Here is a 41582-nt window from a genome sequence, read left to right as displayed (position 1 = left end):
CCTTTTAATTGCTGTGCAGTTTCCTTCAACAAATGCTTTAGTGAATCTGTTAATTCCATTGACACCTATGCACATCCAAAATCGAATCATCATTGAATTTACTACAAAAAGGGAAGGGAAAGGTTGCCGTTAGCAACCTTTCCCTTCCCCCCACCGGAATGATTATCATTTTCATAAGTTGTATATTTTATTCTCTGGAAGTCCCTTATAGTTAATTCACTCTCAGGGAAGTGCATTGACGTTGCTGGATCGCCAGGAAGAAGCAACGGAGCAGCTCTACAACTTTGGGATTGTGAGCGTTCTGGACGTAATGCTGATAATGGTTCTACCACAGATCAACGGTGGCAGTTGGATTAAGATTTAGTTTAGTTATTTGTCGGTTAGGTGGAGTAAAACCAAACCCAATATCATATTCTCCAAAAATACGATAATTTGATTGATGCGATCGCTTTCAGATCCCCGACTTCTTTAAGAAGTCGGGGATCTAGTCATCCAGCAGCAGTTTCTTGAAGCTAATACTATTAGGTAAATTACAATCCACCAAAAATTGCTGATAACTTGAATCTCCCTCAATCTGCGTTTTAATATAATCCATCTTGGGTAGCGTTCCTGCTCGTAAACCTGTATACTCCAAATAACTGGAAAACTCCCATTCTTCAGGTTGCTGTACTAGTCCTGCTTTCACTGGATTTAGATGAATGTAACGAGAAAGATTGATTAGATAGTCAGTCTGTGAAATATGGATACTTTGGAACCGTCCTTGAAATAATACTCCAGAACGATTAAAACGTTTATTAATTGCTTTTGTATAGGCTAGTGAGAGTGATTTCATCGCATCAGATAGAGTTTCATCTTTGAGGTAGACTAAAAAATGATAGTGATTTGGCATTAAACAATAAGCGACGATATCTACTGCATTACTGATGAGATGCTCTCTTATTAACTTCAGAAAATAAATATAATTTTCATGCTCAAAGAAAATAATTTGGTGATTATTTCCCCGATTGTAAATATGATAAAAGTTTCCAGTTTGTAGGGGAATGTTTCGTCGCGGCATAGATAAGTTTATAAGATGTCGCTTTTAGTATTCCCGGCGAGAGATCAGATCCCCGACTTCTTAAAGAAGTCGGGGATCTTGTTCTTCACAAATAATTTAGAAGTGTTACAAAACTAAACATTGAACTAGCTTATGGAGACTAGAAGAAAATCAAAAGCACTAATGTAGTTTATGTGACTGATTATGTTTCACACTAGATAAATAACAAACAAAATTTTTGAAACAAGGTGTTTATATTATGAGTTTGATAGATGGGCTATTACTGACACTGGTGAATACCGTTGCTTGTTTGATGTTGCCAAAGCTGCTGTCTGTAATTTTGGCTGACAGAAGCAACGCTGAAGTAGCAACTCAACCTGTATCTAGTTCGGAAATATCCTAAAAAAACGTGAGTTCGACGGATTGGAAAAACCCCTCTCCAAACCTCTCCACTAAAAGGAGAGAGGCTTTGAAAGCCTAGTTTTTTCGTGAACAATGAGTAATATTTCTGCCCCTCTCCGATGCGGAGAGGGGTTGGGGAGAGGTTCATCGAATTCACGTTAAAAAAAGCTGACTAGCTGTCTGAGATAATAACCGTATAGTTTAGGCGATCGCCTCATTGTCAATTAACCCACAAAATTACTTGCGCTTTTCCTTGCGCCACTTTTCTTTAACTAAGCGAATTTCATCAAAGGTGTAGGCTGTACCCAATTGTTCTTTCAGTGGAGTTAGGGGAATATCGCCGAGAACTTCCAGTACTTGCCAAATTTTTTGATGATGTTCTAAAGGTACTAGCAAATTTAAATCTACAGGCTGATTTTTCTCTATTAATCTTGTCAGATGACTAACAACTGTAGATGGACTAAGTTTTCGTTGTTTGGCAATTTCACCAACACTTAAACCTTGTTGATGTAACTGTAATGTTTGTAATTCAGTACCAGACATTAAACTGAGTGAAGGCGTATAGTCAACAGATTGGTTCTCCGAATTTTTGTCTTGACGGTAGCCTCGAATTTCTGCTAAGAACTTTTCACCGTATTGGGCAAGTTTGTGACTTCCAACACCAGACAACTTACCAAACTCAACTAAAGTTTTAGGTTGTACTTGCACCATCAATTTTAACGTCGAGTCATGAAAGATCACGTAAGGTGGTACAGACTGTTCATCAGCCAATTGTTTGCGTAGCGATCGCAATTTATGCAATAATTCTTCTGCTTCTGCGGCTTTGGGATTATCTTCTAGTAAAACAACTTTTTGGTTTGCAGACACAGCAATTTCTACTTTGCGTTGTCGTCGCATCACTTCCCAACTGTGGGCATTTAATTTTAAAACAGAATAACCATCATTAGTTTGTTCTAGCAAACCTTGATGTAAAAGCGATCGCCCCAAAGTTCGCCACTCATCCACACTTCTATCTTTACCAATACCGTAAGTAGAAAGTTTTTCATGTTCGTATTGGGTAATTTTCTGGTTTTTTGCCCCCCGCAACACATCAATAATATGTAACATCCCAAATCTTTCTTTACAACGCGCCACACAAGATAAAAATTTCATGGCTTCAATTGTCCAGTCTTCCACAGGTTTAGGATGACGACAATTATCACAGTTATCGCAATTTCCGAGAAACCTTTCTCCAAAATAACTTAGTTGAATAGTGCGACGGCAATCTGTACCCTCAGCGTAGTCTATCATTTGCCGCAGTTGTTGTTTAGCAATCAATTGTTCGTGAGCATCGGTTTTTTGGTTAATACTCCATTCAATAGTTTTGATATCACCAAAGCTAAAAAAGATAGTACAGCGCGATGGTTCACCATCTCTACCTGCCCTGCCTGATTCTTGATAGTAACTTTCTAAATTTCGGGGAATATCAAAGTGAATTACCAGCCGCACATCTGGTTTATTAATCCCCATACCAAAGGCAATTGTTGCTACCATTACCCGCGCATCATCTCGAATAAATCGGGTTTGATTATTACTACGTTCCTCGTCGGTTAATCCTGCATGATAAGCAAGAACTGAAACCTTATCATTTTGTAATTTAAACGTTAGTTCATCAACTTTTTTGCGAGTCAAACAATAAATAATCGCTGAACCTTCTGTATCTCGAATTAGTTCCAATAATTCAGCATAAGCGTACTTGGTTTTAGGGCGAATTTCATAGTAAAGATTTTGGCGGTTAAAACTAGCAATGTGAATACTAGGTTGCTTTAATCCGATTTGTTGGATGATATCAGAACGGACGCGTACTGTCGCCGTCGCCGTTAGCGCAATAGTTGGGACATTTGGATAACGCGATCGCAGCGATTTCAATTGGCGATATTCTGGACGAAAGTCATGTCCCCATTCAGAAACGCAGTGCGCTTCATCAATGGCAAAAGTAGAAATGCCGACTGTGTGATTTACTAAATCGAGAAATGGTAAAAACCTTTCACTCAAAAGACGTTCTGGAGCAACGTAAAGTAACCTTACCTTACCATTGAGGATAGCTTCTTCCCGCGATCGCACCTGATACGCATTCAAACTACTATTAAGAAACGTCGCACTAATATTATTATTTCGCAGTGCTTCTACTTGGTCTTGCATCAATGCAATTAACGGCGACACCACCACCGTCAGTCCCTTTTTAATCAATGCTGGTAACTGAAAGCACAAAGACTTTCCCCCACCCGTTGGCATTACAACCAGCAAATCTCGATTTTGTAGCGCATCTTCGATAATTTGTCGCTGTCCAGGACGGAACTGATCATAACCGAAGTGATATTTTAGCGCTTGTTCGAGATTAGGATACTGAAGCATAGCGATCGCTTTTTGGCTGCCTTCTGCATGAGTGGTTGATACCAAGATTATAAAAGCACAAAACCTTCTTCGCACCTACATACTGAGCGCGTTTTTGTACTAGTTTAATTAATCAAAAAGAATTGTTAAGAGTTTCTTCTAAAGTAAAAGGGGATTCTTTAGGAAAGAAATTTAATTTAATGCCTGTTTCATCAGATGCTTTGAAACGAGCTTTTTGATAATAATCTTCAAATACTTCTGTAAGTAGAGGTTGCAAACTAGGGCTATCCTCTAATGATACTTCAATAAAGATGCGTTGTTCAGTAATGGTACTGCGCCAACTTTCACTGCGTTTTTCCAGTTGATATTGCCATTTAAATGTTAATTTATGAAGCGATCTCTGATATTATTTACTTTAACAAATATTCAATTTCTTCATCACTAAAACCAAACTGCCGAAAAATCCGCAAAACATAAGCAGGAGACATTTCCCCTGCACCCATATCTATAGGAACAACTCTACGTTGTCCATCAACTTCACGAGTATATAAGCAATGATCGCCTTTTCCTTCTCGATGAAATGTACAACCTCCTTGTTCTAAAAGCTTAATTAACTCTTTTGGTTTTAAGGCAGGTATATTTTTAGGCATAAACCTTCCTTAATTGATATATTTCAGAGTCTTGTCCCTTGTCTTCTAACAGCAAAAACTCATGCAATTCCTCTATAGAAATAGGTGATTTATAAATATTACTTTCAGTGTCATATATAACCTGAAAAGACTCAATTGCTTCTTTGAGTTTGCTAATGGCATCTTCTTGAGTATTGCCCTGCCCTACAATACCATTTTCTAAACACAAAGCCACCCAATAAGCAGTGCTTTGTCTAAGGACGACTGTGTAAAATTCCATTGGCATTCAAAGTATTTGTTTTTATTTACTATTTTAGGCGATCGCCCTAATCTTCAACACAGAAAAAACAGCAAGATTGTCCCCCCTTCCCTACGAGGGAAGGGGGTTAGGGGGTTAGGTCTCTTCAAAACAAGCTTGACAAATCAGCATTAAAACCCAATCAATTTCCTGTGTCACTTCCTCATTTTTAATCCTTAATAAACGCAATCCTCTGGCTAACAAAACTTTGTCACGTTCGGCATCATATTCAGCTTGTTTTTCATGAATTTTTCCATCCACCTCTATCACTAATCTAGCTGCGTGACAGTAAAAATCTGCAATAAAACCATCAATGATTTGCTGACGACGAAAATGTAAACCATTGAGGCGATTACAGCGCAGATGTTGCCAAAGAATTTTTTCTTCTAGTGTCATTTGACAGCTAAGTTCTTTCGCAAGCTGCATTTTATCTGGGTTTATTGTTTGACCGATGATTATGTTATGAGTTCTATCTTCTTGAAGTGGTGATTTGTGTAGCGGGGTTGGATTATTCATGTATGAAATGTAGAGGCTGGTGTTGATTCATACATTATGGCTGACCTCTCCCCCAACCCCTCTCCGACGCGGAGAGGGGAGCATGATTTCTCTCCCTTTTCTACGAGGAAAGGGGCTGGAGGGTTAGGTTTATGTGGAATATGGTAAGGTGCGATCGTAATTTGATCAGATGCTTAATTAAACATTGGTATTCTTTGAATGAAATACTTCCTTTATCTAGGCCAAACTTTAATAGCAATGTCCGCTAAGTGTTCTGCACGTTTTTTGATTGCTTCTTCATCCCAAACATCTATCTTTCTGAAATATTGATTTAAGGACAAGTTACTAGTATGGAAATATTGCAATTTTTCTGCAAAAGGTTTATTACCCATTTCAGAATTATATCCTGTTAAAGTTAGGTTACCCAAAGTGTGCTGCAATTTTTTATGCACAGAATCATGATTAGCCCCTAACATTGTTTTCCATTCTTTATTTAATTTCTGGGGCATGATATGTTCGACAGTTACACTATCCGGAGTAACTTTTTCCTTAGTAAGAAATGACTCTAGACTTTCTAAAAGGAGCTTTGCTCTATCACTCAAACTTGTAGTGTATACATCCTTGGTAATAATACCATCACGTAATGCATCATCATCCGGCCAAACTTTACTCTTATCATAGCCCTTCAAGACTTGTTGTAATCCATCAACCAAATTAGCAGGATTTGCTTTCTGAACTTCACTGTACAAAGCATTGAAAACTGCTCCTAAACTTTTGGTGGAAATTCCAACAAATAAACGACGTACAAAATAAGACTCTAAATAACGTAAAATTTCTTCAAACTGATTAAGCGATAAGCGTTCCTCTTCATACTCATGATAAACATTGAGTAGGAATATATGACAAGTTGTAAAGTCCAGCCTCTTTAATCGCTCAAAGCAAGCTCTTAATTTAGGCTCTGGTTCTTGTTCGCAAAAATTAAGACGTTGATAATACCTTGTAAACTGTATGAGGGTTTTTAGCTCAGATTTTACACCAATCTCTGACTTATCAAAACGTTTTTTGATATTTTTGTAGATTTCTTTCTGGTGAACTGCTTCACCATCTTTACGTAAATAAAACCAAAATGCATTTGTTAATTCATCTGCATACTCTTTTTGGCCAACAGTAGATTTAAAACTTTCTATAAAAGGTAACCATTCATTCTCATATACATCTTCCCTCTCTTCATGCGGTAACCTCATAAATATATAGTTACGCACCAAGTCTACCTGAGTTAGTTCTTCTCCCTTATTATTTAAACTTTCAAAAATAAGATATGGGTTATCGTTTGCATCAGAAGTGATATTTACTATAACTAATTGCTCTAATATAATTTTTTTCAGTTTTGTTAAATCAAGTGGTATATCTTGCTCAGGTACAGATTCTTTCAGCCGTTTATCAAAAAAATTATAAGCTGCATGTATTTGCCCTAACTGTGCTTCTATATTTTTAGTTTTAGCAGTTTTAGCAGTTTTAAATTCAACTATACTTTTATATGCATCACGGTCATTTTGAGTAGGTAATACTTTAAAGTAATCATCATTTTTATGATATTTGTTAATTAAATAAAATTCATATATTTGTTCAGACATCTGTTTATCATATTTTTTGAGATGATTTCGTAATGCTGCTAAGAGAATGCTAAGGGTGGTAAGACGTTGTTGACCATCTATAACAACATATGGAGTGATGCCGTCAGCTGTTCCTAATTCTGCTTGTGTGACTATGGGGCCAAGAAAATACGAACCTTGTACTTCATCGTTGTAAAGGTTCATCAAATCTTCCCAAAGAGTCTTCCAATTTTCTTCTTTCCAAGAGTATGGTCGTTGAAACAGAGGTATTTGGAATTGTTTACCACCTTCTAGTAAGTTACGGAGCGTTGTTTCTGAGGCTTTCATTGTGAATATTGGTATAATTTGATCTAGATTAACAATAATAAACTTAATTTACTTGAAAAAGTAATAACCGTAAATATACAAAAAAAAGCCCACAAAAACGGGCTTTTTTGGGAAAATTCTTAGCTATAGTTTAAAATTGGACAAGCAATTATTACTACCTCGCCGCAGTAGGCATACCCAAAATATCCTCAATCCTAGGCATCTCTTCCAACGGAATCACTCGCCCTTCATCCTCAAAACCAGCAATTTGATCAAAGTTCAAATATCGATACAAATTATCAGCAAAAGGATGAATCTTATTCGCCACAATATCAAGATATTCTTGAACTGTGGGAATACGCCCTAATAACGCGCAAACTGCTGCTAATTCGGCTGAACCTAAATATACTCTTGCATCTTTACCCATGCGGTTATTGAAGTTGCGGGTAGAGGTAGAAAATACAGTTGTGCCATCAGCAACTCGCGCCTGATTTCCCATACACAAACTGCATCCGGGCATTTCTGTTCTTGCGCCAGCCGCACCAAAAATGCCATACACACCTTCTTCTTTTAATTGGTGTTCATCCATGCGGGTTGGTGGTGCTATCCACAGGCGAGTTTTAACTGAACCTGCACCTTCTAAAACTTTCGCAGTTGCCCGATAATGACCAATATTTGTCATACAAGAACCAACAAATACTTCTTGTACTGGATCATTAGCAACTTCCGATAATAACTTAACATTATCGGGGTCGTTGGGAGCAGCAACAATTGGTTCTGTGATTTCGTTCAAATCAATTTCAATTATTTCTGCATACTCTGCATCTGCGTCGGCTTCTAGTAATACGGGGTTGGCTAACCATTCTGACATTTTGGCGACGCGGCGCATGATGGTGCGTTCATCGTGATAGCCTCTGGCTACCATGTTTTTTAACAGCGTAATGTTAGAACGCAGATATTCTGAAACTGTCTCAACACTCAACTTAATTGTGCAACCTGCACAAGAACGTTCGGCGGAAGCATCTGTCAGTTCAAAGGCTTGTTCTACTTTTAAGTCTGGTAAGCCTTCCATTTCTAAAATTTTGCCGGAGAAGACATTCTTTTTATTTTGCTTCTCTACTGTCAGCAAGCCTTTTTGCATGGCGACATAGGGAATGGCGTTGACGATATCTCTTAAGGTGATACCGGGTTGCAATTCACCTTTGAAACGTACCAAAACTGACTCTGGCATATCTAAAGGCATCACACCCAACGCACCCGCAAAGGCAACTAAGCCAGAACCAGCAGGGAAGGAAATACCCAAGGGGAAGCGGGTGTGTGAGTCGCCGCCTGTACCTACGGTGTCGGGTAACAGCATCCGGTTTAGCCAAGAGTGGATGATACCATCACCGGGACGCAAGGCGACACCGCCACGTTGGGCGAAGAAGTCAGGTAAGTCGTGGTGAGTTTTAATATCAACGGGTTTGGGATATGCTGCGGTGTGGCAGAAACTCTGCATTACTAAGTCTGCACTGAAGCCGAGACAAGCAAGTTCTTTTAATTCGTCGCGGGTCATGGGGCCTGTGGTATCTTGAGAACCAACGGTTGTCATGATGGGTTCGCAAGATGTACCAGGACGAACACCGGGTAAACCGCAAGCTTTCCCCACCATTTTTTGGGCGAGGGTGTAACCTTTACCTGTGTCGGCTGGTTGCTGGGGACGGATAAATAAGGTGCTTGGTTCTAACCCTAGTACTTGGCGGGTTTTGTCGGTGAGGGTACGCCCAATTAATAAGGGTATGCGTCCACCGGCGCGAACTTCATCAAAGATGGTGTCGGGTTTGAGGGTGAAGGTGGAAATAACTTCGCCTGCTTCGTTGGTAATTGTACCTTTGTAGGGATAGATGGTGATTACCATGCCAGTTTCAAGCTTGGTAACGTCGCATTGAATTGGCAAAGCACCAGCATCTTCGGCTGTATTAAAAAAGATAGGCGCGATCGCACCACCTAAAATGTATCCTCCAGCACGTTTGTTAGGCACAAAGGGTATATCTTGTCCCATGTGCCACAACACTGAGTTAATCGCAGACTTGCGGGAGGAACCTGTACCTACTACATCCCCGACGTAAGCCACCGGATGTCCTTGCTTTTTCAACTCAGCGATAGTTTCTAAGCTACTCGGTTGGCGCGTTTCTAACATCGCCAAGGCGTGTAAGGGAATATCTGGGCGGGTGGTGGCGTGGGTAGCTGGTGATAAGTCGTCGGTGTTGGTTTCGCCAGGGACTTTAAAAACGGTGACGTTAATGTATTCTGGTAACTTGGGACGCACAGTAAACCATTCAGCTTCTGCCCAGGAGTTGACTACCTGCTTGGCGTAGGGATTGGTTTTAGCTAACTCCAAAACATCATGAAACGCATCATACACCAAAAGAATTTTGCTGAGGGCGGCGGCGGCGTAGGCTGCAATTGGTTCTTTACCTTCCCCTCCCATAACTAGAGGTGTTTCGGAAGAGTCTGATGTGGATGTGGTGGCAAATTGCAACAACTCAATTAATGATTGTACATTGTAGCCGCCGACCATTGTTCCCAGCAATTGCACCGCTTCTATAGGCGAAATGATAGGGCTTTTAACTTCGTTTTTGGCAATGGCTGTGAGGAACCCAGCTTTAACGTAAGCCGCCGCATCAACTCCAGGGGGTACGCGATCGCGCAATAAATGTAATAATGTTTCTTCTTCACCCTTGGGCGGATTCTTCAGTAATTCACATAATTCTGAGGTTTGCTTCGCATCCAACGGTAAGGGGGGAATTCCTAATGCTGCCCTTTCTGCGACGTGTTGACGGTATTGTTCTAGCATTTTTGTATTCTCCGTTGGGATGTTACGCGATGTGCGACTTATTTTTAAAACCCCTCTCCAAACCTCTCCCCGACGCGGGGAAAGGCTTTAATTTTTGCTCCCCTTCCCTGTCTTCGACACGCTGCGCGAACGTAGGGAAGGGGTTGGGGGTTAGGTTTGAGAGAAAGTTGCACACGGCGTGATGTTCTCTCCTTAATTATGAAATATTTTTAGGCAAGACTTGGCTATAAAAATTTACTTGATTTTATAGCTGAAAGTCTTACTGGTAATTGCCGATAAGCAATTGTGTTTTATACTTAAAGTATAGTTTTAAGTACTAATTCAAACTGAAGATATTTTAATTGCTGCGATCGCTTTTATTAATGGGTTTATGCCAGGTTTTATTTAGTGTTTATCTGAACTTGATATTACACATAGATTGTACATTTGTTTATTCAACGCATTGGGGCTGTGGGAGTTTTGATGAGTAAGGCTTCTTGTGCATCCATAACTGCACGGAGGTTATAGTTTTTGACTAATTCACGGTAAACAGTCATTGTTTCTTCATGCACTCGTGCTGCTTTGAATCGTTCTATATTTTGTTTGGCACGATTTTTCCAATAATGAAGTTGTGCGGGATTGCTGAGTAATTGTGCTAAAGCTGCTGCTAAGGTTTGACTATCTTTTGGTGGTACTAAAATACCAGCTTGGCGATTATCTAATGTTTCAGGAATGCCGTCTACATCGCTGGCAATAATAGCGCAGCCAGCTTCTCGCGCTTCTGTTAACACTAAACCGAAGGATTCGCAGTGAGAAGCAAGGACAAAAATATCGCTTGCCAGCATATAACGTTGTGGTTCTGGCTGAAAACCTTCAAAATGAATGCGTTGGCGCAGTTTGTCGCAGGGTGTATTTTGTACTATTGCTTCAAATATAGAACGATCCGGGCCGTTTCCAACTAAATATAAGTGTGCTTTAGGAAAGTCTGGAGCAATTTTTGTAAATGCGGCGATTAACTCTGCAATACCTTTACGAGTATACATCCCGGCAACGGTAGTGATGGACGGGTGATGTAAGGGTAGGGGTTGGTAATCTTGAATGCTGAGATGGCGAGGACTGCCTAATGTGCCGTTGGAAACTACGCGTAACTTGTTTTGAGGTATGCCACGCTGTAACATTGAATGACATACTGCTTGACTGACGGCTATTACCCGATCTGCTAATCCCATCAAGACTGCACTACGCTGAAACTCGTTGTGTACTGTAGACACTAAATTATACTTATGGGCTTTGCGTAAAATTCCTGCCAGCACTACTCCTGTCATCATATGTGCATGGACAATATCAGGTTGAAACTGTTGTACAATCTCTCTAAAACGCCAAACAGCTTTGAGCAAATTGAGTGGTTGTCTGGATTGATCTAATTGGAAGTGTTTGGTGTTATGACGTGCTAGTAATGTCTCAAATTCTCCACCAGCAGAAGCTACTGCAACATCATGACCATCTTGAGATTGTAGACAGGCTAAGTCTACTGCTACATTAACAATTCCATTACCAATTTTTTCTAGATGATTTGTAATATGTAATATTCTCATAGAAATTTTTATCTACAGATTTTATGTATTTTTTGTGGTGGATTTTGCGGCATTCTCTTGAATTTTTAAATCTCATAAAATGCCGCAATTGAGATAATCAGGTACAGTTAATTAATTGTTACATTTTTAACTGATACAACAATTAAGATTCAACTTTAAAAAATATTTCATAAGCACCCAAGAAACGCTTAATAAACCCATTAGGTAAACTGTCAAGTTGAGAAGTATATGAGGCGATCGCTTGATTTTTCTTCTCCTGGACTGAGGCAATAGAAAAACAGTAAGCTGCGGCTATATCTGGCAATTTGAGCATAATAAATAATGGCGCTCTCCAGAATAACCAGATGGGATATTGGATAAGTTCTGCTGCAATTTGTGTTTGATTAATTGCTGCTTTCACCAAATCGTACGCCGCCTCATGATCTCGATGACAGTCTTTTCTATGGGGTACATAAACTTCCTCTGGTTGATAAGAGTTGAGGAGTTCTGCTATTTGTGCGATCGCTTGTTGCTTTTCTTCTGTTTTTAAATCTTGTAAACTCCCGTCTGCTTTATCTAAAAAGTAAATTGCTGATGTCTCTACACCTAATATATTTAAGGCTTTTATTGCTTCTTGTTTGCGAGTTTGAACAATTTTATTTCTAGATTCTACATCTGCATTTCTAGAACCTTGTCCATTGGTAAGAAACACTACTAATACTGGAATTCCTTGCTGGCATTTATGAGCAATCATCCCACCACAACCAAATGTTTCATCATCTTGATGAGGAGAAAATACCATCGCTGATTTTTGGCTAAATTCTAATGGCTGACTTCCTCGAAGCAAAATCCAGCGCACTAGTAAGCTGCAATGTATATACTGCATTCGCTCAAGCCAAGCACTAGGAATCAATTTTTGTATCTTTTGCAAATAATTTTTAATTTTCATATATTTTTAGTCAAAAAATACTAGATTAACTTAATGTTTGAATTTTTGATGATTGATCCTGAGCTATATTATTTTTACTTTATAACTCTAAATTTTCAGCTTGTTTTTTACAAGTTCACATATCTTTTGCGGCAAATTTAAAATAAATTTATAACTTAAATAATTCACTTTTAACATGTATGAAAACTCAATATGTATTCATTTGATGAAAAAATTTTAATTAATATAAAGCAACTACTAAACTAAATCAATATATAGGAATCCGATTTGACTTATGAAAAAATCTAGGTCTTTGTAGGGTGTATTATTGCGTAGCATAACGCACCTTACGTATATTTCAAAAATCAAATATGAGTTCTATAGATTTTATTAGTATCAAATAAAAAAATATTCGTGAATAAATAGATCCCCGACTTCTTCAAGAAGTCGGGGATCTATACTTGATGATTTTTGCAGTCTACATTGATAAGCTAACTTTTGAAGCGATATATAATCACTTTCCCTTTCCAATCTTCTTCCACAAAAACTACATATTCACCATTAGAACGACGAAAAGCACGAATACCTTGGGGTATATCAATCCAGCCACTTTCACCTGCAACTTCTGGGCCTGGTTTTAATGTTTTAACAGTAGCTCCAGTTGTGGCATTATAAACGTAAACTTCTGCCGTTTTGAATGTGACAGCAAACACATAATCTCCGGCTACACTCATAGATGCGGTGGCTATTTCACGCTTACCTGTGGTGTCGTGGGGAACGACGATACGCCAACGAGGTGTGGAATTGCCTTTACTCCAATTATCAAACCGGATTATTTCTGAGCCGACTACTTTTGTGTCGTCACCGATCGCGGGATGATCAACAGTAAAACCTGACAAATACATCGTATCAGTTTCTGGGAAGTATTCGATGCGTCGCAAATCGGTAAACATGCTAGGAGTTTTCTGCTTCTGCATTGAACTATAGCTGTAGATGGGATTTCCATGCTTATCTAGTCCTTGCATTGGATAGCGACGAATACCATCTTGAGTCCGCAAGGTTTTCCAAACATCACCTTTACTATCCACCCACCATCCACCTAAGTAGGGATAGTCTTTGCTTTGATCATATTCACCTTGATCAAATGCACCATTACCATTGCGATCGCGCCAGATCCATTCTCCTTTATTTGGTTGATGGGGCGGCCAATTTCCGCGAATTGATTTCTCACCACCGCCATGTGTACCCACAAACATCCCCGCCGGAATCGCAATCTTACCATCTTTAGCAGGATTAAAACGGTAAATTTGCATAAAGCTGGAGTACATATCTGTGAGAAACAAAAACGGCTTACCTTGAATGCGACGCACAAAGGTAGCATCTGGGGAAGTGTGTAAGCGCGGATCTTGGGGATATTTAAAAGGATTTAAGGTGTAAGCTTTGTAAGTCCATTGCTTACCTGTAGGCTGGTTATAGTCCATCAAAAAGTGTTCTTGCTTGGTGAACACATCTACGCCATCAGTTTTCGGATCAGCATCGGCGTTATCCACAAATAATAATCCGTGTAATTCCCACAGTTGTTTCCCCGATGATGAAAATTTGCGTAAGTTTGTACCTGAGTTATTAAAGCCATTGCTATTGACATAGATATTACCGGCGCTATCAGCACCAACTCCGGTAATACCATATAGTTTCAACGGCTGGATTTCACCAGGAGTACCGGCATAAACACCGCCTTTAATCCCAAAAGTTCCAACCTGCACAGGCTGATTTTTGATGTTGTAAATTAATATTTGCTGACGCTGACTGTTGTCTGCAACTAAAAGTCTACCTTGATGATCGATGGCGATCGCGCTTGGTTTGGCAATACTGGTAATTGGTTGAGATAATTGCTTACCCGTGGGAGAATAGCAGGAAATCTGGTTGCCGTTGTGGATAATCCAAAGATTTGCTTGTTTATCTACTGCGATCGCTCCTGGCTGAACTACGCTAAAGTTACGCAATTCTTCCATTGTTTCGCTATTATAAACGCGAATTTGATTAGTAGGAGAGTCACTCACATATAACTCATTTGCCGCAGTTGCTAATCCAGTAATTTCACTTTTATTACTGATAATTAACATGCTTTTATCCCAACCACGTCCCTTGCTAAAAGGTGCTGGTTTTCCCGATAAGTTATAGCGTCTGACAGTATACCAAGTTGTTCCTTTCGGTGGATAATCTTGGTCTTTTCTGTCAATATGTCCTTGCGTTAAGGCAATATAAATATATTTATTATTGGCTGTTACAGCTTTACCACCACTGCGACTCCAGCCGTGAGTATCATCAGCACTACCAATTACATTACCATCTTTATATATACCTGCTTCTCTACCAGCTTCATCCCAAGGACTATTAGTATAAACTGTGCCATTTGGAGCAACATACATCGCTTTAATATTGTTTTGCACCCACTTATTTCCACCGCCAAAACTATTGCCTAACCATGATGTTTTATAACTAGTTGCAGCAACACCTATGACATTTGACTCGGTAGTTATCTCAGTAGAAATTGCGATCAATATTACAGCTATTCCAAGAAGCATAAAACAAACTGGCTTGAACTGCCGATTATTTCCTGATTTAGATATTTTTTGAATGTATTTATTAAATTGTTTAAATAGCGCATGTGTTTTTTTTCGCATAATATCCCTAATTTTTTAAATCATCATTGTCAATTAAATCTATTTTTCATTTTTGTCTCAATACAAAAACAAAAAATACACCAATCAAATAGTTTTGGCTAATAATTTTCTGTCAAAAAATAGGCTGGATATGGTTTTAAGTGGTCTTATCAACACTTCGGCTTCAATAGATATCCATCAGCAACCCTGGTGTATCGTATGTGAATGATGGACTATTGTCTATGGTGAGATGCTATGTGTATTTGCGCCTGATATCAGCCTGTATGCTTGAAATTTGAAAATTTCAGCTTAGTTACTAACCTTATTTCTTGCAGAATATATTACATAGATAACAAACACTTGATATTTTAAAATTGATATTTACCTAAACTTTATAAAAAACACACGAATTTTTAAAGTATCTGTCATAAATTCCCGGAATTATCTTTATATTAGTATCAATATTGACTGATAAATAACTTAAAAAGTAAAAGTAAATACAAAAAGTTCAAAATTATTTTCATAATTAATAGATTTTATTACTTGAGGAAGATTTAGGTAAAAAAATAAGCATGGCTACTAGAAAAATTTTTGCTATCTAGATAACATAACTATTTCTTGACACAAGCATATAAATAGTTTATAAATTAGTGTTCTCTGCAAAAAAATCTTGTCTCCTATGGTTAGCTTTTTAAATTTTAGTAGTTAGATGTCTAAAATCAAAATCTGCATACAGTAGGACACAAAGAGTGCTGATTTTTGTAAAAATTACAGGATATAAGTATTAGCTGAATTAATTTACTGCAAAATTGAACAAGTATTTGATGTGAGAGTGATAGTAAAAATATACACACTCAATAATTCATAGGAGATAAGTAAGTGGAATGTAAAAAAGAAAATTTTAATCCTAAATCTGCATCTATACTTGCTCTTGGTTTAGGCTGGTTTCCTAAAACACCTGGAGGATTAGAAAGGTATGTTTATGAATTAACTCATCAATTAGCAGCCTGTCAAGATCAAATAGAATTATGTGGAATTGGTTTACCAGAGACTGATTTAAATTTACCCATTAAGTTAACTAATTTAGCCTATCCAGACACTGCAATTTGGCAACGACTCTGGTCTATTCGTACTAACTTCAAGAAAACGAGAATCAGAAAACCAGATGCGATTAATTTGCATTTTGCATTATATAGCTTTCCAATTATGGATATTTTACCTCAAAATATACCGATTACCTTTAACTTTCATGGCCCCTGGGCATCAGAAAGTGAACAAGAAATAGTTACAAATAAACTCAGTATTAATGTCAAGCGTTGGTTAATAGAACAAAAGACCTATAATCGCTGCGATCGCTTTATTGTTCTTAGCAAAGCATTCGGCAATATTTTACATCAGCAATATCAAGTACCTTGGGAAAAAATTAATATTATTCCTGGTGGAGTAAATATTCATCGATTCCAGCCAAACTTATCACAACAAGAGGCACGACAACAACTAGGCTGGCCAGATAATCGTCAGATATTATTTACTTCTCGCCGCTTAGTTTCTCGCATGGGTATTGACAAGTTATTGCAAGCTTTGGCAATCATTAAACCAAAAATTAATGATGTTTGGTTAGCAATTGCTGGCCGTGGTTATATGCAAGATTTACTACAACAGCAAGCTAAAGAATTAGGATTGGAAGATAGAGTTAAATTTTTAGGTTTTCTACCTGATGAGCAATTACCTATAGCTTACCAAGCTGCTGATTTAACTGTCATGCCTAGTCAATCTTTTGAAGGTTTTGGTTTAGCAATTGTTGAATCTTTAGCTTGTGGTACACCTGTTTTGTGTACTCCAGTTGGGGGAATGCCAGAAATTTTAACTCAATTCTCGCCAGATTTAATTACTACTTCTACAGAAGCTTCAGCAATTGCTGAAAAATTAGAAAATATCCTATTAGGAGAACTCCTTATTCCTTCCCGCCAAGCTTGTCGCCAGTATGCTGTTACTCACTACGACTGGTCTTTGATAGCTCAAAAAGTGCGGCATGTTCTCTTAGCCTAAAATGTTAATTTTAAAATCTCAAAATATTTTATGAAAATTCTATTTTTAGACCAAAGTGGTAAACCAGGTGGAGCAGAACTTTGTTTAATAGATATTGCTAAACCCTATGGCGATCGCGCTTTAGTTGGCTTGTTTGCTGATGGCGCTTTTAAAGTTTTACTCCAGCAACATCAAATCCCCGTAGAAGTATTAGCAACACAACCAATCCAAGTAAAAAAACAAAGCAATTTATTTCAAGCGTTAGCAAGTTTAAAACAACTAGCACCTTTATTATTTAAAGTTATAAAAATAGCTAAAAAATATGATTTAATTTATGCCAATACTCAAAAAGCATTAGTTATTGGCGCAGTAGCTAGTTTTTTAACACGTCGTCCTTTAGTCTATCATTTACACGATATTCTTTCTTCCGAACATTTTAGCCAAACTAACTTGCGAGTTGCTGTCACTTTGGCTAATTTTTTTGCATCATTAGTAATTGTTAATTCTCTGGCTAGTCAAAAAGCATTTGTCCAAGCCGGAGGTAAATCAGAACTAACAGCAATTGTCTATAACGGTTTTGAAAGCAAAAACTATCAAATCCCTGATGCTGAAATTAAACAAATACGGCAAGATTTAGGGCTAGAAGATAAGCTTGTTGTCGGACATTTCAGCCGACTTGCACCTTGGAAAGGACAGCATATTTTAATTGAAGCTTTAGCACAATGTCCGCCACAAGTTACAGCAATTTTAGTTGGTGATGCCCTATTTGGCGAACAAGATTATGTGCAGAAATTGCATCAACAAGTTGCAGAACTGAGACTAGAAAATCGGGTCAAATTTTTAGGATTTCGTTCCGATATTCCGCAGTTAATGTCAGCTTGTAATTTAGTGACTCATACTTCTACCGCACCAGAACCTTTTGGGAGAGTAATTGTTGAAGCGATGTTGTGTGGCACACCTGTAATTGCAGCCAAAGCTGGCGGCGCTATGGAATTAGTCGAACATGGGGTAAATGGTTTTTTAACTACACCGGGAGAACCCCAAGAACTTGCAAAAGTAATTAATAGCTGTTTTCAGGAAATCGAGATAACTGCAACTATCGCTGATCATGCTAGGAATATTGCTAGTCAGCGTTTTGATGTGGCGATTATTAATCAGCAAATTGCTCAACTGTTGGATTCTCGATTTACTAATAAATAGTAAAGACGTTACGATGTAACGTCTCTACGTATTGACTATAAACCCACTAATTCCCGCGATTCATAATCAGTGAGTTGTTGCGCGATCGCTAATCTTGCTTCTAACTTAGCTACACTAAACTGGTTACGCAGATATTCTAAATGAGCGATCGCATTGGCTTTTTCCATAGTCAGTTGAATTAGTGCATCCATCGCCTTTTGATATTCGTGATTCAGCATCAGCACTTCAAAACGCCGCGCCTTGCGTTGAGCATCATTTTTCAAATCCATATCAAAAGCAGCAGCCCGGTCTGCATTACCTTCAAAGCGGTTAATTTGGTGCTGTACTGCCATCAACTGCGAGTCTAGTTCATTTGCACGTTGAGCAGCCTGAGCGATCGCAGATGGATAATGACTCATTTGCATCATCAAATAATCTTCCTCTAAAAACCTCAATTCATCAAGGAGCAGAAGAGACATTAGAAGTTTTAGAAAATACTTCTATTCTCTGCTTTCAAAATTCTTCTGAGAGTAGCGAAAAGATAGTTACATCTTGAAGTCAAAAAGATGCTTTTTCGGCGTAGAAGACCATAACTTGTACTTGATATATCTATTATAGTAAAAATGTACTGAAAATGCCACAAAAAATCGTATTTGCAGACTTGATGAAACGCAGTTTCAACTTTAAAGTAATACTCCCAGCAAATTATATACAGACGCTGCGATGCAACGTCTGTAATAGAATTGTGATTCACTACGCCGCTTCTCTCATCGGCGACGGGAGTGATACCTCTGGAAAAGAAAGTGAAAGCTGTTCAGCTTGGGGTACGGCTGCTTGTTCTAATACCTGTATTTCGATATTCACACTGACTAAATAACTTCCTGTATCAGCACCAACTGCTTCGGCGATTAATCTGGAGAAGTCTGGGCGTTTTGCAGTTAGTGGGTCACGTAAAATACAGCGATCCCATTCGTGCTTGGCAGTTGGATTGAGATTGAGAATGTAATGCTTGATCATAGTTGCACTGCACTAGGATTTGTGGATGCTATATCCATTATAGTACAAATGTACTGTGATGAACAGAGGTTATCTCACCTGCTAATTGATTAGGGTGAGCAAGATGCCCACCCTACAAGATGTCCACTATTGACTATTTACCATTCATCTGTGCATTCAATAGTTGTGCATCATTCACCCAAACGGCTTGTTGTGGCACAGGAATAATGATACCGGCTTGGTCAAAGGTATTTTTGAGGCGGCGACGATATTCGCGTGCGACATCCCATTGTTTGAGTGGTTGGGTCTTAATCCAGACACGAATCATTAAACCGCGATCGCCAAAATTATCGATGCCTAAAACTTGCGGTGTTTCGATAATTTGACGTTTCCATTGCGGATCTTGATTCATATCCATAGCCACTTTTTCCAGCAACTTCAACGCATGGTCAATATCAGTTTCATAGGCGACTGGGATAGTTAAATCGGCTCGTGACCAGCGACTCGATAAATTGGCAACTACTTTCACCTCGCTATTGGGAATTGTGATTAAGCGTCCTTCTGCATCTCGTAGTTGAGTCATCCGCAGATTCAGGTTTTCTACTAAGCCACCTACATCACCGACATTAATCACATCGCCTAAGGCGTACTGGTCTTCAAGAATAATCAAGAAGCCGTTAATTGCATCTTTAATCAGGTTTTGGGAAGCCAGCGATACGGCCACACCAACTAAACCAGCACCTGCTAGTAAGGGAACGATATCTATACCCAAGGCAACTAGGGCGAGTAAGACACCAACTCCGACCCAGATGATAGTCACAATACTTTTAGTTACGCCTGAAAATGTGGAAACTCGCAACCGCAGGCGTTCGGAAGTGTCTGAGCCTAATAAAGCACCACTACTAATTAAGGTTGTGGTGAAGCGATCGATTAAAGCGTAGCTCAAACGGGTGACGACATAAGTTCCCAGAACAACAACAGCCAACTTGATCGGAATTTGGGCAGCGCCAAGAATTGCTGGCTGAAATGTGCGTGTATAGGGAAATAAACCTAAAATGATGAAATTTCCACCGCCCCAAATTCCTGCTTGAGTTAACTGAAACAATCTTTTCTTGACTTCTTGGAGATGACGATGTTGCTGTTGATTGAGTTGTGTGGCGATTGGTTGAGCTGTTTGAGAAGTTGGGGGAGTGGGGCTGGCAGAATTCTTTTTGGAACGGCGTTGCCAGTAATAGACCCCGCAACTGCTAACAAGCATTACCAGCGCAATACCAACGGCTATTTTTCCTTGGTTAATTAGATATTGAGTTTGTCGTTCTCGTCTTGTCTCTGGTAAGGCATTTCGCAATGTATCAGCAATTTCATTTGCTGCTATCGATAGTTCTTCCTGTCGGAGTTTGGCATCTTCCGATGTGACAGTCATTAGATATTCCCCATTCATGCGGATCACGGGATAATCGTTGACTGTTTTCACCTCTACCTTGACTGTTTGTGCCGGTGATTGAAGGTAATTTTGGGTAATTTGATTTAAATTCCGTTGGATATTTTGCGATCGCTCCGGAAAATTAGTTCTGGTTGCAGCTATCTGAAACACACGGCGACCGTCCAAATATATCCAGCCAGAAACACTTTTATTCTCTGATTCGTTAGTTAAATTACCGGGACTTGGTAATAACGGTAAAAAGGGAAACTGGGCTGTGGCTCTTGGTACAGACACAACGTTGATTACTGTTGCACCTGCGATCGCTAATAAATGCACACGCACTCCAACACCTCCTTGAGCGAAATCTACATTTTGAGTACTGCCTCGACCATCCTCGTGTATTGACTTCAGTAATTGTACCTATCTAAAGTTAAGTTTTCAGGTAAATGTTGAAAATTATTGCATTTTTTTCTTTTTATCCCTTTAGATAGATGACAAAATACTTCATCAGCTTTTGGCGAGAATTAGATGAAGTTTTGATTATACTCTTGCCAAAGATAAATTAAAACATTGATTTGTGGAAAATCCCTAAGCTGCGTTATCCAACTCGGCTAGAATTTTGTCGAGCCTGTCGTTAGTATCTTTGGCAAGTTGAACGCAGCGTAAGTAGGTCGGTGTTAAAAATTGTCGTTATGACAAGGCAGGAGGCAGAGGGCAGGAGGCAGGAGGCAGGAGGCAGAGGGCAGGAGGCAGGAGGTAAGAGACAGAAGGGTTTTAAGATTTAATCTTTTGAATGCTTGACACTAAAATTCCTTGAAACCTATCGACTTCTTCCAAAACAGGAGTAAATAGTTCAGGCGATGCTAATCCGACTTCCTTAGAAATAATCAACTGAGTATCAAGCTCTCTCAGCGAACCTAAAGCAATGTGTAGAAATTGGATATATGAGGAGAGGAGGCAGGAGTTGAAAGGCAGGAGGCAGGAGGCAAAAATAAGACCTTGTTATCGGTTTGATATCTGAAAAAATAGTTGTTTCTTTCCTTCTGCCCTCTGCCTCCTGCCTTGAACGCAGAATTCTCACAAAATCGCGTTGCTCCCACCCTAAAACTCGTAAAAACTATAGTTGTAGAATCTTGGATGCAACCTATTTTAAGCTAATCTTACTCAAGAGTCAGTCTATGCTTAAGACACAAAGGTGAATTGCAACTTTGGTAATGAACAATAGATAAAATGAACAAAGTTAGCCTGAATGTCTAATCGCCAAACCCTATATATCTCATGGATTTTGCTAATCTTGCATCCCAGTTAAATGCTGGAACGATTCTACCAGAGGGGATTGTTATAGTCACCCTCTTGGGGGTTTTGATTGTTGATTTGATTTTGGGGCGTACATCTTCACGCTGGATTGGATATCTAGCGATCGCAGGTTTACTGGCCGCGATCGTCGCCCTGTACTATAGATGGGATGCTATCAATCCCATCTCCTTTAGCGGTGGCTTTGTTGGTGATGACCTCAGTATTGTCTTTCGCGGTATTATCGCTTTGTCTGCGATCGTGACTATATTGATGTCAATTCGCTACATTGAGCAAAGTGGTACTGCTCTAGCAGAATTTATCGCAATTTTGATGACTGCTACTCTAGGAGGAATGTTCTTATCTGGTGCTAGTGAATTGGTGATGATTTTCATCTCACTAGAAACTTTAAGTATCTCCTCCTATCTACTAACAGGTTATACCAAACGTGATCCTCGTTCTAACGAAGCGGCACTGAAATACCTATTAATTGGTGCTGCTAGTACAGCAGTATTTCTCTATGGTGTTTCTCTGCTGTATGGACTATCTGGTGGTCAAACAGAATTAAGTGCGATCGCCGATGGTATTATCACAGCTAATGTCAGTCAATCATTAGGTTTGGTGATTGCTCTTGTTTTCGTAATTGCAGGTATTGGCTTCAAAATTTCCGCTGCACCTTTTCACCAGTGGACACCAGATGTTTACGAAGGCGCTCCTACTCCGGTAATTGCCTTTTTATCTGTTGGTTCCAAAGCAGCGGGGTTTGCTTTAGCCATCCGCTTACTAACTACAGCCTTCCCAATGGTGGCTGACGAGTGGAGATTTGTCTTTACAGCCCTCGCCATTCTCAGTATGGTTTTGGGTAATGTGGTCGCTCTCGCACAAACCAGCATGAAACGGATGCTGGCTTATTCATCCATTGCTCAAGCTGGGTTTGTGATGATTGGCTTGATTGCTGGTACAGAGGCAGGATACTCCAGTATGGTATTTTACCTACTGGTTTATTTGTTTATGAATCTGTGCGGCTTTACCTGCGTGATTCTCTTCTCCCTACGGACAGGAACCGACCAGATTGCTGAATACTCAGGTCTATATCAAAAAGACCCACTGTTGACATTAGCCTTGAGCCTTTCCCTACTTTCTTTGGGCGGTATTCCACCTCTAGCTGGATTTTTCGGTAAAATCTACTTGTTCTGGGCTGGTTGGCAAGCTGGTCTTTATGGATTAGTTTTGCTAGGTTTGGTGACTAGTGTCGTCTCCATCTATTACTACATTCGCGTAGTCAAAATGATGGTAGTTAAAGAACCCCAAGAAATGTCCGATGTAGTGAAAAATTATCCTGAAGTGCGTTGGAATTTGCCTGGATTAAGACCTTTACAAGTAGGGCTAGTAGTAACCTTGATTGCTACTTCCATAGCAGGGGTTTTATCAAATCCACTGTTTACACTAGCTAACAATTCCATCTCTCATACGCAATTCTTACAAGCAACAACTACTAAAGTGAGTACAGTCTCTCTGGAGCAGCCAGAAAAGTTGTAGCTTATCTGTACTTAACTTATTTATGGCTAATAGCTAATCATCAATTCTGAAAAGCTATTAGCCATTTTTGCTACACAAAAATATTTCTGTTTCAAAAAAAGAAATATTTCTTTACATCTATTGAGAATGCGATTCGCTTTCCTCAAATACTTTTATGAGTTGAAGGAAAAACTTGATTAGGCGATCGCACCTTTGAGAAATCTCCTCACTAAATTAAACTTTGGAGATGTTGGACTAACTGCGGTGCTTGTAAAACTCCCTCAATTTTATCCACGGGCTGACCATTTTTAAATAACACAAGTGTTGGCAAGGCTTCAATACGATACTGGCTGGCCAATTCGGTGTATTTTTCCGTGTCAATTTTGACAATCCTTAGACGGTCTTTCAACTGGGCATTCACTTGATCTAAAATCGACCCCATCAACTTACAAGGGCCGCACCATTCAGCATAAAAATCTACTAATACAGGTACATCAGAACCAGAAAGCATTTCTTCAAAACTGTTGAAATGTTTTTTAGTTGCCATATGACACACACCGAATTTCTATGGATTGATTTCAATCTTAATGCGTGCTTTCTAAAATGGATGTAACATTATTTTATTTTTATAGTCAATGGTCAACTGAAGTATGAAATTTCATGCTTTCACCATAAGATAATTAGCGCGGTGATTCAAAAGCTTAAGGAATAATTTATGGAAGTTTTGCCAGAAAACCTGCAAAGTCTCAAACAAAAAGTAGCCATTGTCACAGGCGGTTCGCGGGGAATTGGGCGGGCGATCGCACTTGAATTAGCCAAATATGGCGCTAGTGTCGTCGTTAATTATGCTAGCTCCAGTACAGCAGCAGATACTGTAGTTACAGAAATCACATCAGTCGGAGGACAGGCTGTTGCGCTGCAAGCCGATGTTTCTCAAGCAGATCAAGTAGACTCACTCATCAATGCCACCACAGAAAAATTTGGTCGAGTAGATATCCTCGTTAACAATGCCGGAATCACCCGCGACACATTACTTTTGCGGATGAAGCCAGAAGAATGGCAAGCCGTAATAGACCTTAACTTAACTGGCGTTTTCTTATGTACCCGCGCCGTTAGTAAAATCATGCTCAAGCAACGTTCTGGGCGGATTATTAACATTACCTCCGTTGCCGGACAAATGGGTAATCCTGGTCAAGCAAACTACAGCGCAGCCAAAGCAGGTGTCATTGGCTTTACTAAAACTGTTGCTAAAGAACTAGCTACCCGTGGGATCACCGTTAACGCCGTTGCCCCTGGTTTTATTGCCACCGATATGACCAGCAATCTTAGCAACACCGAAGAAATTTTGAAATATATTCCTCTTGGTCGCTACGGGCAACCCGAAGAAGTTGCTGGTATGGTGCGCTTCCTTGCTGCCGATCCCGCCGCTGTTTACGTCACTGGGCAAGTCTTTAACGTCGACGGTGGCATGGTGATGTAGTTACTAATTCGTAATTCGTAATTCGTAATTCGTAATTATGAATTGTTTAATAGTCTTTGCCAAATGGCAAAGCTCAATAACATGATGATGCCAACACTAGTAGCCATTATCACAGGTAAAGGCATCCCGCGAATTGTCATTGCGAGTAAATTGCCCATTAAGGTAATTGTCCAAAGAGTGAATGCAGCATAACTCTGAGAGAACCCCCAAGCTAATAAACGGTGGTGTAGGTGATCCTTCCCAGGAGTACTGAGGGGGTTTTTCCCTGCCATTAGCCGTCGTAAAAACACTTGGGTAGTGTCTAAGACTGGTAATAGCAGAAATAAAACTGTCGGCACCAAGGAAAAGACCGTAGTCACCTGCAAGTCACCCAAAATACTAGTAGCAGCTAAAACATACCCAAAAAAGTATGCTCCAGCATCACCCATAATGATGCGTGAGGGGTGGAAGTTGTGGCGTAAGAAACCCAACGCCCCACCTCCCAAGGCTGCCAAAACTAAGGTAGCTGCTGCCTTATTAGGAAACTGGGCTGAAACTGCTAACAAACTCATAGCAGTAATAAAACTGATCCCTCCGGCTAATCCATCCATGCCATCCATCAAATTGATGGCGTTGGTAATACCTACGACCCACAGGACTGTAATCAAAATTGACAGCAGTGAGTCGATGGGTGTGCCAATAGCTACTTTAATGCTGATACCATTAGCAAACAGCAATAAGGCTGTAATAATTTGTGTCCATAAGCGGACAGAGGGGGGTAAGCCAAACTGATCGTCAATAAAGCCGACCAGCACTAGAATTGATCCTCCTAGTAGAACAGTTAGCACTTGGGCTAAAACATTTTGCAATTCAATCGGTCGTAAAAGGGTAGCAACAACTAGTGCGGCAATCACTCCTGCATAAATAGCCAAACCCCCAGCATTTGGTAAAGGTTCTCGATTTAGCCTTCGTGCATTTGGTTGGTCAGCCCAACCCACCCGCAGAGCAAATTTGCGTACCGTGGGAATTAAACGCCATGTTACTAGCCAAGCTAAGAAAAACGTAAATACTACTGCCAACCAGCCGAAGCCGCTTGGGTCGGCAATACCTAGAGACCTAAGGGAGTTGTATAGATTCATCTCCCAATTCAACCATTACTGCCTGTATCCTACATGAGCATCAACTGTATATTAATCAATTTTTTAATAAAAGGGGCTAGGAACTATGAAGTCAGAAGGTAAAAGGCCAAAGTAAAAAGAATCTTTTGCCTTTTACATTACCCAGTACCGAGCATTTCAATTTATAATCTGACCAGCTTTGGTTATTAGCACTCACCGACCAAGAGTGCTAAATTGTCTAATGGAAGCGCTAGGGAAGTGAAACATGGCTAAAATTATTTCATTTAATGAAGAATCACGGCGAGCTCTAGAACGAGGTGTCAACGCTCTAGCCGATGCGGTGAAAATTACTTTAGGGCCAAAAGGTCGTAACGTCCTTTTAGAAAAGAAATTTGGCATACCCCAAATTGTCAACGATGGAATAACTGTCGCCAAAGAAATTGAATTAGAAGATCCTTTAGAAAATACTGGTGCGAGACTCATCCAAGAAGTCGCATCCAAAACTAAGGATATTGCTGGCGATGGCACTACTACCGCCACAGTTTTAGCACAGGCATTAATCAAAGAAGGTCTGAAAAATGTCGCGGCTGGTACTAACCCCATCAGCTTAAAACGGGGGATTGACAAAACCATTGAGGCACTGGTAGAAGAAATTGCCAGAGTAGCAAAGCCAGTAGAAGGGGGAGCGATCGCCCAAGTTGCTACTGTTTCCGCGGGTAATGATGAAGAAGTCGGCACGATGATTGCCGAAGCGATGGAGAAAGTCACCAAAGATGGTGTCATTACCGTTGAAGAATCCAAATCCCTGACAACTGAACTAGAAGTAGTGGAAGGGATGCAAATCGACAGAGGTTATATTTCTCCGTACTTCATCACCAACAACGAACGGCAGACGGTAGAGTTTGAAAATGCTCGCATCCTGATTACCGACAAAAAAATCAACAGTATCCAAGAATTAGTACCCGTCCTGGAAAAAGTTGCCCGTTTGGGTCAAGCTTTGTTGATTATTGCTGAAGATGTAGAAGGAGACGCTTTAGCAACTTTAGTAGTCAATAAAGCACGGGGTGTGTTGACGGTTGCTGCCATCAAAGCACCTGGATTTGGTGAACGCCGCAAAGCAATGTTACAAGACATTGCCATTCTCACCGATGGACAGATGATTTCTGAAGAAATTGGTTTAAACCTAGATACCGCTTCTTTGGAAATGCTGGGAACTGCCCGCAAAATCACCATCGACAAAGAAAACACCACAATTGTCGCTGGTACTACCACTAAGCCAGAAATCCAAAAGCGGATTGGGCAAATTCGCAAACAATTGGAAGAAACTGATTCTGAGTACGACAAAGAAAAACTGCAAGAACGTATTGCTAAGTTAGCTGGTGGTGTGGCGGTGATTAAGGTCGGTGCAGCCACAGAAACCGAACTCAAAGACCGGAAATTGCGGATTGAAGACGCACTTAATGCGACCAAAGCAGCTGTAGAAGAAGGGATTGTGCCTGGTGGTGGTACAACCTTAATTCACTTGTCTACCAAAATAGACGAGATGAAAAACAGCCTCAATGAACAAGAAAAAATTGGGGCAGACATTATCAAACGTGCCTTAGAAGCACCCTTGCGTCAAATTGCCGAGAATGCTGGCGATGAAGGTTCTGTGATTGTCTCCAGAGTCAGAGAAACCGAATTTAACATCGGTTACAACGCGGCTACAGGAGAATTTGAAGACTTAATTGCAGCTGGGATTATTGATCCTGCCAAAGTCGTGCGTTCTGCCTTGCAAAATGCCGCTTCCATTGCAGGTATGGTTTTGACGACTGAGGCGATCGTTGTCGAAAAACCAGAGAAGAAATCTGCTGCCCCTGACATGAGTGGTATGGGCGGCATGGGCGGCATGGGCGGTATGGGTGGCATGGGCGGCATGGGTATGATGTAACTTCTGCCTTTCCATCTGAATATTTTTATATGTTTCCGCAGTTTGTCTTGGCAAGGCAAACTGTTTTTTTATATATTCGCTGACTTATCAGCGATCCAGTTATACAATTTGACCTAAAGATTATTACAGACGGTCGGTAGGAGTAAAACCGATGCCACTAAAAATAAAACTGATTTTTGACTATTGTCTACTACCTATGTCAGAACGCCGATTACCAATGAATCCTTGATTAAGTAGAAAGGTGCAAATAAACCGAACTATGTAACGGAAAGTAAAGTAGCTTGAAAACCTCTTCCCTTCTGCCTTCTGCCCTCTGCCTCCTGCCTTGTCATAACGACAATTTTTAACACCGACCTACTTAATGTTTAACAACCTATACTAATGATTAGAAAAATTCGCCGTCTTGTCAAAAAAGCACCTAAGTCAAATTTCAAAGAATTTTATCATCAACCAGGAACTTTACCAGGAACTCTAATTGTTGATGAAGATGCTGAACCACCAATAATTATTTTATTTGATTACAACCAGACAAACTTTATTCGTAAACAAATAGCTACCCCAGAAGAATGTCTGAGTTATTTGGATGCTGAATCGGTTTCTTGGGTTGATGTCCAAGGTTTAGGTAATCAAGATATATTACAGCGATTGGGTAAAGTGTTTAATTTACATCTTCTAGTTTTAGAAGATATAGTCAACATGACAGAGCGCCCCAAAATTGAAGATTATGAAGACCAATTGCTGATTATTGCTCGTATGGTAGTTCCCAAAGAAAAAAACTGTGGATTTTATAGTGAGCAAGTGAGTTTTGTATTAGGAGAAAATTACTTGTTGACAGTGCAGGAAGAACCAGAACATGATTGTTTTGAAAGTGTGAGGGCAAGAATTGATAAGGGTAAAGGTATTATTCGCAAACAGAGTGCTGATTATTTAGCTTATGCTTTGCTAGATGCAATTATTGATGGTTTTTTTCCAGTCTTAGAACTTTATGGTGAACGTATTGAAGAATTAGAAGAAGAAGTGATCCTCAAACCAACTCCACAAACACTACAACAAATTTATCAAGTTAGGCGCGAACTCTTACAACTGCGGCGGTATATCTGGCCGCAACGAGATGCCATCAATGCTTTGATTCGAGATGGTAGTGAATTAATTAGTGAAGAAGTACGCATTTATCTACGAGATTGTTACGACCATACAGTACAAGTTATGGATTTGGTAGAAACTTATCGGGAACTTGCATCTGGATTGATGGACGTATATTTATCAGCAGTCAGTAACAAAATGAATGAAATCATGAAGCTACTAACAATAGTTTCCAGCATTTTTATTCCCCTAACTTTTGTTGCTGGTATATATGGCATGAATTTTAATACAGAGAAATCACCATATAATATGCCTGAACTAAATTGGTATTGGGGTTATCCAGTTTGCTTGGCTTTAATGGTAGCGATCGCAGTTAGTTTACTTATCCTATTTTGGCGCAGAGGATGGCTCGCTAATTTTTCCAGTATCAAACATGATTGAAAGTTAAATAACAAAAATTAATCCAGGGAGTTAATATTCCAAATGAGCAGAGGTAGTGGCGATCAAAATTTAGTTGTATTGACACTTTATATTATTGGTGTATCTTACACCTTTAATCGCATGATTGAATCTATTGATGATAAAATCAAATATGAGTATAAAGGTGGCGCAGTTAACGATCAACTCACAGAACAAGAACTCAAAGACCAAATTGGAATTGCTTTTAAACTCAATTCTTCATACTCATTAGATGATTTAAAAGAATTGCAAATTAGCATTGAAAATAAATCAGATAATCTGGCTGTCTATGTTGACTGGGAAAATAGCACGTTGGTAGTTGAACACAGCAAGCAATCGCGCCGCGTGATTCGGATCTCACCATATCTAACTCGTGACTTAGCCATACCGCAAACGCCTAGTTTAATCACACCTAAAAAAACCTTGACTGAGAAGATAACAGCTGAAGATGTTCTAGAGTTTGATTCCGTAGCAGGAACTTATTCCGCCAAAAAACCTCTAGTAAGTATCAGTGGGTTAGAAAAAGGCGGGCCACCGCAGAAAAAGCTATACAACGACTTTATGAATAGAGGCAAGGAGTTAGACTTTTCTCTACAGCTAGTGCTAAGAATATCTGATGTCCGTGTTGGTATAGCTCCAGGCATAAATATTCCTCCCATGTATCTGATCAATTGTCCCTTCGCTGTTAAGAAATTACCTTGGACTTACGCTCTGCCTTGGAATAAAAAGAAGAAATAATCCAAATCGGACACATTACGCCATCCAAGATTACACTGTAATTAGGGAGAGAGTAGGCGTAGGCGGTTGCAGAACTGTCATTATTGGTAGTTTTGAGGAAAGTCCGGGCTCCCGAAAGACCAAACTTGCTGGATAACGTCCAGTGCGAGCGATCGTGAGGATAGTGCCACAGAAAGATACCGCCAGAAAAGTAAAAAGTGAAAAGTAAAAGGCAAAAAGATTTCTTTTTACTTTTACGTTTTAACTCTTGCTTTATTTGGTAAGGGTGCAAAGGTGCGGTAAGAGCGCACCAGCACGATCGAGAGGTCGTGGCTCGGTAAACCCCGGTTGGGAGCAAGGTCAGAGGAACTACGGTTGGTCTTTTACCAGTTCCGTTTATGAGAGCCGCTAGAGGCGTTTGGTAACAAGCGTCCCAGATAGATAACCGCCCTCATGTAAAATTTTTACATAGAGAACAGAACCCGGCTTACTACCGACTTTCTCCTCTTTTAGTCTATAGTTCATAGTCAAAAGTAACGACAATAGACTATTAACTAATGACTCTTGACTATTGATACTTGACTAATGACTAATGACTCTTGTTTATCCCCGTCGTCAAAGACAACTCGAAAGCTTAATAAGAAAGTTCGGTTTGCCATTAGATGCACCCATTAAATGGCAACTTTTAGACTTGGCGTTGACTCATCCTACAGTATCTGAGTCAGCTAATTATGAACAACTGGAGTTTGTTGGTGATGCGGTGGTGCGACTGGCGGCAGCTGTTGTTTTATGGGAAAAATATCCTGATTGCCAAGTCGGGGATTTTGCGGCGATTCGTTCGGTGTTGGTGAGCGATCGCATCCTCGCCCAATTAGCTAGAGAATATGGTTTAGAGCTATATTTATTAGTCGCTGGCAGTGCAACCAGTGATAAAGTTGGTCAAGAGTCACGGCTGGCAGACGCTTTTGAAGCAGTTTTGGGTGCGCTTTACCTCAGCACGAATAATTTAGAACTCATTCGCCCTTGGCTAGACTCTCATTTTGAGCTACTAACCGCAGAAATTCGCCTTGATCCGGCTCGACTAAACTATAAAGCAGCTTTGCAAGAATGGACTCAAGCACAATTTAAAGTTTTACCAGAATATCGCGTTGAGGAAATCAATCAACCCAACCGCAATCAAGAACGATTTGCCGCTGAAGTCTGGCTCTACGAGAAAAAACTCGGTGAAGGTAGAGGACGTTCCATCAAAGCAGCGGAACAAGCAGCCGCTAAAGTAGCTTTTTTAGCAGTTAATAATCAGGAAAATACTTGATCATATTTCAAGTTAGCTATTATCTAATCCTGGCAACCAATTTTTATCTATTAGTCTTCTAAATTTATTCAAATGTTGTAACAAAGTTTAGCCTCAAAGATTATGTAGTGATTTTACTATTAAGGGCTTAAATCGAGTTTACCAAAAATGAAATAATTTTCCTGAAAAACGGGAAAACTATGATTAACTCCTCCTGGGGTAAATTTCCGTGTGAGTCCCGAATAGGAAAATGCTAAAAAAATATTTGGTTAATAGTTTAATTTTGTCTTTTTCTCTAGTTCCCTGGCTGTGCGTGGGAATGGTTTTTGATTCTAAAGCCAATGCTTTACCAGGGCAAAGTACAGAGGAAGTCGGTACTTGGATGAAAGCTCATCCAACTCTGCGTCCTGGAAATGGTGAGCAATTATATGTGCAGAAGAGTGATACAGCAGCCCAGCGCTTCACCTTTCAAGCTTCGGTTTTACCTCCGGGTAAAGTGGAGTTTACTAAAGAGCGCAGCCGAATTCGTTACGAACGACTGGCGATGTATGATGCTATTAATGGCGTGAGCTTTCAACGGCTGCAAGAATCTTTGCGGATAATTTACGGTTACGATGTCTATCAAGATTTTAACCAGGGTCAGGTGGTGTATGACTATCCTAGCGAAGGAGAAGTTAACTCGGCTCGTTTTGCCAAAACTCCGATTAAAGAAGCATTACAGGGACAATTGCGTGTAGGCGATCGCTACGCCTATTGGATAGAAATCGCTAAACCTCGAAATGGTAAAGCTTTCATTGGTCAAATGACAGTTTTACTCAAAACTGATGTAGAAAAATTGCTCAAAGAATTGCAAGTTAGGTGAATCTGAAATCTTGCGTTATGCTTAACCTCTCCCAAAAAGGGAGAGGCTGAAAAACCTCATTCTTAAGTTGTACTTTCCTTTTGCCTCACCCCAACTAAGACCACCAAAAGTTAATAATATCCCAATACGCTTCAGATAAGATAATTTGCATACTTATAAATTTGTAGAGAAGTTGCAATGCAACTTCTCTACAAATTCAGAAAACCTAACCAATAATTTTAATTGAACTGTATTGGCTAATATTCTTGATGTGAAACAGAAAAAGTCCTGTTTGCAAGCCGGAGCATCTCGTCTGTTAAAGACTACATACCACCAAAATCAAATTGATACTCTGGGTTTGTTGAGAAGGGATAATTTGAAAAACCTTCTTTGCTCACAGTTGTTGAAATAATATCAGGATGGCTCAACAAACTGCTGACATCTTGACCAACCGCCGACACACCACTCCCAAGAGATGTTAATTGGTCAAGGATGTCGAAAGACCAATCTTTATTGCCAATGTATGCTTTGCCATCATCATTGGCCTCAATATTATTACCTAATAAATTTCCATTACTGATATCGGAAGTATTGGTATTACCAAGGATATTATTGCTGCTACCACTAGGTTTGTTGCCATTACCGTTGATTGTGTTGTTATTACCTATCTGCCAGTTGCCATTACCATTACTGGAGTTGCCGTTACCAAAATACCAGTTACCATTGCCATTGCTGGTGTTTTCACCATTGAAATACCAGTTGCCATTGCCGCTACTGGTATTTTTATTACCAAAGTACCAGTTGTCATTACCATTAGCTGTATTGTCGCTTCCGTAAAACCAGTTGCCACTTATTAGAAGTAGTGGAAAGAAAAGAATGGATAGTGGTGAATGAAACTGCAAAATCTAATGAACCAAAGCCACCAGAAATCCTCTGCTTACATTTCATCATCCGCAAATCACGTTCTGCTGGATTTTTGATAAAAGAAACATCAGGTGCTGTGAGAAACCGTAAAACATCACCCCTAAAATTGTGGAAACGCAACAGTAGGTTATGACCTTGACGGATTAAGGGGGGTTGGTTGTGATGAAACCTCGTTGAAAAATGATCGCCACGTCTGTAGCCACTGTCTTGAGTGTAAAGCGATCAGCTGCCAAAAAAACACCCAGAGGCAGTGAGGAAAAAGAAATCAAGAGAAAAAATTAGTAGCCGCCAGTTATAAACTTCTGGAATTTGGATAACTCCAGTACAAGCGCTAGTGAGTCAGTTTAAAGCTTTAGATAAGATAGTTATTAGTTTACAGACTCTTCGGAAAAATTTTGCTATGCTATTCTCGGTAAGCTAATTTTTTAGCTTGCTATATTAGCATAAAGCAACTGATTTGACAAGGTAAAATTAAAACAAAATACTTTGTATTCATCAGCTAATAAATTAGATCGAGAGTATTGAAGCGATCGCACCACAAAATTGATATTTTTTAAATGTAGGGAACTAACAAGCTATTCAAATGAATTTTTAGCTATGTTCTCACCGTTGCTCACTCTTTAATTTTCCTATGAGTCATCATCTACCCGACACCAAGATACCAGCTCCGTGTATTGTTGACACAGGCGTGATTGTAAATAAGCTCGACATGCGAAAATTGCTTTCTGATTTAGGTCGAGTCCACTACATCTACACCCACGAAGACAAGATAGTGAGCGAAGGTGAAGGAGATGTCATAGAAGTATTTGCTAATCCGCAACGTTCTACCTTAGTGGCTAACAGTGCGCTTTATTTAAACGTTTATAGTTTTGATTACATAGAGCTTAAACAGTCATCACCAAAAGAAACCTGTTTTGATTTAATGCAAGAAGGAATGTGTTTACGGCTGATTCCCCTCACTACTCCTCTACAAGAACGGAAGGAAAAAACCTTCAACGTCAGTGCGATTGAAGCGATGATGGAACAAGTTCTCTCAGCCAGATGGGATGCAGAAATTGATGATGACTGCTCTGATTCGTTTTAAATAGAATTGTTCTTCGTTGTTTGTTATTAGTCGGGGCGTAAGATTTTGCCCTCCTATCACCTTATTCAATCAAGAATTGCCATAACAAAGGACAATCATTTAGTAAAATAGCCTGATTTTTACCTTGAGCGAAAATTTTTCTTTTCAATCCCTGGCTTGCTGTAGCCAAACCAAAGCCAGAGCCGGAGTATTCTTCACGCCCCACGGCGCTGTGGAAACCCCAAGATTTATGCCTGTGGGGACACTAGCCAATGTCAAAACAGTCACCCCCGCCCAGTTAAAAGATACTGGCGCACAGATGGTATTGTCGAACACTTACCACCTCCACTTGCAACCAGGAGAAGCAATTGTGGCTGGTGGTGGTGGGTTGCATAAGTTTATGGGTTGGGATGGGCCGATGCTCACTGATTCTGGTGGGTTTCAAGTGTTCAGCTTGAGTGACATGCGGAAAATTACTGAAGAAGGTGTGACTTTCCGCTCACCTCACGATGGGCAAATTATCAATTTGACACCAGAGCGTTCCATAGAGATTCAAAATACTTTAGGGGCGGATGTGATCATGGCATTTGATGAATGTCCTCCTTACCCAGCAACTCGCCAAGAGGTGGAAACAGCTACCGAACGGACTTACCGTTGGTTAGAACGCTGTATGGTGGCAAATCAACGCCAAGATCAGGCATTATTTGGAATTGTGCAAGGCGGCGTATATTTAGATTTGCGTTCTCAAGCTGCTATTGCATTGGCTAAGTTAGATTTGCCTGGATATGCGATTGGTGGTGTGAGTGTGGGAGAACCCGCTGAACTGATAGCTCAGATTGTCCAAGCCACAGCACCACTGTTACCACCCGAAAAGCCCCGTTATTTGATGGGTGTGGGGACTTATCGAGAGATGGCGATCGCAATTGCTTCTGGTATAGATTTATTTGATTGCGTCATCCCGACTCGTTGGGCGAGACATGGTACGGCGGTGGTGCAAGGCGAACGCTGGAATTTAAAAAATGCTAAGTTCCGTGAAGATTTTACTCCAATGGATGAAACTTGCCCTTGTTATGCGTGTCAAAATTTCAGTCGGGCTTATATTTCCCATTTAGTGCGATCGCAAGAAATTTTAGCTTACACTCTGTTGAGTATTCACAATATTACAGAACTAATTCGGTTTACCCAAAAAATTCGCCAAGCAATATTAAACGATTCCTTTTTGGCAGAATTTGGTCATTGGCTCAACTCACCAGAAACAGGAGAATTATAAAATTCTAAAACGCAGAGTGGCGCTGAGGTAAACGCAGCGAAAAGTTGCGTGCGGGGGTTCCCCCCGTTGAGCAAACTTTTCAAGACAAAGGCTACGCAGAGTCTTTGTTCTAGTTTTTGTTATTAAGTGATGGGACTTACAAATCAAAAATATTATATTTCTCTGTGTTCTCTGTGCCTCCGTGGTTCGTTTATAAGGTAGGTGAGCTTATGTATTGGTATAACGGCAAATTAATTGAATCCCAAACCCTGGAACTAGATATTAACGAGCCGGGGTTGCTTTATGGTGCGACGGTATTCACTACATTGCGGGTTTATGAGAATTCTCTCGATAGTAGTTTAACCAACTGGCAAGCACACTGCGATCGCCTAAATTTCAGTTTACAAGCCTTTGCTTGGCAACAACCAGATTGGCAGCGCATACATCAAGGCGCACGAATCCTGCTGCAACATTTCCCCATTCTCAGAATTACCTTGTTTCCTGATGGTAGGGAGTGGATAACTGGCAGAAACTTACCAGAGGATTTGCTTGAAAAACAGCGAAATGGTGTGAAATGTGCTATTGCACAACCAGAATTTTCGCGCAACTTGCCTTCTCATAAAACAGGAAACTATTTAGGTGCTTGGTTAGCCAAAAATAGTGTGCAAACTTTAGCTGCTCAAGAAGCGATTTTAGTTGATGCCACAGGTAATTGGTTAGAAACGACCACTGGGAATCTTTGGGGATGGCGGGATGGCTGTTGGTGGATACCGCCTTTAGATGTAGGGATTTTACCCGGAATTAGGCGATCGCAAATTATCCAATGGCTGCAAAATCAGCAAATGCTAGTGCGAGAGGAACCTTGGACACCTAAGTTAGTCACAGGATTTGAAGCGATCGCCTACACTAATAGTGTGGTCGAAATTATCCCCATTCATACTGTTAAGCAAGCTTCAGGGTCGCTACAATATAATCCCTACCATCCCAATTTTCAGCAAATCAGGAGCCTTTTTAGCATGACAACCGTATCATTATGGTATACCTTAAAATAAGTTAACATAATTCTTAATAATGTCCTCTCATACAGAGACGCTCCGCGAAAGCACAGAATATATCAGGAGATAGACCTTAGTGAATAAAAGATGGAGAAATGCGGGGCTGTACGCGCTACTGTTTATTGTTGTCATTGCGCTAGGAACAGCATTCTTTGACAAACAACCCCAAAGCACACAAACATGGCGATACAGTCAATTTATTCAAGAAGTTGAAAAAGGTAGAGTTACACAAGTTAAACTGAGTGCAGATCGTTCTACGGCTATTGTCAAGTCCCAGGACGGAACTCAGATTAAGGTGACATTAGTCAACGACCCCGACTTGATCAACACTCTCACCTCAAAAGGCGTTGATATTTCTGTATTGCCTCAAACCGACGAAGGCTTTTGGTTTAAGGCACTAAGCAGCTTATTTTTCCCTGTACTGCTTTTAGTTGGCTTATTCTTCTTGCTCCGCCGCGCTCAAAGTGGCCCTGGTAGCCAAGCAATGAACTTTGGTAAATCTAAAGCCAGAGTGCAAATGGAGCCGCAAACCCAAGTGACATTTGGTGATGTTGCTGGTATTGACCAAGCCAAGTTGGAATTAAACGAAGTTGTAGACTTTCTTAAAAACGCCGATCGCTTCACCGCAGTCGGTGCCAAAATTCCTAAAGGAGTATTATTAGTCGGGCCTCCAGGTACAGGTAAAACCCTCCTAGCTCGTGCTGTGGCTGGGGAAGCGGGTGTACCCTTCTTCTCTATCTCCGGTTCAGAATTTGTGGAAATGTTCGTTGGTGTGGGTGCTTCCCGCGTCCGCGATTTATTTGAACAAGCTAAAACCAATGCTCCTTGTATCGTCTTCATCGATGAAATTGACGCGGTTGGTCGTCAACGGGGTGCAGGTTTAGGTGGTGGTAACGATGAACGGGAACAAACCCTCAACCAGTTACTCACCGAAATGGATGGTTTTGAAGGTAACACTGGTATTATCATCATTGCTGCTACCAACCGTCCTGACGTTTTGGATGCGGCGTTGTTGCGTCCGGGACGCTTCGACCGTCAAGTTGTTGTAGACCGTCCTGACTACGCCGGACGCAGCGAAATTCTGAAAGTTCATGCTCGTGGCAAAACCTTAGCCAAAGATGTGGACTTAGATAAAATCGCGCGTCGTACCCCTGGTTTCACAGGTGCAGATTTATCCAACCTGCTGAATGAAGCGGCAATTTTGGCAGCACGTCGCAACTTAACCGAAATTTCGATGGATGAAATAAATGATGCCATCGATCGCGTGTTAGCTGGGCCAGAGAAGAAAGACCGGGTAATGAGCGAAAAACGCAAAACCTTGGTAGCTTATCACGAAGCTGGTCACGCCTTAGTTGGTGCATTGATGCCCGACTATGACCCAGTGCAAAAAATTAGCATCATTCCTCGCGGTCGTGCAGGTGGTTTAACTTGGTTCACCCCCAGCGAAGACCGGATGGACACTGGTTTATACAGCCGCGCCTATCTTGAAAATCAGATGGCTGTGGCATTAGGTGGTCGCCTAGCCGAAGAAATCATCTTTGGTGAAGAAGAAGTAACCACAGGTGCTTCTAACGACCTACAACAGGTAGCACGAGTCGCCCGTCAGATGATAACACGCTTTGGGATGAGCGATCGCTTGGGGCCAGTTGCCCTCGGTCGTCAGCAAGGTAATATGTTCCTCGGACGCGATATCATGTCAGAGCGCGACTTCTCTGAAGAAACTGCTGCTGCCATTGACGAAGAAGTGCGGAAACTAGTAGATACAGCTTACATCCGCGCTAAAGAAGTGTTAGTCAACAACCGCCAAATTTTAGATCAGTTAGCACAAATGCTAGTTGATAAAGAAACAGTAGATGCCGAAGAATTACAAGAAATCTTGGCAAATAATGATGTCAAAACTGCCGCCTTTGCTTAATTAATTCCGGTAACAATCTAAAATCTATATTTGGGATAGTTCTTTTACAAGAACTATCCCAATTTTTTACTTACCACAGGTTACGATAAATCTTGTAATGCGGCATAACCCTAGCTCTCAAGCTTAATTTTTGCTAAGTTCTAAACAAACATATATTTTTAAAACTCTTAAGTAGAAAGGTGCAAATAAACCGAACTATGTAACGGAAAGTAAAGTAGCTTGAAAACCTCTTCCCTGCTGCCTTCTGCCCTCTGCCTCCTGCCTTGTCATAACGACAATTTTTAACACCGACCTACTTAGCTTTACCAGACTTCAACTGTACCCAGATATGAACTTCATAACTAACAAATCTCAAGAATTTGAAAAGCATGATTCCAAGATGCTTTCAGAGTATGTTACAGCATTAACTTGGTCGCCCCAAGGTAAAATTTTCGCTGCTACTTCCGCTGCCGGAGAGGTGGTGTTATGGAATGATGGCGATTTAATAAAATTACAAAATGGTAGCGGTAAATCAGTAGATTGTGTTGCTTTTTCGGCTGATGGTAAATTTTTAGCTGTTGGTGGACAGGATGGAATAGTAAAAATTTGGCAAGAAAATGAATTAATCGCCACTTTAGAAAATGCTCCTGCCTGGGTGGATAAGCTGGCTTGGAATCATACTAGTAACCAACTGGCTTTTAGTTTGGGGCGTTACGTGCAAGTATGGGATGCTGATCAGCGTGAGATAGCTGTGACGTTGAATTTTGATAACTCCTCAGTTTTAGGGATAGATTGGCGTAGTGATGGACAGTACCTAGCAATTGGTGGTTATCAAGGAGTCAAGATTTGGCAGAATCAGAACTGGGATGAAGAACCATATTTTCTCAGTATGCCGACTGTGAGTGTAGCTATGGGATGGTCGCCTGATAGTAAATATCTGGCTTCGGGTAATATGGATCGCAGCGTCACTGTGTTGGATTGGAGTAACCCCGACCCTTGGGTGATGCGTGGCTTTCCTGGTAAGATTCGGCAATTGGCATGGTCAGAAGCTACTACCCAAATAGGTGCGCCAATACTGGCATCTTCTAGTTTTGACGGAATTGTAGTCTGGGAAAAGTTAGAGGATGAATCCTTGGGTTGGGAAGCACGAGTGTTAACTAATCATGTGGATATCATAAATGCGATCGCATTTGCACCCCAAAGCTTCCTGTTAGCCTCCGCCGGTGCTGATGGTTTGTTGTGTTTGTGGTCTGGAGCATCCAAAGTCTCTCAAATTCTCACAGATGTTAACGCCGGGTTTTCCACCTTAGCTTGGCATCCCCAAGGCAAGTTTCTCGCCGCAGGTGGTGAACAAGGCGAATTAATTATTTGGTCAAAGTCATCACGCGGTCAAGGTTTTAGACGTAGTTAACCAAGATTCAGTAACCGCAAAATATTCTTAAGGTACAGCATAACTGTGCCTTTATTCACATAGCAATTCAAAAAATAATAGCTTAGTCCTGAATATCTCACATTTTACTGTTATTTAATAATAATGATGATTGTTAAATCCAGTAAAGCTAGTAGGACTTGATTATGCTATGGGACTTACGCACGAGTCACGGAATAACGTAGACGCGGTAGCGGCTTGCCGCAGGCTACCACAGAGGCGCAGAGGTCACGGAGAAATGAGAGTTTCAGATATATTTTGCGTAAGTCCTATGCTAAACAAATTATTATTTAATAATTCCTTACCAGCTGCCCTTGTTGCCTTGACAATTGGATTTATTGGTTGTGGAAATCAAGCTACCAGTACGTCATTCACTCAAACCACAACAGTTGACGAAAGTCTTCCCAAAGTTGTCGCCACAACAAGTGTATTATGTGACTTAATTAAACAGGTTGCTGAAAATACCGTTAACCTCGCCTGTATAATTCCCCCAGGTGTAAACCCCCATACCTATCAACCAAAAACAGCAGACCGACAAACCATTGATCAAGCTAATCTGATTTTCTACAATGGTTACAATTTTGAACCAGGCTTGATCAGAATTATTAAATCGAGTAGCAATACTGCACCTAAAATAGCTGTGAGTCAGTTAGCAGTTCCTAAACCACAAAAATTTATCGAAGATGGGCAACAAGTCACAGATCCGCATGTTTGGCATAATGCCAAGTATGGTATCAAAATGGTCGAGGTAATTAGCAGTAACCTCAAAAAATTAGATCCTAATAATGCAGAAATTTATAATATTAATACTAAACAAATCAATAGTGAACTAACTCAGTTAGATAGTTGGATAAAAACAAGAATAGCCAGTATTCCTCGTGATAAACGCAAATTAGTTACCACCCACAATGCACTCGCTTATTATGCCAAAGCTTACAGTATTCCACTGGTAGGAGTGTTAGCTGGTATTAACCCGGAAGAAAACCCAACAGATGCACAGGTAAGCAATTTAGTTAAAAATATCCAGCAGGCTAAAGTACCAACAATTTTTGCAGAGATGAAGATTAATCCTCAGTTATTTCAATCTGTAGCGCAAGAAGCAGAAGTACGAGTTTCAGAAAGAGGGCTTTATCCTGATGGAATTGGAGAACCAAGAAGTGAGGGCGATAGTTATCAAAAAATGATGGTAGCTAATACACGCACAATTATAGAAGGTTTAGGCGGAACCTACCTAATATTTGAACCAAAAGCTCGTAAATAGTTGAGGTGGAAGTACTGCCGTGAAGTTATACTTCTCTACGAGAGGCTGCACCAACGACAGGCTCAGTAACCAAAAGTCAAAAAGCTTACTTATAGAATAGACTTTTTGGCTATGGAACGAGGATTAAATAAGATCCAGAAATGGGTCATGCAATAATAAGCAGAATATGCCCACTGAATTCTGAGATTCTATGACTCCGTATTCATCCGAGATTGAGCAGCAAATGCAACGACTATATTC

The 41582-nt window shown here is 40.3% G+C and carries 33 protein-coding genes, 1 other RNA gene and 2 pseudogenes; 17 read left to right on the top strand and 19 right to left on the bottom strand.

The features are described from left to right. Positions 1-484 precede the first annotated feature (484 nt). Positions 485-1057: a transposase gene (locus tag IQ259_RS18875; RefSeq protein WP_193887535.1), complete on the bottom strand. Its 573-nt coding sequence runs from the start codon at positions 1055-1057 to the stop codon at positions 485-487. Positions 1058-1295: 238 nt separating this feature from the next. Between IQ259_RS18875 and IQ259_RS18870 the strand changes: the two genes are divergently transcribed. Further along, positions 1296-1439 carry a hypothetical protein gene (locus IQ259_RS18870; RefSeq protein WP_193887534.1) on the top strand — a complete coding sequence of 48 codons (144 nt, stop codon included), beginning with the start codon at positions 1296-1298 and terminating at the stop codon, positions 1437-1439. A gap of 236 nt (positions 1440-1675) precedes the next feature. Here IQ259_RS18870 and recQ read toward each other — a convergent pair whose 3' ends face one another. The 10 genes and pseudogenes from recQ to IQ259_RS18820 all read right to left on the bottom strand — a co-directional run bounded on the left by recQ (position 1676) and on the right by IQ259_RS18820 (position 15153). After that, positions 1676-3832 carry a DNA helicase RecQ gene (gene recQ / locus IQ259_RS18865; RefSeq protein WP_193887538.1) on the bottom strand — a complete coding sequence of 719 codons (2157 nt, stop codon included), beginning with the start codon at positions 3830-3832 and terminating at the stop codon, positions 1676-1678. A gap of 112 nt (positions 3833-3944) precedes the next feature. Continuing rightward, positions 3945-4184: pseudogene (locus tag IQ259_RS18860) on the bottom strand (DUF29 domain-containing protein); the annotation flags it as partial. A gap of 37 nt (positions 4185-4221) precedes the next feature. Continuing rightward, positions 4222-4461 (bottom strand): type II toxin-antitoxin system HicA family toxin, encoded by a 240-nt coding sequence (locus IQ259_RS18855; protein WP_193887533.1) that lies wholly within the window; start codon positions 4459-4461, stop codon positions 4222-4224. Then, positions 4454-4720: a type II toxin-antitoxin system HicB family antitoxin gene (locus tag IQ259_RS18850; RefSeq protein WP_193887532.1), complete on the bottom strand. Its 267-nt coding sequence runs from the start codon at positions 4718-4720 to the stop codon at positions 4454-4456. Before IQ259_RS18850 ends, IQ259_RS18855 begins: the two co-directional genes overlap by 8 nt. Positions 4721-4834: 114 nt before the next feature. Beyond that, complete coding sequence (locus tag IQ259_RS18845; protein WP_193887531.1) at positions 4835-5254, bottom strand: endonuclease domain-containing protein; 420 nt, start codon at positions 5252-5254, stop codon at positions 4835-4837. A gap of 212 nt (positions 5255-5466) precedes the next feature. Next, positions 5467-7173, bottom strand: coding sequence for a DUF262 domain-containing protein (locus IQ259_RS18840; protein WP_193887530.1), 1707 nt, complete (start codon positions 7171-7173; stop codon positions 5467-5469). Positions 7174-7327: 154 nt separating this feature from the next. Then, a complete protein-coding gene (gene acnB / locus IQ259_RS18835) occupies positions 7328-9988 on the bottom strand; it encodes a bifunctional aconitate hydratase 2/2-methylisocitrate dehydratase (protein WP_193887529.1) in 2661 nt (886 codons plus the stop codon). A 434-nt stretch (positions 9989-10422) separates the two neighbouring features. Next, a complete protein-coding gene (locus IQ259_RS18830) occupies positions 10423-11562 on the bottom strand; it encodes a glycosyltransferase family 4 protein (RefSeq protein WP_193887528.1) in 1140 nt (379 codons plus the stop codon). A gap of 142 nt (positions 11563-11704) precedes the next feature. After that, positions 11705-12490, bottom strand: a complete 786-nt coding sequence (locus IQ259_RS18825; RefSeq protein ID WP_193887527.1) for a PIG-L deacetylase family protein — start codon at positions 12488-12490, stop codon at positions 11705-11707. A gap of 470 nt (positions 12491-12960) precedes the next feature. Further along, on the bottom strand, positions 12961-15153 hold the full coding sequence (locus IQ259_RS18820; RefSeq protein WP_193887526.1) for a hypothetical protein: 2193 nt from the start codon (positions 15151-15153) through the stop codon (positions 12961-12963). An 858-nt stretch (positions 15154-16011) separates the two neighbouring features. On the opposite strand from IQ259_RS18820, the gene IQ259_RS18815 reads away from it, so the two are divergent. Both IQ259_RS18815 and IQ259_RS18810 read left to right on the top strand, forming a co-directional pair. Beyond that, positions 16012-17181 (top strand): glycosyltransferase family 4 protein, encoded by a 1170-nt coding sequence (locus IQ259_RS18815; RefSeq protein ID WP_193887525.1) that lies wholly within the window; start codon positions 16012-16014, stop codon positions 17179-17181. A gap of 30 nt (positions 17182-17211) precedes the next feature. Then, entirely contained in the window at positions 17212-18360 is a 1149-nt protein-coding gene (locus tag IQ259_RS18810; protein ID WP_193887524.1) for a glycosyltransferase, read from the top strand. A 35-nt stretch (positions 18361-18395) separates the two neighbouring features. Here the strand turns inward: IQ259_RS18810 and IQ259_RS18805 are convergent, their stop codons facing one another. From IQ259_RS18805 to IQ259_RS18790, 4 genes and pseudogenes are all read right to left on the bottom strand, one after another. Continuing rightward, a complete protein-coding gene (locus tag IQ259_RS18805; RefSeq protein WP_193887537.1) occupies positions 18396-18767 on the bottom strand; it encodes a hypothetical protein in 372 nt (123 codons plus the stop codon). A 325-nt stretch (positions 18768-19092) separates the two neighbouring features. After that, the gene (locus IQ259_RS18800) at positions 19093-19356 is read right to left on the bottom strand and encodes a hypothetical protein (protein ID WP_193887523.1); all 264 of its coding nucleotides are present in this window, start codon (positions 19354-19356) and stop codon (positions 19093-19095) included. Between the two features lie 133 nt (positions 19357-19489). Continuing rightward, on the bottom strand, positions 19490-21100 hold the full coding sequence (locus IQ259_RS18795) for a mechanosensitive ion channel family protein (protein WP_193887522.1): 1611 nt from the start codon (positions 21098-21100) through the stop codon (positions 19490-19492). A 432-nt stretch (positions 21101-21532) separates the two neighbouring features. After that, a pseudogene (locus IQ259_RS18790) lies at positions 21533-21703 on the bottom strand (four helix bundle protein); the annotation flags it as partial. Between the two features lie 333 nt (positions 21704-22036). Here IQ259_RS18790 and IQ259_RS18785 point away from each other — a divergent pair. After that, on the top strand, positions 22037-23590 hold the full coding sequence (locus IQ259_RS18785) for an NAD(P)H-quinone oxidoreductase subunit N (RefSeq protein WP_193887521.1): 1554 nt from the start codon (positions 22037-22039) through the stop codon (positions 23588-23590). A 208-nt stretch (positions 23591-23798) separates the two neighbouring features. Here the strand turns inward: IQ259_RS18785 and trxA are convergent, their stop codons facing one another. Continuing rightward, a complete protein-coding gene (gene trxA, locus IQ259_RS18780; RefSeq protein ID WP_193887520.1) occupies positions 23799-24116 on the bottom strand; it encodes a thioredoxin in 318 nt (105 codons plus the stop codon). Between the two features lie 168 nt (positions 24117-24284). Between trxA and fabG the strand changes: the two genes are divergently transcribed. Beyond that, entirely contained in the window at positions 24285-25049 is a 765-nt protein-coding gene (gene fabG / locus IQ259_RS18775) for a 3-oxoacyl-[acyl-carrier-protein] reductase (protein ID WP_193887519.1), read from the top strand. 35 nt (positions 25050-25084) lie between these two features. Here fabG and IQ259_RS18770 read toward each other — a convergent pair whose 3' ends face one another. Beyond that, the gene (locus IQ259_RS18770; protein WP_193887517.1) at positions 25085-26167 is read right to left on the bottom strand and encodes an MraY family glycosyltransferase; all 1083 of its coding nucleotides are present in this window, start codon (positions 26165-26167) and stop codon (positions 25085-25087) included. A 244-nt stretch (positions 26168-26411) separates the two neighbouring features. On the opposite strand from IQ259_RS18770, the gene groL reads away from it, so the two are divergent. The 6 genes from groL (at position 26412) to IQ259_RS18740 (ending at position 32488) form a co-directional block, all read left to right on the top strand. Beyond that, positions 26412-28076, top strand: a complete 1665-nt coding sequence (groL, locus tag IQ259_RS18765) for a chaperonin GroEL (RefSeq protein ID WP_193887515.1) — start codon at positions 26412-26414, stop codon at positions 28074-28076. 381 nt (positions 28077-28457) lie between these two features. Beyond that, on the top strand, positions 28458-29600 hold the full coding sequence (corA, locus tag IQ259_RS18760) for a magnesium/cobalt transporter CorA (RefSeq protein WP_193887513.1): 1143 nt from the start codon (positions 28458-28460) through the stop codon (positions 29598-29600). Between the two features lie 42 nt (positions 29601-29642). Beyond that, positions 29643-30356, top strand: a complete 714-nt coding sequence (locus IQ259_RS18755) for a hypothetical protein (protein WP_193887511.1) — start codon at positions 29643-29645, stop codon at positions 30354-30356. 48 nt (positions 30357-30404) lie between these two features. After that, positions 30405-30841: RNase P RNA component class A (gene rnpB / locus IQ259_RS18750), an RNA gene on the top strand. An 86-nt stretch (positions 30842-30927) separates the two neighbouring features. Then, positions 30928-31647, top strand: coding sequence for a ribonuclease III (gene rnc / locus IQ259_RS18745; protein ID WP_193887509.1), 720 nt, complete (start codon positions 30928-30930; stop codon positions 31645-31647). Between the two features lie 229 nt (positions 31648-31876). Further along, positions 31877-32488 carry a hypothetical protein gene (locus tag IQ259_RS18740; RefSeq protein ID WP_193887507.1) on the top strand — a complete coding sequence of 204 codons (612 nt, stop codon included), beginning with the start codon at positions 31877-31879 and terminating at the stop codon, positions 32486-32488. Between the two features lie 302 nt (positions 32489-32790). Here the strand turns inward: IQ259_RS18740 and IQ259_RS18735 are convergent, their stop codons facing one another. After that, entirely contained in the window at positions 32791-33369 is a 579-nt protein-coding gene (locus IQ259_RS18735) for a hypothetical protein (RefSeq protein ID WP_193887505.1), read from the bottom strand. After that, entirely contained in the window at positions 33281-33511 is a 231-nt protein-coding gene (locus IQ259_RS18730) for a transposase (RefSeq protein ID WP_255525454.1), read from the bottom strand. The genes IQ259_RS18735 and IQ259_RS18730 overlap by 89 nt, the downstream gene beginning before the upstream one ends. A gap of 511 nt (positions 33512-34022) precedes the next feature. On the opposite strand from IQ259_RS18730, the gene IQ259_RS18725 reads away from it, so the two are divergent. From IQ259_RS18725 to IQ259_RS18700, 6 genes are all read left to right on the top strand, one after another. Continuing rightward, entirely contained in the window at positions 34023-34475 is a 453-nt protein-coding gene (locus tag IQ259_RS18725; protein WP_193887503.1) for a hypothetical protein, read from the top strand. A 124-nt stretch (positions 34476-34599) separates the two neighbouring features. After that, the gene (tgt, locus tag IQ259_RS18720; protein ID WP_193887501.1) at positions 34600-35724 is read left to right on the top strand and encodes a tRNA guanosine(34) transglycosylase Tgt; all 1125 of its coding nucleotides are present in this window, start codon (positions 34600-34602) and stop codon (positions 35722-35724) included. Between the two features lie 209 nt (positions 35725-35933). After that, complete coding sequence (locus IQ259_RS18715; protein ID WP_193887499.1) at positions 35934-36755, top strand: aminotransferase class IV; 822 nt, start codon at positions 35934-35936, stop codon at positions 36753-36755. 79 nt (positions 36756-36834) lie between these two features. Beyond that, positions 36835-38673: an ATP-dependent zinc metalloprotease FtsH3 gene (ftsH3, locus tag IQ259_RS18710; RefSeq protein ID WP_193887497.1), complete on the top strand. Its 1839-nt coding sequence runs from the start codon at positions 36835-36837 to the stop codon at positions 38671-38673. Positions 38674-39001: 328 nt separating this feature from the next. Beyond that, positions 39002-40063, top strand: a complete 1062-nt coding sequence (locus IQ259_RS18705) for a WD40 repeat domain-containing protein (RefSeq protein ID WP_193887487.1) — start codon at positions 39002-39004, stop codon at positions 40061-40063. A 289-nt stretch (positions 40064-40352) separates the two neighbouring features. Continuing rightward, positions 40353-41342 carry a metal ABC transporter solute-binding protein, Zn/Mn family gene (locus IQ259_RS18700; protein WP_193887486.1) on the top strand — a complete coding sequence of 330 codons (990 nt, stop codon included), beginning with the start codon at positions 40353-40355 and terminating at the stop codon, positions 41340-41342. Positions 41343-41582: the final 240 nt, after the last annotated feature.

Source organism: Fortiea sp. LEGE XX443, from assembly GCF_015206815.1.
Lineage (GTDB): Bacteria > Cyanobacteriota > Cyanobacteriia > Cyanobacteriales > Nostocaceae > Nostoc_B.
This window is presented reverse-complemented; position numbering and strand designations above follow the sequence as displayed.

What these genes read in the sequence shown, in the direction of transcription:
- IQ259_RS18805 (WP_193887537.1), bottom strand. Translation starts at nt 18,767, where the DNA reads ATGATGCAAATGAGTCATTATCCATCTGCGATCGCTCAGGCTGCTCAA.
- IQ259_RS18725 (WP_193887503.1), top strand. Translation starts at nt 34,023, where the DNA reads ATGAGTCATCATCTACCCGACACCAAGATACCAGCTCCGTGTATTGTT.
- IQ259_RS18830 (WP_193887528.1), bottom strand. Translation starts at nt 11,562, where the DNA reads ATGAGAATATTACATATTACAAATCATCTAGAAAAAATTGGTAATGGA.
- corA (WP_193887513.1), top strand. Translation starts at nt 28,458, where the DNA reads ATGATTAGAAAAATTCGCCGTCTTGTCAAAAAAGCACCTAAGTCAAAT.
- groL (WP_193887515.1), top strand. Translation starts at nt 26,412, where the DNA reads ATGGCTAAAATTATTTCATTTAATGAAGAATCACGGCGAGCTCTAGAA.
- IQ259_RS18785 (WP_193887521.1), top strand. Translation starts at nt 22,037, where the DNA reads ATGGATTTTGCTAATCTTGCATCCCAGTTAAATGCTGGAACGATTCTA.
- acnB (WP_193887529.1), bottom strand. Translation starts at nt 9,988, where the DNA reads ATGCTAGAACAATACCGTCAACACGTCGCAGAAAGGGCAGCATTAGGA.
- recQ (WP_193887538.1), bottom strand. Translation starts at nt 3,832, where the DNA reads ATGCTTCAGTATCCTAATCTCGAACAAGCGCTAAAATATCACTTCGGT.
- IQ259_RS18755 (WP_193887511.1), top strand. Translation starts at nt 29,643, where the DNA reads ATGAGCAGAGGTAGTGGCGATCAAAATTTAGTTGTATTGACACTTTAT.
- IQ259_RS18820 (WP_193887526.1), bottom strand. Translation starts at nt 15,153, where the DNA reads ATGCGAAAAAAAACACATGCGCTATTTAAACAATTTAATAAATACATT.
- IQ259_RS18700 (WP_193887486.1), top strand. Translation starts at nt 40,353, where the DNA reads ATGCTAAACAAATTATTATTTAATAATTCCTTACCAGCTGCCCTTGTT.
- IQ259_RS18870 (WP_193887534.1), top strand. Translation starts at nt 1,296, where the DNA reads ATGAGTTTGATAGATGGGCTATTACTGACACTGGTGAATACCGTTGCT.
- IQ259_RS18800 (WP_193887523.1), bottom strand. Translation starts at nt 19,356, where the DNA reads ATGATCAAGCATTACATTCTCAATCTCAATCCAACTGCCAAGCACGAA.
- IQ259_RS18810 (WP_193887524.1), top strand. Translation starts at nt 17,212, where the DNA reads ATGAAAATTCTATTTTTAGACCAAAGTGGTAAACCAGGTGGAGCAGAA.
- IQ259_RS18845 (WP_193887531.1), bottom strand. Translation starts at nt 5,254, where the DNA reads ATGAATAATCCAACCCCGCTACACAAATCACCACTTCAAGAAGATAGA.
- IQ259_RS18740 (WP_193887507.1), top strand. Translation starts at nt 31,877, where the DNA reads ATGCTAAAAAAATATTTGGTTAATAGTTTAATTTTGTCTTTTTCTCTA.
- trxA (WP_193887520.1), bottom strand. Translation starts at nt 24,116, where the DNA reads ATGGCAACTAAAAAACATTTCAACAGTTTTGAAGAAATGCTTTCTGGT.
- rnc (WP_193887509.1), top strand. Translation starts at nt 30,928, where the DNA reads ATGACTCTTGTTTATCCCCGTCGTCAAAGACAACTCGAAAGCTTAATA.
- IQ259_RS18855 (WP_193887533.1), bottom strand. Translation starts at nt 4,461, where the DNA reads ATGCCTAAAAATATACCTGCCTTAAAACCAAAAGAGTTAATTAAGCTT.
- IQ259_RS18875 (WP_193887535.1), bottom strand. Translation starts at nt 1,057, where the DNA reads ATGCCGCGACGAAACATTCCCCTACAAACTGGAAACTTTTATCATATT.
- IQ259_RS18825 (WP_193887527.1), bottom strand. Translation starts at nt 12,490, where the DNA reads ATGAAAATTAAAAATTATTTGCAAAAGATACAAAAATTGATTCCTAGT.
- IQ259_RS18715 (WP_193887499.1), top strand. Translation starts at nt 35,934, where the DNA reads ATGTATTGGTATAACGGCAAATTAATTGAATCCCAAACCCTGGAACTA.
- IQ259_RS18770 (WP_193887517.1), bottom strand. Translation starts at nt 26,167, where the DNA reads ATGAATCTATACAACTCCCTTAGGTCTCTAGGTATTGCCGACCCAAGC.
- IQ259_RS18840 (WP_193887530.1), bottom strand. Translation starts at nt 7,173, where the DNA reads ATGAAAGCCTCAGAAACAACGCTCCGTAACTTACTAGAAGGTGGTAAA.
- IQ259_RS18705 (WP_193887487.1), top strand. Translation starts at nt 39,002, where the DNA reads ATGAACTTCATAACTAACAAATCTCAAGAATTTGAAAAGCATGATTCC.
- IQ259_RS18850 (WP_193887532.1), bottom strand. Translation starts at nt 4,720, where the DNA reads ATGGAATTTTACACAGTCGTCCTTAGACAAAGCACTGCTTATTGGGTG.
- fabG (WP_193887519.1), top strand. Translation starts at nt 24,285, where the DNA reads ATGGAAGTTTTGCCAGAAAACCTGCAAAGTCTCAAACAAAAAGTAGCC.